53 protein-coding genes and 1 tRNA gene (2 of these 54 running past the window's edge) are annotated in these 56,308 nt (G+C 70.7%); 15 read left to right on the top strand and 39 right to left on the bottom strand.

Annotation, left to right across the window (positions count from 1 at the left end):
- Together RPQ07_RS28445 and RPQ07_RS28440 are read right to left on the bottom strand one after the other, a co-directional pair.
- A protein-coding gene (locus RPQ07_RS28445) for a hypothetical protein (protein WP_313947058.1) crosses the window boundary here: on the bottom strand, positions 1-905 show its 5' portion. The gene continues 259 nt to the left of window position 1, outside the view; the window shows 905 of its 1,164 coding nt (coding positions 1-905); the start codon lies at positions 903-905; its stop codon lies beyond the left edge, outside the window.
- Positions 902-1,846 (bottom strand): 5-dehydro-4-deoxyglucarate dehydratase, encoded by a 945-nt coding sequence (locus tag RPQ07_RS28440; RefSeq protein ID WP_313947057.1) that lies wholly within the window; start codon positions 1,844-1,846, stop codon positions 902-904. Before RPQ07_RS28440 ends, RPQ07_RS28445 begins: the two co-directional genes overlap by 4 nt.
- A gap of 240 nt (positions 1,847-2,086) precedes the next feature.
- Here RPQ07_RS28440 and RPQ07_RS28435 point away from each other — a divergent pair, with 240 nt between their 5' ends.
- The 3 genes from RPQ07_RS28435 to RPQ07_RS28425 all read left to right on the top strand — a co-directional run bounded on the left by RPQ07_RS28435 (position 2,087) and on the right by RPQ07_RS28425 (position 4,478).
- Positions 2,087-2,911 (top strand): NAD(P)-dependent oxidoreductase, encoded by an 825-nt coding sequence (locus RPQ07_RS28435; RefSeq protein ID WP_313947056.1) that lies wholly within the window; start codon positions 2,087-2,089, stop codon positions 2,909-2,911.
- A gap of 88 nt (positions 2,912-2,999) precedes the next feature.
- A complete protein-coding gene (locus tag RPQ07_RS28430; protein ID WP_313947055.1) occupies positions 3,000-3,218 on the top strand; it encodes a hypothetical protein in 219 nt (72 codons plus the stop codon).
- Between the two features lie 45 nt (positions 3,219-3,263).
- Positions 3,264-4,478, top strand: coding sequence for a TerD family protein (locus RPQ07_RS28425; RefSeq protein ID WP_313947054.1), 1,215 nt, complete (start codon positions 3,264-3,266; stop codon positions 4,476-4,478).
- A gap of 58 nt (positions 4,479-4,536) precedes the next feature.
- Here the strand turns inward: RPQ07_RS28425 and RPQ07_RS28420 are convergent, their stop codons facing one another.
- The 5 genes from RPQ07_RS28420 to RPQ07_RS28400 all read right to left on the bottom strand — a co-directional run bounded on the left by RPQ07_RS28420 (position 4,537) and on the right by RPQ07_RS28400 (position 8,510).
- Positions 4,537-4,767 carry a hypothetical protein gene (locus RPQ07_RS28420; protein WP_313947053.1) on the bottom strand — a complete coding sequence of 77 codons (231 nt, stop codon included), beginning with the start codon at positions 4,765-4,767 and terminating at the stop codon, positions 4,537-4,539.
- Between the two features lie 28 nt (positions 4,768-4,795).
- On the bottom strand, positions 4,796-5,812 hold the full coding sequence (locus RPQ07_RS28415; RefSeq protein WP_313947052.1) for a 1-aminocyclopropane-1-carboxylate deaminase: 1,017 nt from the start codon (positions 5,810-5,812) through the stop codon (positions 4,796-4,798).
- Between the two features lie 16 nt (positions 5,813-5,828).
- Positions 5,829-6,560, bottom strand: coding sequence for a GntR family transcriptional regulator (locus RPQ07_RS28410; RefSeq protein ID WP_313947051.1), 732 nt, complete (start codon positions 6,558-6,560; stop codon positions 5,829-5,831).
- 50 nt (positions 6,561-6,610) lie between these two features.
- Positions 6,611-8,197 (bottom strand): TROVE domain-containing protein, encoded by a 1,587-nt coding sequence (locus RPQ07_RS28405; RefSeq protein WP_313947050.1) that lies wholly within the window; start codon positions 8,195-8,197, stop codon positions 6,611-6,613.
- A gap of 237 nt (positions 8,198-8,434) precedes the next feature.
- Positions 8,435-8,510: transfer RNA gene (locus RPQ07_RS28400), tRNA-Asn, on the bottom strand.
- Positions 8,511-8,667: 157 nt separating this feature from the next.
- Here RPQ07_RS28400 and RPQ07_RS28395 point away from each other — a divergent pair.
- The gene (locus tag RPQ07_RS28395) at positions 8,668-9,435 is read left to right on the top strand and encodes an SDR family oxidoreductase (protein ID WP_313947049.1); all 768 of its coding nucleotides are present in this window, start codon (positions 8,668-8,670) and stop codon (positions 9,433-9,435) included.
- A gap of 311 nt (positions 9,436-9,746) precedes the next feature.
- Here the strand turns inward: RPQ07_RS28395 and RPQ07_RS28390 are convergent, their stop codons facing one another.
- The gene (locus RPQ07_RS28390) at positions 9,747-11,201 is read right to left on the bottom strand and encodes a hypothetical protein (protein ID WP_313947048.1); all 1,455 of its coding nucleotides are present in this window, start codon (positions 11,199-11,201) and stop codon (positions 9,747-9,749) included.
- Between the two features lie 306 nt (positions 11,202-11,507).
- Between RPQ07_RS28390 and RPQ07_RS28385 the strand changes: the two genes are divergently transcribed.
- Complete coding sequence (locus RPQ07_RS28385) at positions 11,508-13,346, top strand: endonuclease/exonuclease/phosphatase family protein (RefSeq protein WP_313947047.1); 1,839 nt, start codon at positions 11,508-11,510, stop codon at positions 13,344-13,346.
- A gap of 91 nt (positions 13,347-13,437) precedes the next feature.
- On the opposite strand, the gene RPQ07_RS28380 is transcribed toward RPQ07_RS28385, so the two are convergent.
- Entirely contained in the window at positions 13,438-14,151 is a 714-nt protein-coding gene (locus tag RPQ07_RS28380) for an antibiotic biosynthesis monooxygenase (protein WP_313947046.1), read from the bottom strand.
- Between the two features lie 77 nt (positions 14,152-14,228).
- Complete coding sequence (locus RPQ07_RS28375; protein WP_313947045.1) at positions 14,229-14,936, bottom strand: DUF4232 domain-containing protein; 708 nt, start codon at positions 14,934-14,936, stop codon at positions 14,229-14,231.
- 139 nt (positions 14,937-15,075) lie between these two features.
- On the opposite strand from RPQ07_RS28375, the gene dapA reads away from it, so the two are divergent.
- Positions 15,076-15,963 carry a 4-hydroxy-tetrahydrodipicolinate synthase gene (gene dapA / locus RPQ07_RS28370; RefSeq protein ID WP_313947044.1) on the top strand — a complete coding sequence of 296 codons (888 nt, stop codon included), beginning with the start codon at positions 15,076-15,078 and terminating at the stop codon, positions 15,961-15,963.
- A 65-nt stretch (positions 15,964-16,028) separates the two neighbouring features.
- Here the strand turns inward: dapA and dapD are convergent, their stop codons facing one another.
- The 12 genes from dapD to RPQ07_RS28310 all read right to left on the bottom strand — a co-directional run bounded on the left by dapD (position 16,029) and on the right by RPQ07_RS28310 (position 25,899).
- Positions 16,029-17,018 (bottom strand): 2,3,4,5-tetrahydropyridine-2,6-dicarboxylate N-succinyltransferase, encoded by a 990-nt coding sequence (dapD, locus tag RPQ07_RS28365; RefSeq protein ID WP_313947043.1) that lies wholly within the window; start codon positions 17,016-17,018, stop codon positions 16,029-16,031.
- 43 nt (positions 17,019-17,061) lie between these two features.
- Complete coding sequence (locus tag RPQ07_RS28360; RefSeq protein ID WP_313947042.1) at positions 17,062-18,219, bottom strand: MFS transporter; 1,158 nt, start codon at positions 18,217-18,219, stop codon at positions 17,062-17,064.
- Positions 18,220-18,351: 132 nt separating this feature from the next.
- Positions 18,352-18,888, bottom strand: a complete 537-nt coding sequence (locus RPQ07_RS28355; RefSeq protein WP_313947041.1) for a TetR/AcrR family transcriptional regulator — start codon at positions 18,886-18,888, stop codon at positions 18,352-18,354.
- Entirely contained in the window at positions 18,888-19,208 is a 321-nt protein-coding gene (locus tag RPQ07_RS28350) for a multidrug efflux SMR transporter (RefSeq protein WP_313947040.1), read from the bottom strand. The genes RPQ07_RS28355 and RPQ07_RS28350 overlap by 1 nt, the downstream gene beginning before the upstream one ends.
- 123 nt (positions 19,209-19,331) lie before the next feature.
- The gene (locus RPQ07_RS28345; RefSeq protein ID WP_313947039.1) at positions 19,332-19,670 is read right to left on the bottom strand and encodes a metal-sulfur cluster assembly factor; all 339 of its coding nucleotides are present in this window, start codon (positions 19,668-19,670) and stop codon (positions 19,332-19,334) included.
- Positions 19,667-20,131, bottom strand: a complete 465-nt coding sequence (gene sufU / locus RPQ07_RS28340; RefSeq protein WP_313947038.1) for a Fe-S cluster assembly sulfur transfer protein SufU — start codon at positions 20,129-20,131, stop codon at positions 19,667-19,669. The genes RPQ07_RS28345 and sufU overlap by 4 nt, the downstream gene beginning before the upstream one ends.
- A gap of 11 nt (positions 20,132-20,142) precedes the next feature.
- Complete coding sequence (locus RPQ07_RS28335; protein WP_313947037.1) at positions 20,143-21,399, bottom strand: cysteine desulfurase; 1,257 nt, start codon at positions 21,397-21,399, stop codon at positions 20,143-20,145.
- Positions 21,396-22,160: a Fe-S cluster assembly ATPase SufC gene (sufC, locus tag RPQ07_RS28330; RefSeq protein ID WP_313947036.1), complete on the bottom strand. Its 765-nt coding sequence runs from the start codon at positions 22,158-22,160 to the stop codon at positions 21,396-21,398. The genes RPQ07_RS28335 and sufC overlap by 4 nt, the downstream gene beginning before the upstream one ends.
- 7 nt (positions 22,161-22,167) lie before the next feature.
- Complete coding sequence (locus RPQ07_RS28325; RefSeq protein WP_313947035.1) at positions 22,168-22,485, bottom strand: bifunctional 3-phenylpropionate/cinnamic acid dioxygenase ferredoxin subunit; 318 nt, start codon at positions 22,483-22,485, stop codon at positions 22,168-22,170.
- Positions 22,485-23,666 (bottom strand): Fe-S cluster assembly protein SufD, encoded by a 1,182-nt coding sequence (gene sufD / locus RPQ07_RS28320; RefSeq protein WP_313947034.1) that lies wholly within the window; start codon positions 23,664-23,666, stop codon positions 22,485-22,487. The genes RPQ07_RS28325 and sufD overlap by 1 nt, the downstream gene beginning before the upstream one ends.
- 68 nt (positions 23,667-23,734) lie before the next feature.
- A complete protein-coding gene (gene sufB / locus RPQ07_RS28315) occupies positions 23,735-25,156 on the bottom strand; it encodes a Fe-S cluster assembly protein SufB (RefSeq protein ID WP_313947033.1) in 1,422 nt (473 codons plus the stop codon).
- Complete coding sequence (locus tag RPQ07_RS28310; protein ID WP_313947032.1) at positions 25,153-25,899, bottom strand: helix-turn-helix transcriptional regulator; 747 nt, start codon at positions 25,897-25,899, stop codon at positions 25,153-25,155. Before RPQ07_RS28310 ends, sufB begins: the two co-directional genes overlap by 4 nt.
- 314 nt (positions 25,900-26,213) lie before the next feature.
- On the opposite strand from RPQ07_RS28310, the gene RPQ07_RS28305 reads away from it, so the two are divergent.
- The 4 genes from RPQ07_RS28305 to RPQ07_RS28290 all read left to right on the top strand — a co-directional run bounded on the left by RPQ07_RS28305 (position 26,214) and on the right by RPQ07_RS28290 (position 30,384).
- Positions 26,214-27,140: an ABC transporter ATP-binding protein gene (locus RPQ07_RS28305; RefSeq protein WP_313947031.1), complete on the top strand. Its 927-nt coding sequence runs from the start codon at positions 26,214-26,216 to the stop codon at positions 27,138-27,140.
- Positions 27,137-27,904, top strand: coding sequence for an ABC transporter permease (locus tag RPQ07_RS28300; protein WP_313947030.1), 768 nt, complete (start codon positions 27,137-27,139; stop codon positions 27,902-27,904). Before RPQ07_RS28305 ends, RPQ07_RS28300 begins: the two co-directional genes overlap by 4 nt.
- Positions 27,905-28,002: 98 nt before the next feature.
- Positions 28,003-29,244: a hypothetical protein gene (locus RPQ07_RS28295; protein ID WP_313947029.1), complete on the top strand. Its 1,242-nt coding sequence runs from the start codon at positions 28,003-28,005 to the stop codon at positions 29,242-29,244.
- 171 nt (positions 29,245-29,415) lie between these two features.
- Entirely contained in the window at positions 29,416-30,384 is a 969-nt protein-coding gene (locus tag RPQ07_RS28290) for a COX15/CtaA family protein (protein ID WP_313947028.1), read from the top strand.
- 41 nt (positions 30,385-30,425) lie between these two features.
- On the opposite strand, the gene RPQ07_RS28285 is transcribed toward RPQ07_RS28290, so the two are convergent.
- From RPQ07_RS28285 to RPQ07_RS28275, 3 genes are all read right to left on the bottom strand, one after another.
- Positions 30,426-31,514 carry an amidohydrolase family protein gene (locus tag RPQ07_RS28285; RefSeq protein ID WP_313947027.1) on the bottom strand — a complete coding sequence of 363 codons (1,089 nt, stop codon included), beginning with the start codon at positions 31,512-31,514 and terminating at the stop codon, positions 30,426-30,428.
- A gap of 65 nt (positions 31,515-31,579) precedes the next feature.
- Complete coding sequence (locus RPQ07_RS28280; RefSeq protein ID WP_313947026.1) at positions 31,580-31,912, bottom strand: hypothetical protein; 333 nt, start codon at positions 31,910-31,912, stop codon at positions 31,580-31,582.
- Positions 31,913-32,036: 124 nt separating this feature from the next.
- A complete protein-coding gene (locus RPQ07_RS28275; protein WP_391839490.1) occupies positions 32,037-33,011 on the bottom strand; it encodes a heme o synthase in 975 nt (324 codons plus the stop codon).
- Positions 33,012-33,352: 341 nt separating this feature from the next.
- On the opposite strand from RPQ07_RS28275, the gene tkt reads away from it, so the two are divergent.
- Genes tkt through pgl form a run of 5 tightly spaced genes read left to right on the top strand, consistent with a single transcriptional unit; the run spans position 33,353 to position 39,908 of the window.
- Positions 33,353-35,440 (top strand): transketolase, encoded by a 2,088-nt coding sequence (gene tkt, locus RPQ07_RS28270; protein WP_313947024.1) that lies wholly within the window; start codon positions 33,353-33,355, stop codon positions 35,438-35,440.
- 34 nt (positions 35,441-35,474) lie between these two features.
- Positions 35,475-36,593, top strand: coding sequence for a transaldolase (tal, locus tag RPQ07_RS28265; protein WP_313947023.1), 1,119 nt, complete (start codon positions 35,475-35,477; stop codon positions 36,591-36,593).
- Positions 36,594-36,598: 5 nt separating this feature from the next.
- Positions 36,599-38,131 carry a glucose-6-phosphate dehydrogenase gene (gene zwf, locus RPQ07_RS28260; protein ID WP_313947022.1) on the top strand — a complete coding sequence of 511 codons (1,533 nt, stop codon included), beginning with the start codon at positions 36,599-36,601 and terminating at the stop codon, positions 38,129-38,131.
- Positions 38,128-39,129 carry a glucose-6-phosphate dehydrogenase assembly protein OpcA gene (gene opcA, locus RPQ07_RS28255; protein WP_313947021.1) on the top strand — a complete coding sequence of 334 codons (1,002 nt, stop codon included), beginning with the start codon at positions 38,128-38,130 and terminating at the stop codon, positions 39,127-39,129. Before zwf ends, opcA begins: the two co-directional genes overlap by 4 nt.
- Positions 39,126-39,908: a 6-phosphogluconolactonase gene (pgl, locus tag RPQ07_RS28250; RefSeq protein ID WP_313947020.1), complete on the top strand. Its 783-nt coding sequence runs from the start codon at positions 39,126-39,128 to the stop codon at positions 39,906-39,908. Before opcA ends, pgl begins: the two co-directional genes overlap by 4 nt.
- A 135-nt stretch (positions 39,909-40,043) precedes the next feature.
- Here pgl and RPQ07_RS28245 read toward each other — a convergent pair whose 3' ends face one another.
- The 14 genes from RPQ07_RS28245 to uvrC all read right to left on the bottom strand — a co-directional run.
- Complete coding sequence (locus RPQ07_RS28245; RefSeq protein ID WP_413777852.1) at positions 40,044-41,546, bottom strand: PH domain-containing protein; 1,503 nt, start codon at positions 41,544-41,546, stop codon at positions 40,044-40,046.
- Positions 41,547-41,719: 173 nt separating this feature from the next.
- Positions 41,720-42,223: a PH domain-containing protein gene (locus tag RPQ07_RS28240; protein ID WP_313947019.1), complete on the bottom strand. Its 504-nt coding sequence runs from the start codon at positions 42,221-42,223 to the stop codon at positions 41,720-41,722.
- A gap of 4 nt (positions 42,224-42,227) precedes the next feature.
- On the bottom strand, positions 42,228-43,880 hold the full coding sequence (gene pgi, locus RPQ07_RS28235) for a glucose-6-phosphate isomerase (RefSeq protein WP_313949057.1): 1,653 nt from the start codon (positions 43,878-43,880) through the stop codon (positions 42,228-42,230).
- A 57-nt stretch (positions 43,881-43,937) separates the two neighbouring features.
- Positions 43,938-45,149: an MFS transporter gene (locus RPQ07_RS28230; RefSeq protein WP_313947018.1), complete on the bottom strand. Its 1,212-nt coding sequence runs from the start codon at positions 45,147-45,149 to the stop codon at positions 43,938-43,940.
- A gap of 127 nt (positions 45,150-45,276) precedes the next feature.
- Positions 45,277-45,612 carry an RNA polymerase-binding protein RbpA gene (locus RPQ07_RS28225; protein WP_003957010.1) on the bottom strand — a complete coding sequence of 112 codons (336 nt, stop codon included), beginning with the start codon at positions 45,610-45,612 and terminating at the stop codon, positions 45,277-45,279.
- A gap of 134 nt (positions 45,613-45,746) precedes the next feature.
- Complete coding sequence (gene secG / locus RPQ07_RS28220) at positions 45,747-45,977, bottom strand: preprotein translocase subunit SecG (RefSeq protein ID WP_313949056.1); 231 nt, start codon at positions 45,975-45,977, stop codon at positions 45,747-45,749.
- 119 nt (positions 45,978-46,096) lie between these two features.
- Entirely contained in the window at positions 46,097-46,873 is a 777-nt protein-coding gene (tpiA, locus tag RPQ07_RS28215; protein ID WP_313947017.1) for a triose-phosphate isomerase, read from the bottom strand.
- A 7-nt stretch (positions 46,874-46,880) separates the two neighbouring features.
- Positions 46,881-48,092, bottom strand: coding sequence for a phosphoglycerate kinase (locus RPQ07_RS28210; protein ID WP_313947016.1), 1,212 nt, complete (start codon positions 48,090-48,092; stop codon positions 46,881-46,883).
- Between the two features lie 112 nt (positions 48,093-48,204).
- The gene (gap, locus tag RPQ07_RS28205; RefSeq protein ID WP_313947015.1) at positions 48,205-49,215 is read right to left on the bottom strand and encodes a type I glyceraldehyde-3-phosphate dehydrogenase; all 1,011 of its coding nucleotides are present in this window, start codon (positions 49,213-49,215) and stop codon (positions 48,205-48,207) included.
- 203 nt (positions 49,216-49,418) lie between these two features.
- Positions 49,419-52,364, bottom strand: coding sequence for a M14 family metallopeptidase (locus RPQ07_RS28200; protein ID WP_313947014.1), 2,946 nt, complete (start codon positions 52,362-52,364; stop codon positions 49,419-49,421).
- Positions 52,365-52,525: 161 nt separating this feature from the next.
- The gene (gene whiA, locus RPQ07_RS28195; protein WP_313947013.1) at positions 52,526-53,515 is read right to left on the bottom strand and encodes a DNA-binding protein WhiA; all 990 of its coding nucleotides are present in this window, start codon (positions 53,513-53,515) and stop codon (positions 52,526-52,528) included.
- A complete protein-coding gene (locus RPQ07_RS28190; RefSeq protein ID WP_313947012.1) occupies positions 53,506-54,540 on the bottom strand; it encodes a uridine diphosphate-N-acetylglucosamine-binding protein YvcK in 1,035 nt (344 codons plus the stop codon). Before RPQ07_RS28190 ends, whiA begins: the two co-directional genes overlap by 10 nt.
- Positions 54,537-55,472 carry an RNase adapter RapZ gene (gene rapZ, locus RPQ07_RS28185; RefSeq protein ID WP_313947011.1) on the bottom strand — a complete coding sequence of 312 codons (936 nt, stop codon included), beginning with the start codon at positions 55,470-55,472 and terminating at the stop codon, positions 54,537-54,539. The genes RPQ07_RS28190 and rapZ overlap by 4 nt, the downstream gene beginning before the upstream one ends.
- Positions 55,469-56,308: the final stretch of an excinuclease ABC subunit UvrC gene (gene uvrC / locus RPQ07_RS28180; protein ID WP_313947010.1), read on the bottom strand. The gene runs 1,134 nt beyond the window's last position; 840 of the gene's 1,974 nt are visible here — the last part of the coding sequence; its start codon lies off the right edge, out of view; its stop codon occupies positions 55,469-55,471. The genes rapZ and uvrC overlap by 4 nt, the downstream gene beginning before the upstream one ends.

Here is a 56,308-nt window from a genome sequence, read left to right as displayed (position 1 = left end):
GACAGGATGTGCGCCGGGTCGACTCCCGCGTTGGCCCCGCAGTGGTACGGCACCGGGTCGGCGTGCAGCAGCACCTGGAAGCCGTCGGGGGCCGCGGCCCGCACCGCGGCGACCGTGTCCTCCTGGAGCGTCCGTGCGGTGCGGGTCCTGAAGTCGAGTGTCGCTACGGCGAGTTCGGCGCCCAGCAGCTTGTCGATGCTCGCGTCGCCCGGCGCCTCCCCCGCCCAGACCGGCTCCAGCGCCGCCCGTACGGCGGTCGCCAGCACGGAGGGTTCCAGGCCGAGTTGCCGGTATCCCTCGCCGCAGGCGGAGCAGAAGCACAGGGACATCAGGTACTGGGCCGCGTCGCCGAGGCCCACGCCGGCGATCTTGTCGTGGCCGTGCAGATGGGCGAGGCCGTACCAGCCGCAGGACTCCAGCTCGGTGCCGCGCGCGCCGGGCCGCGCCGCCGCCTCGGCCGCGAGATGCACGACCAGTTCCCGGACCGCGGGCCGCGCGATGCAGGGCGCCCAGGGATACCGGTCGCCGTACGCGTTGAGGACGGAGGTGTCCGGATGCTCGGCGCCCAGCCGGGAGTTGTGGGCGAGGACCACCCAGGTGTGCACCTCCAGGCCGGCGTCGGCGAGGGCGGCCGCCGCCTCCCCGTACGCGTCGCCGGACGCCCAGGCTCCGGGGGCGTACGGCCGCAGCTCACGCCCCGCCCACCGTTTCTCGTCCATCTCGTAGAGCACAGACGCATGTTCGGCGGTGACGATGCGGTGCCGCGGGTGGCGGGGGGTCAGCGCGCGGGTGGAGTGGTAGGCGGCGGCGAGGGTGACCTGCTGGACGCCGAGGCCGGCGATACGGGCCGCGGCGTCCGGGTCCCCGACGACGTCCCAGGGGTAGAGGAAGACGGAGGTCTTCACGCGTGCTCCTCCAGCAGGGCCCGGCCGCGTTCGATGAGACCGGCCAGCGCCTTGACATGGACCTCGGCCGGCTCGCTGAGCGGCGGACGCACCTCGCCGACATCCAGCCCTTCGAGGCGCACACCGGCCTTCACGAGCGAGACGGCGTAGCCGCGGCCCAGGTTGCGCAGTTCGACCAGGGGCACATAGAAGCCGTCGAGCAGCCGGTTCACGGTCTTGTCGTCGCCGGACGCCAGTGCGCGGTGGAACGCGATGGCGATGTCGGGGGCGAAGGCGAACACGGCGGAGGAGTAGAGGGAGATGCCGATGCCGCGGTAGGCGAGGCCGGTGAGTTCCGCGGTGGGCAGCCCGTTGAAGTAGAGGAAGTCCCGCTCGGGGGCGTCCCGGCGGACGGCGCTGACGATCCGCTGCATCAGATCGAGGTCGCCGTAGCCGTCCTTGAGGCCGATGATCCCGTCGGTCGCGGCGAGTTGCACGACGGTCTCGGGGGTGAAGAGGGCGTTGTCGCGCTGGTAGACGATGACGTCGAGGGAGGTCGCCGCGGCCAGCTCCGTGTAGTGGCGCAGCAGTCCGGCCTGGTCGGCGACGACGAGGTAGGGCGGCATCGCGAGCAGTCCGTCGGCGCCCGCCTCTTCGGCGGTCCGCGCGTACTGGACGGCGAGGGCGGTTCCGTAGCCCGCTCCGGCGACGACGGGCACCGCGCCGGCGGTCTCGTCCACCGCCGCGGCGACGCATTGTCCGAACTCCTCGAGGGTGAGGGCGTGGAACTCGCCCGTCCCGCAGCAGGCGAACACCGCGGCCGCCCCGGCGTCGACGCCCGCGCGCACATGGGCCCGGAGGGTGTCGAGATCGACGGAGCCGTCGGGCCCGTACGGGGTGACGGGGAAGAACAGCGGTCCTTGGACCCGGGTGAGCCGGGCGGCGAGCGGGGCTGTGGTCACGGGCGCTCCCTGGGCCGTGCACCGAGCCTCCGCGACTCGTGCACAATTCTGATCGACGTCCATATCTCTGAACGCCGTCACGCTAGGGCAGCCGGGCCGGGCAGGTCAAGACGGAAAACCGCAACTCAGAGGCGGAGCCGGACCGTCCGGGCCACACTTGACGGTGCCCCGGCCACTCCCTAGCGTGTCCATGCATGTGAATGCTGTCTACGGACCTGAGCATTTCAAGGAGAACCATCCATGCCCGCACCCCGCATCGTCCTGCTCACCGGCGCAGCAGGCGGCCTCGGCACGCTGATGCGGGGACTGCTTCCCGCGTACGGCTACGAACTCAGGCTCTTCGACGCCACCCCGATCGAGGGGGAGCCGGAGGCCATCACCGCAGACCTGGCCGACAAGGAGGCGTTGCGGGAGGCGGTCCGCGGTGTCGACGCGATCATCCATCTGGCGGGCATCTCGCTGGAAGCCCCCTTCGAGAAGATCCTGCGCGCCAACATCGAGGGCACGTACAACCTCTACGAAGCGGCCCGGGAAGAGGGCGTCCGGCGCGTGGTCTTCGCCTCCAGCAACCACGCCGTCGGCTTCACCCCCCGCCCGCGGGGCGACGCCCCGATCGCGCCGTCCGCGCTCATCCCGATCGACACACCCCGCCGGCCGGACACGTACTACGGCCTGTCCAAGTGCTTCGGCGAGGACCTGGCCCAGCTCTACTGGGACCAGCACGGCGTGGAGAGCGTCTCGATCCGCATCGGCTCCTGCTTCATGGAGCCCACGTCGGTACGGATGCTCTCGGTGTGGATGAGCCCCGGCGACGGCGCACGTCTCTTCCACGCCGCCCTGACCGCCGAGGAGGTCGGCCACGCCGTCGTCTACGGCTCGTCCGCCAACACCCGCCTGTGGTGGGACCTCTCGACGGCCCGCGCGCTCGGGTACGACCCGCAGGACGACTCGGAGCAGTACGCGGAGAAGCTCGTCGCCGAACAGGGCGAACTGGACCCGGACAACCCGGACCACGCGTATCTGGGGGGCCACTTCGTCACCGACCCGCCGCAGTGGCCGTACTGACCGGCCCTCTACCGACCGGCCCCGGCAGGCCCCCGGCCGGCCGATATTCGCGTGCCACCGGCGCCGCTCACCCGCCAGGATGTCCGCCATGGCGAGACCTTTCGGATTCACGTACGAACAGCGCGGCGACGGCAGCGTCGTCATCACCCACCGCGGCCGGTCGGCGGGCACCCTGCGCGGTCCGCGCGCCGAGAAGTTCCTGGCGGAGGTGGAGGCCGGTGACGCGCAGCTGGTGATGGCGCGCTGGACCGGCGCGTACAAGTTCGGGAACGAGCGAGCGGCCAGAAATCACCCCCGCAACCGGTGAGAACAGTAAGGGAACGGTAAAGCGCCCTCGCTCGTTACCCCTGGCATGACAGCTATGACCCCCGGCTCGAACATCCCTCTCTCCGCCGCTCGCGTGGCGGTGGACGTCGCCGCCCCGGTGCGGCTCGACGTTTCGGGCCTGCTGCTCACCGGCGACGGCAAGGTGCGCTCCGATGACGATTTCATCTTCTACAACCAGCCTGCGGGCCCCGGTGTGAGTCACCGCTCCGGCGGCGGTACCGCCCCGGACGCGATCATCGTGGACACGGCCGCCGTCCCGCCCGGCATCGAGAAGATCGTCGTGACGGCGAGCCCCGACGCCGCCGGCCAGACCTTCCAGGGCATCGAGCCGACCGCCACCATCCGCAACGCCGACGACGGCAGCGCGCTCGCCACCTTCACCCCGCCGCAGCTCGGCTCCGAGACCGCGCTCGTCATCGTGGAGATCTATCTGCGCAACGGCGCCTGGAAGGCCCGTGCGGTCGGCCAGGGGTACGCCAACGGACTGGCGGGCATCGCCACCGACTTCGGCGTCTCGGTCGACGAGGAGCCCGCGGCGGCCCCCGCACCCGCGGCTCCCGCGGCGCAGCCCGCCCCGGTCGCACCCGCCGCGCCCGACCCGCGGATCGCCCAGGCCCCTCCGGCCCCCGCCGCTCCCCCGGCGGCTCCCGCCCCCGGCGCCGGGAAGATCAACCTCGACAAGGGCCGCGTCAGTCTCCAGAAGAACCAGACGGTGTCCCTGGTCAAGGGCGGCCGTCCGCTGCTGTCCCAGGTCAAGATGGGCCTCGGCTGGGAGCCCGCCTACCGCGGCAAGGACATCGACCTCGACGCCTCCGTCATCGCGTACGGCCCCAACCGCAACCACCTGGACAGCTGCTACTTCGGCAAGCTGACCATCCTGAACGGCGCGATCAAGCACTCCGGCGACAATCTGACGGGCGAGGGCGCGGGCGACGACGAGGTGATCGTCGTGGACCTCGGCAGGCTCCCGGCGGACGCCACCGGCCTGGTCTTCACGGTGAACTCCTTCTCGGGCCAGAAGTTCACCGAGGTCGCCAAGGCCTACTGCCGGCTGATCGACGCGGCGTCGGGCGAGGAGCTGGTGCGCTTCGACCTCACCGGCGCGGAGCCGCAGACCGGCGTGATGATGGCGAAGCTGATCAAGCAGTTCTCCGGCGAGTGGGAGATGACCGCCATCGGGGACTTCGTGAAGTCCCGGACTGTGCGCGGCATGGTGAAGCCCGCCGCTCAGGCCCTGTAACCGCAGCCGCCGGGCCCTCCGTCGTTCGCATCGACGTCGGGCCCGGCGGCGGTGGGGCTCAGAGCTTGGCCAGCTTGGAGTAAGGGCTCGGAATTCTTCCCTTGCGACCGGAGAAATCGACGAGCACAGCAGCGTTGTCACCCTCGACTGCGATGACTCTGCCGAGGCCGAACTGGTCGTGCGAGACCCGGTCACCCACTTCGTACTGCTCGATCGGCGGGGCTGCCGGGGCCGTTCTGTTGAAGGGACTGGAGGGCAGATGGCGCCGGGATCCGGCTGACTTGGTCATTACCGTGAGTATGGCCCCTCGGGCCGCATCAGAACAACGCACTGTAGGCATTGAGCGCCGGCTGCCCGCCCAGATGGGCATAAAGCACGACAGCCCTGGACCCGATTTCTCCCCGTTCGACCAGGTCGATGAGTCCTGCCATCGATTTACCCTCGTACACCGGGTCCGTCACCATTCCTTCCGTACGGGCCGCGAGTCGCATGGCTGCCAGCGTCGCCTCGTCGGGGATGCCGTAGGTGCCCGCGTGATAGCGCTCGTCGAGTTCGATCTCCTCGTCGCGCAACTCCCGCTCCACCCCGATGAGTGAGGCGGTGTTCCGGGCGATACGGCCGATCTGTTCGCGGGTGCGGTCGGGGGCCGCCGAGGCGTCGATCCCGAGGACCCGGCGCGGACGCCCGCCCGCCTCTTCCAGCGCGGCGAATCCGGCGATCATGCCGGCCTGGGTGCTGCCGGTGACCGAGCAGACCACGATCGTGTCGAAGAAGACGTCCAGCTCCCTCTCCTGTTCGGCGACCTCGTACGCCCAGTTCGCGAAGCCGAGTCCGCCGAGCGGGTGGTCGGAGGCGCCTGCGGGGATGGCGTAGGGACGGCCGCCGGCCTCCTCGACCTCGCGGAGCGCCTGCTCGAAGCTCTCCTTGACGCCGATCCCGAACCCGGCGCGCACCAGACGGACGTCCGCGCCCGCGAGCCGGCTGATGAGGATGTTCCCGACCTTGTCGTAGACCGGGTCCGGCCACTCCACCCAGCTCTCCTGCACCAGCACACAGGCGAGACCGGTGCGGGCGGCGACGGCCGCGACCTGGCGGGTGTGGTTCGACTGGACGCCGCCGATCGACACGAGCGTGTCGCATCCCCGGGCGAGCGCGTCGGCGACGAGGTACTCCAGCTTGCGGGTCTTGTTGCCGCCGTGGGCGAGGGGTGAATTGCAGTCCTCGCGCTTGGCCCACAGCTCGGCTCCGCCGAGATGGCGGGTGAGCCGTTCGAGGCGGTGCACCGGGGAGGGGCCGAACAGCGGCGGATGGCGTTCGTACGACGAGATCGACATGCTGAGCTCCTTCGGGTCAGGGGACGTCGTCCTGTCCGCCGCCGGCCCGCTCTCCAGGGACAGGCGCGGTGTCGGCCTGTTCTCCAGGAACCGGAGCGCTTCCCGGGTCGTCGGCGAGGGCTTCGAGCGAGTGCCAGATCGTCGCGGTGATCCCGGCCGCCTCGTCCGCGTCCCCCGCGGCGCAGGCGTCGATCAGCCGCTCGTGCCGGGCCGCCGACTCCAGCGCGCCCGCCTCGGCGAACCGGCGCCACTCCAGCCGCCGCAGCAGCGGCGTGAAGCGGGCGATCGTCGCCGCGACCGCGCGGTTGCCGCAGGCCCGGACGAGTACGTCGTGCAGGTCGTCGTCGGCCCGCAGCGCCTCGCCGACCTCGCCGCTACGGGTGGCCCGTAGGAAGCGGTCGTTGGCCTCACGCATGGCCGAGACGTCGTCCGCCCCGAGCAGGGGTACTCCGGTCCGCGCGGCGAGTTCGTGCATCGCCCGCACCACCACGGCGGCCTCGCGCACGGCCCGCGGGTCGAGCCGGGTCACGCGCGTGTAGCTCTGCGGCTTGGTCTCGACGAGTCCTTCCTCGGCGAGCCGGGCGAGGGCGTCACGGACCGGTGCGCGGGACAGGCCGAGGCGGCCCGCCAGGTCGGCGTCGCGCACCGGCTCCCCCGGCGGCAGTTCGCCGCACACGATGGCGTCACGGATGGCCGCGTAGGCGGTGTCCCGCAGCAAGGTCCGCCCGACGGGCCGCAGTGCTCCCATGAACTGACATGTTAGATGTCAGTCGTATGGGAGCACAACGGCCCCGGCCTTCAGGGGGTCGGGACCCACGGCCAGTCGGCGCTGTGACCGCGCTCCAGCAGCGGCACCATCCGGAACGCCGCGTCGGTCAGTCCGCCGAAGGTGTGCCGGCCGGGACCGCCCGAGGGCGCGTGGCCCGCGCGGTACCCCGCCAGGTTCCAGGTGTAGACGGGCACCTGCGCCGGGACCTGCTCGGCCGGGTCGCCGTAGTGGCTGTACGCGGCCTGCTCGTCGGTGACGATCAGCACCCGGTCGTGGCCCTGGTAGTGCGCCCGTACGGCCCGTGTCGTGTCCGTGCCACCCAGGTCGCCGAAGCGGCCGAGCACCTTCAGCACCGACTCGCCCCGGCGGTACCTCACCCGGGAGCTGGTCGTGCCGAACTCCACCAGGTCGGCGTGGGCCGCCCGCATGGCCACGGCAGCGCCGAACACCGCTGCGGCGTCCGCCCGGTTCAGCTCGGAACGCTCCGACAGACGCGCCCACATGGAGCCGGAGCGGTCGACCAGCACGAGCGTCCGGCCCGGCAGCGACGGCACGTTCGCCAGCGAGTGGCCGAGCGCCTTCTCCAGCGCGTAGGACCAGCGCAGCGACGGGGCGTGCTGGTACGCCGCGAGGTAGCGGAAGGGGAACTGCCGTGACCGCGCGACCACTTCCGGGTCCGAGATCTCGGCGGCGACCCGCTCGGCGACCTCGTCGCGGACACCCGCCTCGTCGAAGTTGCGCAGATTCCGGATCAGCGCCATCGGTCCCATCGACGGAATGACGGCCTCCCAGGCCGCCGCGTCCATCGGACCCTGGAGCCAGCCCGCGAGCGCCTCCCACGTCATGCCCGCCTCGGCGAGGCGGGCGGCGCCGTCGGGCGCGGTGACGACCGCGCGCCGCTCGGCGACGGGGACGGCCATCAGCGCCCGGTGCGCGACGAGCGTGCGGTTCGAGGCGGGCGGCTCGGCGGTGTCCGGGTTGTGCCGGCGGTCGAGCGCGTAGCGGAACAGCTCGCCCTGCCACGGCTTCGCCGGATCGGGCGACGCGTGCACGAGGTTGAGGACGTCGCCGAAGCGGTAGCCCTTGCCGGCGGTGTCGTACTTCAGCAGGGCCTTGCCGTTCCACAGGCGGGCGACCGCGTCGGCGATGCCGCGCTTGACGGGCTTCGGCACGTTCCGGCCGTACCGCGAGGTCCAGTAGCCGAGCAGCTCGCCCGGCTCGTCGGGACGGCGCAGGACGGAGGCGACGACCTGACGGTTCGACGGGCCGGCGGTCGCGGACGCGTCGAGCCGCGCCTTGACGTACTCGGCGGCGCCGACGATCGAGGCGGTACGCAGATTGCCCTCGCCGCGCAGCCAGCCGAGCAGACCCGCGGTCCACTCCGGGTCCTCGACGGCGAGTGTGCGCACGAGCTGCGCGAAACGGCTGTCGCGGTCCTCGCCCGACTCGTAGAAGGTCTGCTGGGACACGAAGTTGGCCACGGCGAGCAGGAAGAGCTCGGAACGCGCGTCGCGCCCGACGCCCTTGCCGCCCTGATGCGTACGGAGCGTACGGCCGGTCGAGCGGACGGGCGAGGTGGCCCGCGCCTTCGCGCCGCGCACATTGAAACGTGCCATGTGAATTCCCCCGAATTCGACGGGGAAGGGCGGCACCGGGGAATGCGGAAAGCACACTCCGCGCCTTTTGACGACCCCCGCATGCCGGCCTCCCGAGATCAAAGGTGGCGGCGGCGTGATTTCGGATGAGGAAGTAGCCGCAGCCTGCGCACCGGGAGGTGCATGAAGCATGTGTCCAGAGGTCGAGGCCGGCGGAACCGACAAGGTGCTCTGCCGTCTGAGCTACATCGGCGGGAAAGCCGATGGCGGGACTCGAACCCGCGACCGCCCCATTAACAGTGGAAGTAGGTCCTGCCTTCGCACCTGGACAGGCATCACTCTAGAAGGCGGGCATACGGCCGCGCGAAGGGTTTTTCGCATGCCCTGCCGATGAGGGAAGGCATGCGGCGGGGCCGGTCACCGGGCCGCGCTCGAGATGGCGTAGACAGGGCACCGGTAGACGTCCCGACTCCGAAAGGCCGCTGAATTCCATGACTTTCCCCGCAACCGGCAGGCGCGTCCTCGTCAGCGGTGCCTCCCGGGGCCTCGGTCGCGCCGTCGCGCAGGCTTTCGCCACGAACGGTGACCGGGTCGCCGTGCACTACGGCTCACGCGAGCAGGAGGCGCGCCTCACGCTCGACTCCCTGCCCGGCACCGGGCATGTGCTGCTCGGCGGCGATCTGTCGGACCCGGAGGGCGCGCGGTCGGTCGCCGTACGGGCCGCGGAGGAGCTCGGCGGCATCGATGTGCTCGTCAACAACGCGGCCGTCAACGAGGCGCATCCGCTCCCCTCGACGCCCTACGAGCGCTGGACGGCCCTCTGGCAGCAGCATGTGTCCGTCAACCTCCTGGCGACGGCGAACCTGAGCCATCTGGCGGCCCGCGGCATGATCGAGGCGGGTACCGGCGGACGGATCGTCAACATCGGCTCGCGCGGGGCGTTCCGCGGCGAGCCGGACCATCCCGCGTACGGGGCGACCAAGGCGGCCGTCCACGCGCTCGGCCAGTCGCTCGCGGTGTCCCTCGCCCCCTATGGCATCGCCGTCGTGTCGGTGGCGCCCGGCTTCTTCGAGACCGAGCGGGTGGCGGGCCGGCTGAGCGGCGCGGAGGGCGAGGCGATCCGCGCGCAGAGTCCGTTCGGCCGGGTGGCGTCGGCCGAGGAGATCGCCGCGGCGGTGCTGTGGCTGGCGTCCCCGGCGGCGGAGTGGTCGTCGGGCGCGGTGCTCGACCTCAACGGGGCGTCGCATCTGCGGACCTGACACGGCGCGGACCCGGGCGCGGGCGGGTGGGGGCGGGTGCCAGCCGCGGCGCGGGCGGGCGGGCGTGCGGGTGCGCAGCCGCGGCACGGGCGGGCGTGCGGCCGGGGCGGGTGCCAGCCGCGGCGCGGACGGGTGCTCAGCCGCGGCGCGGGCAGCCGAGGCCAGTGCGCAACCGCGGCGCGGGCGTGCGGGCGGCGCGATGCGCAACCGCGGCACGAGCGGCCGGCGCGGGTGCCGCGTGCGAGTCCCAGCCGCTGCCGGTGCCCCACCGCTGCCGTGCGCGCCCCCGCCGCCTTCCCGGGTCCTCGCCCTCAGGCGCCCGGCTTGGAACGGGCCTTGAACGCCGCCTTGCGCGCGTCCTTGGCCACCTTCTTGTCCGGGTGCAGACGGCCCATCGCCTCCAGGACGTCCGCCGTCGCCGGGTGGTCCACCCGCCAGGCCGCGTCGAAGAAGCCGCTGTGCTGACCGGCGAGACCCTCCACCAGGCCCTGCAGCTCCTCCAGTTCGCCGTCCGCGTCGAGCTGCGCCGCGATCGTGTCGATGGCGAGCCAGAAGATCATCGACTCGGGCGGTGCGGGCACGTCGGAGGCGGCGCGCTCGGCCAGCCAGACCCGCGCCAGGCCGCCCAGTTCGGCGTCGTCGAGGACCGCGCGCACCTCGGACTCGGCCTGTGCGCCGACCAGGGTGAGCGCCTGCTGGCAGTGCAGCCGGCGCAGCGGCGCGCCCTTGTCGACGCCCCGGGCCGCGCCGAGCAGTTCGTGCGCGGCGACCGCGGGCTCGCGGCGGGCCAGCCACTGCTCGGTCTCCGCGCGGGCGGCCCGCTCGGGGTAGTGCGCGAGGCCGTCGAGCAGGACGTCGGCGCCCTTGTCCGCGAGGTCTCCCACGGCCGGCGCGTCGACACCGCCCTCCAGCATCCGCGTGCGGATGCCGTAGAGACCGAGGGGGGTCAGCTTGACCAGGCCGTACCGCGAGACGTCCGACTCGTCGACCGTGGACGGAGCCTCGGCGTCGTCCGGGACCTCGGCCATGAGCGCCTCGTCCACCGGCCGGTACTCGACCAGACCGACCGGCTCCAGCAGCCGGAACTGGTCGTCCAGCCGCATCATCGCCACCGAGACCTGCTCCAGCACGTCGTCGGTCGGCTCGCCCATGTCGTCCGGCACGATCATCGACGCGGCGAGCGCCGGCAGCGGCACGGGCTCCTCGCCCGCACCGCCATCGGTGACGGTCAGCAGATAGAGGTTGCCGAGCACCCCGTCGAGGAACTCGGCCTCCGCGTCCGGGTCCCAGTCCAGTGCCTCGTAGTCGATCTCGCCGTCGTCGCCGATCGCGTCGGCCAGGTCGTCCAGCAGCGGGGCGATCGCGTCGGCGTGCACGGCCTCCAGGGCGTCGAGCCAGATCGCGAGGATGTCCTGCGGTCCGCCGGAGGTGATCAGCGCCAGGTTCTCCCCGGCCGTGGCGGTGCCGTACTCGGCCTCGTCGTCCTCCGGGTCCTCGACGTCCACCAGACCGGTGTCGACGGCGGTACGCCAGGCCTCGCTCGCATACGCGGGCCCATCGTCCTCGGCGTCCAGGCCCAGTTCCGCAGCCGCCGCGGCCAGTTGCTCCTCGGCCAGCTCGCCGCCCGCACCCACCCGGGTGTCGGGCCCCGCCCAACGGGCGAGCTTCACGGCCCTGGTCAGCAGCGGGGTGGCCAGCGCGTCCCGCGCCAGCTCCGCTTCCGAGTGCAGCCGTACCGGCGGCAGGGTGGGGCGGTCTTCGGGCATCTGCTGTTTCTCCTCGGGGCGTACGGGTCCGGGCTGGGGTGACCGCCGCATGCCCGAAGAGGCAGGGGCGAGGGCCCGGGGCCGCCCCCAGCGTAGACGTATTTCACCGGGTTTCGCCGCGCTCCGGAACCGCGCACGGGACGGCCGGGGACCGCGGGAACGCTCCCATGAGGGCGTTCATCCGTCCGTCGGTAGCCGTACACCCGTCGACTCTTGACAAGTGGACTGCTCAGCAAAGAGATTGACGCGCGTAGAACAGAAGTGCAGCAACGAATCACCCCTCACCCTCGATTCCGGAGTTCCTCGATGCCTTCCTCAGTCGTACCGAGAACGGCCGCCGTCGCGGCCGTCGTCGCCTCCGCACTGGCCGCCGGTCTGCTGGCCGGATCCTCCGCCTCGGCAGCCGCCGGGGCCGAGACCCGGATCCATGACATTCAGGGCTCCACCCGGATATCCCCGCTCGTCGGGCAGCAGGTCACCGATGTCGCCGGCATCGTCACGGGCGTGCGGACCTACGGCTCGTCGCGCGGCTTCTGGTTCCAGGACCCGCAGGCCGACAAGAACCCCGCTACGAGCGAGGGCATCTTCGTCTTCACCGGCGCCACCCCGACCGTCAAGGCCGGCGACTCGGTGCTGGTCTCCGGCACCGTGGGCGAGTTCATCCCGGGCGGCACCTCCTCCGGCAACCAGTCGCTGACGCAGATCTCCCGGCCGACGATCACGGTCGTCTCCGCCGACAACCCGCTGCCGGCTCCGGTCACCATCTCCGGCCGTTCCGTGCCCACGGCGTACACCCCGGCCGGTGACACAGCCAACGGCGGCAGCATCAACGCCCTGCCGCTGAAGCCTCGCACCTACGCCCTGGACTACTACGAGTCCCTCGAGGGCACCAACGTCCGCGTCGGCACCTCCCGCGTCGTCGGTGCGACCGACGCGTTCGCCGAGCTGTGGGTGACGGTCAAGCCGTTCGAGAACCCCACCACGTCCGGCGGTGCCCGCTACGGCTCGTACACCTCGCAGAACACCGGCCGGCTCCAGATCCAGTCGCTGACGCCCACCGCCGAGCAGCCCTTCCCCAAGGCGAACGTCGGCGACGTGCTCGCCGGACGGACCGAAGGACCCCTGGACTTCAATCAGTTCGGCGGCTACACCCTGACCGCGCGCACGCTGGGCACGGTCGTGGACCGTGGTCTGGAGGCCGAGGAGACCCGCCCGCAGCGCCGGGGCGAGCTCGCCGTCGCCACGTACAACGTGGAGAACCTCGACCCGTCCGACCCGCAGGAGAAGTTCGACGCGCTGGCGAAGGCCGTCGTGGAGAACCTGTCCTCGCCCGACATTCTCGCCCTGGAGGAGATCCAGGACGACAACGGCGCGAAGAACGACGGCACGGTCGCCGCCGGCCAGACGGTCAAGAAGTTCACGGACGCGATCGCCGCGGCCGGCGGTCCGGCGTACGAGTGGCGCAGTGTGGACCCGGAGAACAACAAGGACGGCGGCGAGCCCGGCGGCAACATCCGTCAGGTCTTCCTCTTCAACCCCGAGCGGGTCTCGTTCACCGACCGCGCCGGCGGCGACGCCACCACCGCGACCGGAGTCGTCAAGGAGCGCGGACGGGCGGCGCTCACGTTGTCCCCCGGCCGCGTCGACCCCGCGAACGCCGCCTGGGAGGCCAGCCGCAAGCCGCTGGCCGGTGAGTTCACCTTCCGCGGCCGTACGGTCTTCGTGATCGCCAACCACTTCGGCTCGAAGGGCGGCGACGAGGCCCTCACCGCCCACCGGCAGCCGCCGAACCGTTCCTCCGAGGTCAAGCGGCTCCAGCAGGCGCAGGCCGTGAACACCTTCGTCAAGCAGATCCTGAAGGCCGACCGCCGCGCCGACGTCCTGGTGCTCGGCGACATCAACGACTTCGAGTTCTCGGCGACGACGAAGGCGCTCACCGACGGCGGCGCGCTCTACCCGGCGATCAAGTCCCTGCCCAGGCCGGAGCGTTACTCCTACGTCTACCAGGGCAACAGCCAGGTGCTCGACCAGATCCTGACCAGCCCCTCGATCGACGACTTCGAGTACGACAGCGTGCACATCAACGCGGAGTTCGCGGACCAGAACAGCGACCACGACCCGCAGGTGCTGCGCTTCCGACCGTGACGCCGTAGTCATGCGACCCCGTGGACCCGCGGTCCGCGGGTCCACGGGTCCACGGGTCCACGGGTCCCGTGAGAAACCGGCACCACTGCCGCTACGTGCCCGCGCCGAGACTCAGCGCGGGCACGTAGCGGTTCACGCCGCCGCCGGTCACGCCGGGGTAGGTGCGGACCTTCTCCCACGGCCCGGTGGGCGAGCCGATGCCGGCGCCCGGCGCGCCCAGTGCCTCGCGGTGCGCGTCGGCGCTCTCCCACTCGGCGTAGTTCAGCACCCGCGTACCGTCCGTACCGATGTGGAAGTGACCGGCGATCCCGCCGGGGTGCGGGTGCGGTTCGCTCTCCAGCGCGACGAAGACGGTGTCCACCCAGTCCCGCGCGCGTTCCGCGTCGGGGCCGTCGAACGCGACGTCCACGATCACCACGCAGCCCGGCACCCGCCGGTCGTCCCCGCCGAGCGAGGCGCTGCGGTAGAGCTCGTAGGAGTGCAGCCCGAGCCGCTCGATGCCGGGCACCGCCGCGTCGATCTCCGCGTTCCGGTCGTCCCGGAAGGTCCGGACGAACTCCTGGTAGGCGTCCTCGCCGGTCCACTGCGAGTAGTGCAGCAGTGTGCGCCCGTCCTCGCCCCGGTGGACGGTGTACGAGAGCAGTCCGGCGTCCGGCCAGTCCCTGTTCCGCCAGGCCGTGGCGATGGCGTCGACGGTGGCCCGTTGCCGCTCGGGGGTGCCGACGTCCCAGGTCGAGGCCTTGACGACGCCGACACTCGGGCGGGCGAGGTCGGGCCTGGCGTCGGGCTGCACGATCACGGTCATGGCGATGTCCCCTCGGCTCGGCGCACCCCTGCGGTGCGCCGCTGATCACCAGCCTGGAACATCAACCTTGGTCGAGGTCAACTGCCCGGCTCTTCCCGCGGGAACGCCCAGGCAGTGACGTCCAGTTCGGCCGAGGTACCGATGTCGAGGAAGAACGGCACGGTCTGCTCCTTCTCCCCGCGGACGGGCGCGACCACCAGGTACGCCCCCGGCCGGACGGCGTCGAACGAGGTCACCCTGTTGTTCCAGTTCAGGACCGACACGGCGCTCTTGCCGGGCGCCAGCGTGAGGGGCCGAGGTCCCTGGTCCCTGCTGGAGTCCGTATACGCGCCGTGCGTGACCTTCAGCTTCAGCGGGTCACGGTCCTTGTCGAGGGCGCCGATCTGCGGATAGCCCTCGACGCGGTACGGCTTCTTTCCGCAGTTCGTCAACCGGATCGTGGTGGCCCGCCGCCCCATCGCGGCGTCCACGACACCGGTGACGACGGCAACTCCCGTGTCGGGACAGGCGGTTGGCGTGGCCTCCGGGAGCTGCTCCCCGTCGTCCGGGGTGCGCGGCCCCGGCGCGATCGAGGGCGGACCGGTGTACGGAGCGGGCGTCCCGGTGAGCTTGTCGGCGTGCACCTTCCACCGCGAGTCGGGCGACGTGCTCGCACCGCTCCCGCCCACACCGCCCGACGCCTCCGCGCATCCTGCGAGGACGAGCGCGGCCACCGCCGTGAGCACCGCTGCCCGCACCGCACCGTTCCGTCGTGCCCTGCCTGTCCCGCCTGTCCCGCCTGCCATGCCGGGCCCCCTCCCCTGTGACATGTCCCTGGTGGCGATCATGCCAGACGTACATCGATCAACCGTTCAGCTTTGCTTGCCCCTCACCCCAAGAAGATCTAAGTAGACCTACATGGTCTCGCAGGCCGAGACTGCTGGGATGACCACACCGCACCCCTTCGGCCGGGCGCTCTGCGCGATGATCACTCCGTTCACCGACGCCGGCGGACCGGATCTGGACGCCGCCGCACGTCATGCCGCCCACCTGGTGGCCGAGGGCTGCGACGGGCTGGTGCTCAGCGGGACCACCGGCGAGTCCCCCACCACGACGGACGCCGAGAAGACGGCACTGGTCCGGGCGGTGCGCGCGGCGGTGGGCGACGGGGTGCCGGTCGTGGCGGGCACCGGCACGGCGGACACCCGGCACACGGTGGAACAGGCGCGGGCCGCCGAAGCGGCGGGCGCCGACGGGGTCCTGGTGGTGACCCCGTACTACAGCCGCCCGCCGCAGGCGGCCCTGGAGGCGCACTTCCGCCGGGTCGCGGACGCCGTCGGCGTCCCGGTGATGCTCTACGACATCCCGGGCCGCACGGGCACCCGGATCGAGGTCGAGACGATGCTGCGGCTCGCGGACCATCCGCGGATCGTGGCGGTGAAGGACTGCGCGTACGACCTGCTGGGTTCCACCAAGGTGATCGCGCGGACCTCGCTCGCGTACTACTCCGGGTGCGAGGAGCTGAATCTGCCGCTGTACGCCGTCGGCGGGGCGGGCTTCGTCAGCACGGTCGCCAACATCGTCCCGGGGCCGCTGCGCGAGGTGCTCGACGCCTTCGACCGGGGTGACACCGCCTGGGCCGCCCGTCTGAACCAACTCCTGCTGCCGCTCACGGAGTTGATGATGGCCTCCGGACTGCCGGGCACGGTGACGGCGAAGGCGCTGCTGGACGCGGGCCCGGTCCGGGAACCGCTGCAGCCCGCCGGCCGCGAGGCGACCGACGGGCTGCGCAGGGCGTACGGCGAACTGCTCGCCGCCCTCGGAGATGCGTGAGGCCCCAAGCCCTTGAGCTCTTGAGCTCCTGAGCTCCTGAGCTCCTGAGCTCCTGACAGGGGACCCTAGTTGTGGCTGTGCAGGACCTCGTTGAGGCCGCCCCAGACCGCGTTGTTCGGCCGGGCCTCGACGGCGCCGGTGACCGAGTTGCGGCGGAAGAGGATGTTGGAGGCGCCGGAGAGTTCACGGGCCTTGACGATCTGGCCGTCGGGCATGGTGATCCGGGTACCCGCCGTGACGTACAGACCGGCCTCGACGACGCACTCGTCGCCGAGCGCGATGCCCACACCGGCCTCGGCGCCGACGAGGCAGCGCTCGCCGACGGAGATGATGACATTGCCGCCGCCCGAGAGCGTGCCCATCGTGGAGGCGCCGCCGCCGATGTCGGAGCCGTTGCCCACGACGACACCCGCGGAGATCCGGCCCTCGACCATGGAGGTGCCCAGCGTGCCGGCGTTGAAGTTGACGAAGCCCTCGTGCATCACCGTGGTGCCCTCGGCGAGGTGCGCACCGAGGCGGACCCGGTCGGCGTCGGCGATACGGACGCCCTTCGGGGCGACGTAGTCCGTCATCCGCGGGAACTTGTCGACGCTGGTCACCTGGAGATGCAGTCCTTCGGCACGGGCGTTGAGCCGTACCGTCTCCAGCGCGTCGACGGCGACCGGACCGAGCGAGGTCCAGGCGACGTTGGCGAGCAGGCCGAAGAGTCCGTCCAGGCTCTGGCCGTGCGGCTTGACCAGCCGGTGGCTCAGCAGGTGGAGGCGGAGGTAGGCGTCGTGCGCGTCGAGCGGCTTCTCGTCGAGCGAAGAGATGACCGTGCGGACGGCGACGACCTCGACACCGCGGCGGGCGTCGGGTCCGACGGCCTTCGCGGCTCCTTCGCCGAGCAGTTCGGCGGCCCGCTCGGCGGTGAGCCGCTCGGTGCCGGCGGGACCCGGCTCTGCGGTGAGCGCGGGGGCGGGGAACCAGGTGTCGAGGACGGTGCCGTCGGCCGCGATGGTGGCGAGCCCGGCGGCGACGGCGCCGGTGGTGCGAGGAGCAGTGGTGTCGGTCATGGGGAAAACCTAACCGGCGCGGCGCCCGCCGGGCGAACCGGTCTCACGTCCCGGTCGCGAGCACCGCGAGCCCCGCGGCTCCGGCGAGCACCGCGCACGCCGGCCACAGCAGACCGGGTGCGGCGGAGTAGAGCAGACCGCCGATCGGCGGGGCCAGCACCTGCCCGCTGATGGAGGCGCCGGCGTACAGACTCTGGAACCTGCCCTGCGCGTGGGCGGGGGCCTCGTCGGCCACATAGGCGGTGGCGGTGGTCTTGTAAAGGATCTCCCCGGCGGTCAGCGACAGCATCATGGTGATCGCGAAGAGGAGTCCCGCGCCGGGTATCAGGAAGGCGTAGCCGAGCCCGACGAGCAGCAGTCCGGTGCCGATGACGGGGAGCGGGGCACGTCTGCGCAGGGCGTGGGCGACGGGGAGTTCGAGGCACAGAATGACGCCGCCGTTGACGGCGAGGAGCCAGCCGTAGACCTGGGTGTCCAGTCCGTGGTCGGCCAGCGAGAGCGGCAGCGTCGAGTACTGCTGCCGGTAGACGAGATCGACGCAGCCGATCGCGAGGAGCAGCACCAGCACGGCGGGCCGCGCGCGCAGTTCGCGCAGGACGCCGGGGGCGTCGGGGTCGCGTACGGGCTTGGCGTGCACGGCCGCCCGGGCCGGGAGTACGCGCGAGGCGTAGCCGGCGAAGGCGAGCGTCCCGAGGCCGTCGGCGACGAAGAGCCAGTCGTAGGAGACGGTGGTGGCGAGCAGTGCGCCGAGCGGCGGCCCGAGGGTGAAGCCGGCGTTGCCCGCGAAGCGCATCACGGCGAAGCCCTGGCGGCGCGAGCCCTCAGGGACGGAGACGGCGACGAGTGCGGCGCTCGCGGCCCGGACGACGCCGGTGGCGTACTCGGCGAGCGGCAGGGCGGCACAGAGCACGGGGATCGGGAGCACCGGCAGGGCGACGAGCACCACGCCGGCGACCGTCGCGCCGGCGAGGAGGGCCCGGCGATGACCGTGCCGGTCGCCGAACCATCCACCGGTGAAGTTGCCGGCGACGAGCCCGGCGCCCCCGATACCGCTGACGAGGCCCGCCTCGGCGACGGTGAGACCGCGAGGGCCGGTCAGATAGAGGAAGAGATAGACGAAGGTGAAGCTGACGGCGGAGTTGAAGAACGCCCCGAAGGCGAGCATCCGCACGGTCCGTGGCACGTTCCGCAGCATGGTCACATCGCCCCCCGAGTGAGTCTCTATCGGGAACTGACTATCTCAACGGGCGGGAGCAAGGTCAACGGGCTTTGTCCGTGGCGGTGTTCGGAGGTGGTCCGGAAGGCGTTCGGACGACGGCTGTTCAGCCGATGTTCAGCCGATGACGCGGGCCAGCACGTCGCGCGCGTAGTCCGCGTCGTACGGCGCGTCGGTGAGGAGCACCTGGAGACAGACACCGTCCATCAGCGCCATCAGGGCGCGGGCCGTGACGGGATCGGTCCTGCGGGCCAGGATCCCGGCGACCGAGTCGGTCCACTCCGCGGCCACCGGCCGAAGCGCGGGCCTGCGCAGGGCTGCCAGATAGAGCTCGTACTCCAGCTCCACCCCGGTGCGCTCCCCCGAGAGCCACTCCCCCATCAGCCGGGCGAGTTCGGTGGCGAGATCGGCGTCCGGGTCGGCGAGTGCGCGGCTGTCGCGCACCGCCGCTCCGAAGCCCTCGTTGGCCTGCCGCAGCGCGGCGACCAGCAGCTCGTCCAGCGAGGCGAAGTGGTACGTCGTCGAGCCGAGCGGCACATCGGCCTCGGCCGCCACCGTTCGATGGCTGAGCCCGGCGATCCCGCGGCGCCCGACCACCCGGATCGCGGCGTCGATGATGCGCTGGCGGCGCTCGGGGTCGTAACGGCGAGGCATCAGTGCGCCCCGCCCAGATTCAGCACCACCACTCCGGCGATCACCAGCAGGATGCCGCCGATCTTCACCAGGCTGGTCGACTCCCCCAGGAAGATCATGCCGATGGCGGCCACCGCCGCGGTGCCGATGCCCGCCCAGATCGCGTAGGCGGTGCCCACGGACATGGTCTTGAGGGTCTGGGCGAGCAGAGAGAAGGCGATCACATAGCCGAGGACGGTCAGCACCGAGGGCCACAGCTTGGTGAAGCCGTCGCTGTACTTCATGGCCGTGGTGCCGGCCACCTCCGCGACGATGGCCGCGGCGAGCAGTCCGTATCCCATGCGTACAAGCGTACACAACGTTGCGTACGACCGTACACAACGCGCGCTGCACACACGACGAAGCGGCCGTGCCCACCGGATGGCCCGGCGGTCACGGCCGCTTGTGTCGTACGGGAAGACGGATCAGACGTTGAACCCCAGCGCGCGCAGCTGCTCGCGCCCGTCGTCCGTGATCTTGTCCGGGCCCCACGGCGGCATCCAGACCCAGTTGATCTTCAGCTCGTTGACGAGACCGTCCGTCGCCGACTTCGCCTGGTCCTCGATCACATCGGTCAGCGGGCAGGCCGCCGACGTCAGCGTCATGTCCAGCGTCGCGATGTTGGAGTCGTCGATGTGGATGCCGTAGATCAGACCGAGGTTGACCACGTCGATGCCCAGCTCGGGGTCGACGACGTCGTACAGCGCCTCGCGGACTTCTTCCTCGGAGGCCGGCTTCAGCGCCGCCCCTGCGTTCTCCGTCATGCCGTCTTCCTCTCGGGGCTCTCACCCAGCGCCTGTGCGGTCGCGTCCTTCCAAGCCATCCAGCTCAGCAGTGCGCACTTCACCCGGGCCGGGTACTTGGAGACACCGGCGAACGCGACCGCGTCCTCCAGCACCTCCTCCATCGCGTCGTCGGGCTCGATCTGGCCCTTGGACTGCATCAGCTCCAGGAAGGTCGCCTGGATCTTCTGCGCGTCCGCGAGGTCCTTGCCGACCAGCAGGTCGTTGAGCACGGAGGCACTGGCCTGGCTGATGGAACAGCCCTGGCCCTCGTAGCTCACGTCCTCGATGCGGTCGCCGTCGTACTTCACGCGCAGCGTGATCTCGTCACCGCACGTCGGGTTGACGTGGTGCACCTCGGCGTCGCCGTCCCGCAGACCACGCCCGTGCGGGTGCTTGTAGTGGTCCAGGATGACTTCCTGGTACATCGAATCCAGCTTCACGCGTCAATCCCTCATCCGAAGAAGTTACGGACGTGCTCCAGCCCGTCGACGAGTGCGTCGACCTCGGCGGGCGTGGAGTACAGATAGAACGACGCTCGCGTGGTCGCAGGAATTCCGTACCGCAGGCAGACCGGGCGGGCGCAGTGGTGGCCGACACGGACGGCGATGCCCAGCTCGTCCAGGACCTGGCCGACGTCGTGCGGGTGGATGTCACCGAGCGTGAAGGAGATCGCGGCACCGCGGTCCTCGGCCGTCACCGGGCCGATGATCCGCAGACCGGGCACCTCCTGGAGCCGCTTCACCGCGTACTCGGTGATCGCGTGCTCGTGGGCGGCGACGTTCTCCATGCCGATGGCGTTCAGGTAGTCCACCGCCGCGCCGAGGCCGACGGCCTGGGCGATCGGAGGCGTACCGGCCTCGAACTTGTGCGGCGCGGGAGCGTACGTCGAGGAGTGCATCGACACCGTCTCGATCATCTCGCCGCCGCCGAGGAACGGCGGCAGGTCCTCGAGCAGCTCCTGCCGGCCCCACAGCACGCCGATACCGGTCGGGCCGCACATCTTGTGGCCGGTGAAGGCCACGAAGTCCGCGCCCAGCGCCTGGACGTCGACCGGCATGTGCGGCACGGCCTGCGAGGCGTCGATCAGCACCAGCGCGCCGACCTCCTGCGCACGGCGGACGATCGCGTCGACCGGGTTGACCGTGCCCATGATGTTGGAGACCAGCACGAAGGAGACGATCTTCGTCTTCTCGTTGATGAGCTCGTCGATGTTGGACAGGTCGAGACGGCCGTCGTCGGTGAGGCCGAACCACTTCAGCTTCGCGCCGGTGCGCTGCGAGAGCAGCTGCCACGGAACGATGTTGGAGTGGTGCTCCATCTCCGTGATGACGATCTCGGTCTCGTGGTCGACGCGGTAGGGCTCGTCGGCCCAGCCGAGCATGTTGGCCACGAGGTTGAGCGACTCCGAGGCGTTCTTGGTGAAGATCACCTCGTCGCGGCTCGGAGCGTTGATGAAGGACGCGACCTTGTCACGCGCGCCCTCGTACAGCGCCGTGGCCTCCTCGGCGAGGACGTGCACACCGCGGTGGACGTTGGCGTTGTGACGCTCGTAGTACTCGGTGACGGCGTCCAGCACCTGGCGCGGCGTCTGCGAGGTCGCCGCGTTGTCCAGGTACACGAGCTTCTTGTCGTCGTGGAGCACCCGGTCGAGGATCGCGAAGTCCTTGCGGATCGCCTCGGTGTCGAGGAGGCCCGGCAGCTGTGTCACGCGGATACGCCACCCTTCGTGTACGCCTCGTAGCCCTCGGACTCGAGCTTGTCGGCGAGCTCGGCACCGCCGGACTCGGCGATGCGCCCGTTCGCGAAGACGTGGACGAAGTCGGGCTTGATGTAACGCAGGATGCGCGTGTAGTGGGTGATCAGCAGGGTGCCGACCTCACCGGTCTCGCGGACGCGGTTGACGCCCTCGGAGACGGTGCGCAGCGCGTCGACGTCCAGACCGGAGTCCGTCTCGTCGAGGATCGCGATCTTCGGCTTGAGGAGCTCCAGCTGAAGGATCTCGTGGCGCTTCTTCTCACCGCCGGAGAAGCCCTCGTTGACGTTGCGCTCGGCGAACGCCGGGTCCATGTGCAGCTGCTCCATGGCGGTCTTGACCTCCTTCACCCAGGTACGAAGCTTGGGAGCCTCGCCGCGGATCGCGGTGGCGGAGGTGCGCAGGAAGTTGGAGACCGAGACGCCGGGGACCTCGACCGGGTACTGCATGGCGAGGAACATGCCGGCGCGGGCGCGCTCGTCGACAGACATCTCCAGGACGTCTTCGCCGTCCAGGGTCACGGTGCCACCGGTGATCGTGTACTTGGGGTGGCCCGCGATGGAGTAGGCGAGGGTCGACTTGCCGGAGCCGTTGGGGCCCATGATGGCGTGCGTCTCGCCCTGCTTCACGGTCAGGTCGACGCCCTTGAGGATCTCCCGGGGGCCGTTCTCGGCCTCGACGGAAACGTGCAGGTCGCGGATTTCAAGCGTTGCCATGGGTGACTCAGGACTCCTGGGTGACGGAGACGAGCACATCGTCCCCTTCGATCTTGACGGGGTATACGGGGACGGGGCGCGTCGCGGGCAGTCCGGACGGCTTGCCGGTGCGGAGGTCGAAGCTCGAGCCGTGCAGCCAGCACTCGATCTGACAGTCCTCCACCTCGCCCTCGGACAGGGAGACGTTCGCGTGCGAGCAGATGTCGTTGATCGCGAACACCTCGCCCTCGGTGTGGACGAGTGAGACGGGCGTGCCGTCGAGTTCCACCCTCTTGGGGGTGTCCTCCTCCAGCTCGCTCAGCGCACAGGCCTTGACGAAGGACATCAGACCGATGCCTCCAGCTCCGCGTCGATCTTGGCGAGCAGCCGCTCCTCGACGTCCGGGAGACCGATCTGCTGGACCAGCTCGGCGAAGAAGCCGCGGACCACCAGTCGGCGGGCCTCCTCGGCGGGGATGCCGCGGGCCTGGAGGTAGAAGAGCTGCTCGTCGTCGAAGCGGCCGGTGGCGGAGGCGTGGCCGGCTCCGACGATCTCGCCGGTCTCGATCTCCAGGTTCGGCACCGAGTCGACCCGCGCGCCGTCCGTGAGGACGAGGTTGCGGTTCATCTCGTAGGTGTCGGTGCCCTCGGCCGCGGCCTGGATGAGCACGTCACCGATCCACACCGCGTGTGCGTCGTCGCCCTGGAGCGCGCCCTTGTACACGGCGTTGGACTTGCAGTGCGGGGTGTTGTGGTCGACCAGGAGACGGTGCTCCTGGTGCTGGCCCTTGTCGGTGAAGTACAGGCCGAAGAGCTCGGCCTCGCCACCGGTGCCCGCGTAGGAGACCCGCGGGTGGAGCCGGACGACGTCGCCGCCGAAGGTGACCACGACGGACTTGAACGAGGCGTCGCGGCCGACCAGCGCATTGTGCTGGGCGACGTGGACGGCCTTGTCGTCCCAGTCCTGCACGGAGACGACGGTGAGCTTGGCGCCGTCGCCCACCACGAAGTCGACGTTGGCCGCGATGACCGCGTCACCGGTGTGGTCGATGACCACGACGGCCTCGGCGAACGCGCCGAGCTCGACGACCTGGTGGGCGAAGGTGGTGCCGCCCTCGCCGCGCACGGCGATCCGGACGGGCTCGGTGAGCACCGTGTCCTTGGGGACCGTGACGACCGAGGCCTTCTCGAAGGAGGAGTACGCCTGGGCGGCGACCCGGTCCACCGGGGTGCCGGCCCTGCCGAGCCGCGCGTCGTCACGGCCGACGGTCTCGACGACGACGCCGTCGGGCGCGTCGATCTCGACGGTGACGGCACCGCCCGTCGCGACGGCGGTGCCGTCGTGCAGACCGGCCAGCCGCTCCAGTGGAGTGAAGCGCCACTCCTCCTCACGACCGTGCGGGACCGGGAAGTCCGCCACGTCGAACGAGGGGGGCGCACTCATACGAGTGGCGACGGTGGACTCGGCGGCCACCGCGATCGAACCGGCGGTGGTGGATCCCACCGGAATGTTCTGAGCCTCAGCCATGGCTGTCGGGGTGCTCTCTCTCTGCCTCTGCGTAAGAAATCAGTCGCTGCGGGAAGGGCGGGCCGGGACTAACCGACCGAGCCCTCCATCTGCAGCTCGATCAGCCGGTTGAGCTCCAGGGCGTACTCCATGGGGAGCTCCTTGGCGATCGGCTCGACGAAGCCGCGCACGATCATCGCCATCGCCTCGAACTCCGTCATGCCACGGCTCATCAGGTAGAAGAGCTGGTCCTCGGAGACCTTGGAGACGGTCGCCTCGTGGCCCATGGACACGTCGTCCTCGCGGACGTCCACGTAGGGGTAGGTGTCCGAGCGGGAGATCGTGTCGACCAGCAGCGCGTCACAGAGCACGTTGGACTTCGCGCCCGGCGCGCCCTCGCCGATCTCGATCAGACCGCGGTAGGAGGTACGGCCGCCGCCTCGCGCCACCGACTTGGAGACGATGTTGGAGGAGGTGTTCGGAGCCATGTGGACCATCTTGGCGCCGGCGTCCTGGTGCTGGCCCTCGCCCGCGAAGGCGATGGACAGGGTCTCGCCCTTGGCGTGCTCGCCCATCAGGTAGACCGCCGGGTACTTCATGGTCACCTTGGAGCCGATGTTGCCGTCGACCCACTCCATGGTCGCGCCCTCGTAGGCCACGGCCCGCTTGGTGACCAGGTTGTAGACGTTGTTCGACCAGTTCTGGATCGTCGTGTAGCGGCAGCGGCCGCCCTTCTTGACGATGATCTCGACCACGGCGCTGTGCAGCGAGTCCGAGGAGTAGATCGGAGCGGTGCAGCCCTCGACGTAGTGGACGTAGGCGTCCTCGTCGACGATGATCAGCGTCCGCTCGAACTGGCCCATGTTCTCCGTGTTGATACGGAAGTAGGCCTGGAGCGGGATGTCGACGTGGACACCCTTGGGCACGTAGATGAACGAGCCGCCGGACCAGACGGCGGAGTTCAGCGACGCGAACTTGTTGTCGCCGACCGGGATGACCGTGCCGAAGTACTCCTGGAAGAGCTCGGGGTGCTCCTTCAGCGCGGTGTCCGTGTCGAGGAAGATGACGCCCTGCTCCTCCAGGTCCTCACGGATCTGGTGGTAGACGACCTCGGACTCGTACTGGGCCGCGACACCGGCGACGAGGCGCTGCTTCTCCGCCTCCGGGATGCCGAGCTTGTCGTACGTGTTCTTGATGTCCTCGGGCAGCTCTTCCCAGGACGCCGCCTGCTTCTCCGTGGAGCGCACGAAGTACTTGATGTTGTCGAAGTCGATACCCGACAGGTCGGAGCCCCAGCTCGGCATCGGCTTCTTGTCGAACAGGCGCAGACCCTTGAGCCGCAGCTTCAGCATCCACTCCGGCTCGTTCTTCTTCTCCGAGATGTCGCGGACGACCGCCTCGGAGAGGCCGCGCTTGGCCGCGGCGCCTGCCGCGTCGGAGTCGGCCCAGCCGAATTCGTACGTACCCAGGCCCTCGAGTTCGGGGTGGGCAGTCTCCGTGGGGAGAGTCATGCGGGGTTCCTCCCGGCCGTGCTTGCAGATGCTGACGATGGTGTGGTCTTGGGAATGAACGTCGTGCACACTCCGTCGCCGTGGGCGATGGTGGCCAGACGCTGCACATGTGTGCCGAGCAGGCGGGAGAAGAACTCCGTTTCCGCCTCGCACAGCTGCGGGTACCGCTCGGCGGCGTGGGCGACCGGGCAGTGGTGCTGGCAGAGCTGCTCCCCTGCCTGGGCATTGGGGGCGCTGCGCGCCGCAGCAGCGTACCCGTCGGCGCTCAGGGCCTTGGCCAGCGCTTCCGTGCGCCGGTCGGGCTCGACCGCCTCGATGGCCTTGCGATAGGTCTCCGCCTGGGCCTCGATACGGTCCCGGGCGAAAGCGGCGACGGCCGCCTCTCCCGCCGCTCCGCCGCCCGCGGACCGTTCGATCCAGCGGAGGGCGTCCACGGCCAGTGCGTCGTACGACTGGTCGAAGGCGTCCCGGCCGCAGTCGGTGAGGGCGAACACCTTGGCGGGCCTGCCGCGGGTGCGCGCGCCGTAGATGCGCTGTTCCCGGGGCTCGACGACATTGTCGGCGACGAGCGTGTCGAGGTGACGGCGTACGGCTGCCTGGGTGAGTCCGAGGCGTGAGGCGAGGTCGGCCACGGTGGACGGGCCGTGGTCCAGCACGGACCGCGCGACCCTGTTGCGCGTCGAGTGATCCGAGCGCACACCGGTCGCGAGTTCCTCCTGCGGAGCCTCGCCGACGTTTTTCACAACACCATTGTTGCGTAATTCCTCCGGAGGTGACAACCGCCGTCCGGCCGTCGGACCGGTGCACTGCGTCACTAAGGGTTACCTAACGAAATCACCCGACCGGGAGCGTCGAAACCCGCTCTGAGCTGCTCGTTCTCCGGGATTCGGCGCCTCGGAAAGCGATGGTCGACCGTGATCGTATTCGACGAAAGTTACGCCGGAATTGGTCAGGAAACGCAGACGCAGGGTGCCGGGCCCGGCGTTGCCGGCCTCGATCCGGTACGTCTTGTGACCCGCTCCCCGAACCACCACATGGCCCGCCTAGACTTCCCCGCATGCGAAGCGAGTCCGTCGTCCAGATCCGGGGCCTGGTCAAGCGGTACGGATCCAGGACGGCCGTGGACGGCCTCGATCTCGAGGTCCCCCAGGGCTTGGTGACCGCTGTCCTCGGCCCCAACGGTGCCGGCAAGACCACCACCATCGAGACGTGCGAGGGTTACCGCCGCCCCGACGGCGGCACGGTCCGGGTCCTCGGGCTCGACCCGGTCGCCGACGCCGCGGACCTGCGCCCCCGGATCGGCGTGATGCTCCAGTCGGGCGGGGTCTACTCCGGCGCACGCGCCGAGGAGATGCTGCGCCACATGGCGAAGCTGCACGCCCACCCGCTCGACGTGGACGCCCTGATCGAACGGCTCGGCCTCGGCAGCTGCGGCCGTACGTCCTACCGGCGCCTCTCGGGCGGACAGCAGCAGCGTCTCGCGCTGGCGATGGCCGTCGTCGGCCGCCCCGAGCTGCTCTTCCTCGACGAGCCGACCGCGGGCCTGGACCCGCAGGCCCGGCGCTCCACCTGGGACCTGGTGCGCGAACTGCGCGCCGACGGCGTCTCCACCGTGCTGACCACCCATTTCATGGACGAGGCCGAAGCCCTCGCCGACGATGTCGCCATCGTCGACGCGGGCCGGATCATCGCCCAGGGCAGCCCCGAACAGCTGTGCCGGGGCGGGGCCGAGAACACCCTGCGCTTCACCGGCCGGCCCGGCCTCGACGTCGGCTCGCTGCTCAAGGCGCTGCCCGACGGCACCGAGGCGGTCGAGCTGACGCCCGGCGCGTACCGGATAACCGGCCAGGTCGACCCGCAGCTGCTGGCGACCGTCACGTCCTGGTGCGCCCAGCACGGGGTGATGCCGGACGGCATCTCCGTCGAGCGCCACACCCTCGAGGACGTCTTCCTGGAACTGACCGGCAAGGAGCTGCGCCGATGAGCGCCGGTACATACGCACCGCGGCCGGGTGCCGCGCCGATGGCCCGGATGATCGGGGCGCAGGCCGTGTTCGAGACGAAGATGCTGCTGCGCAACGGCGAACAGCTGCTGCTCACCGTCGTCATCCCCTCACTCGTGCTGGTGCTGTTCTCGACCGTCGGCATCATCGACACCGGCACGGGTGAGCCCGTCGACTTCCTCGCCCCCGGTGTACTCGCCCTCGCCGTGATGTCCACCGCCTTCACCGGCCAGGCCATCGCCACCGGCTTCGAGCGGCGCTACGGAGTGCTCAAGCGGCTCGGCGCCTCGCCGCTGCCCCGCTGGGGCCTGCTGAGCGCCAAGACGCTCTCCGTCCTCGCCACCGAGGTGCTCCAGATCGCCCTGCTGACGGTGATCGCCTTCACACTCGGCTGGTCCCCGCAGGGAGATCCTCTCTCCGTCCTGCTGCTGCTCGTCCTCGGCACCGTCGCCTTCTCCGGCCTCGGTCTGCTGATGGCCGGAACCCTGCGGGCCGAGGCGACCCTCGCCGCCGCGAATCTGGTCTTCCTGCTGCTGCTGGTGGGCGGCGGGGTGATCGTGCCGCTGGACCGGTTCCCCGACGGCGTCGAGTCGGTGCTCGCCCTGCTGCCGATCTCGGCTCTCTCCGACGGGCTGCGCGATGTGCTCCAGCACGGCGCGTCGCTGCCGTGGGGCGACCTGGGCATCCTCGCCGGCTGGTCGGTGCTCGGGCTCGGCGCGGCGGCCCGCTGGTTCCAGTGGGAGTGACGCGCCGCCGCTTTCCACCGGGCCGGAAGTGACGCACCCGCTTTCCTCTGTGCCGGGAGTGACCGGCGTCTTCCGTAGGTACTGACCCACGCGCCAGTATGGCTGCGAAGATCAGCGCGTGGGAGGCCTCGATGGAACGGACTGCCGCACTCCGACTCGACGCGGAGTGGACGAAGGTCAGATCCGGCAGAGCCGGGGTGTCGCCGGACGAACGTGAGCGGATGCTGATCGAGCTGATCGCCGCCCTCACCCCGCACGCCGCACACGATCTCCCGCTCACCGCCCGGCTGAGTCTGCGCTACGGAGATCTGGCCCGGCACCACTTCGACACCGGCCGCCGGGCGGACGCGCTGATCGCCGTGCACGAGGCCGTACGGACGTGTGCCGAGCCGGCCGTGCACGACCCGGAGCACGCCCGCTGGTACGCCAGGGCGCTGATCAGCCAGGCCGTCTATCTCGCCGAACCCCTCAGCGACGAACTGGGGCTGCCGCGCTACGCCTTCCAGCAGGTGGGCGACCGGCCTCCGGCCGAGGCCCGCGCGGACGGCATCGCCGCTCTCGCGGCCGTCCACCGCGCGATCAAGGTCTGGGAGAGCCTCGATCCGTCGGACCCGCAGAACCGGGAGGGCCTGGCCCAAGCCCATGCCTTCCTCGGCGACCGGCTGGAGGAGCTCGGCGATCCGGTGGAGGCCGCGGCCTGGGCCGTGCGGGCGGAGCGGGAGTACCACGAGCTGTGGTCGGGTGCACAGGTGCGGGAGAGTCTGCAGGCGGCCACGCTGGAGCATCTGGGGGACCAGCTGGAGCGGCGGTTGCGGCGCTGTCCGTTCAAGGGCGGCCTGACGCGGCTGCGGTCCGAGGACCTGCTGCCCGGCCGGCTGCTCCCGCTGGCGGTGGTGGCGGCCCGTATCGAGGGAGCCGAACCGGACACCATCGCCGAGGGGCTGGACCTGGACCCCGCCGAGGTACGCCGGATGCTGCGGGCCCGTTCGTGGCGAGCGGTGTGGCGGTTCGACGTCCGCGGCGCGGAGGGCGGGCCCTGGGTCCCGATGGAGTACCCGTGGCGCGGCATGGACGCGGTGACCGACCGCAGCGCGGCGGCCGTGGGCCAGGAGCTGACCGATGCGTTCCTGCACTCCCCCGCGCGTCCGGGCCCGTCGGCATCGTGGCGGCTCGCCGTGTGGTGGGAGGAAGAGGACCACCTCGACGGATCGCGCTTCCGCCGGACGTACGGCCCGGAACCGGACCGGGAGCCGGCCCCGGGGGCGGGATCGCGGGGCGCCCCGGACCTGGAGGCGGCCCGGCCCGAGGCGGGCGCCGGACCTCCTGCGGACGCGCCCTGACAGCCCCGGACCCGCTGCGGGCGTCCTGACACCCGACGCCCCCGCGACCCGGCGCGCCTGTCGTGCGGCGCACGCGAACCGCCAGCCCTCTCCGCACCTTTACGCCCGTATCCGGCCGTTCCGGCACGCGAAGCCGACCCTCGTGAATGCATGCACAAGGCCCCGCCTACCATGGTGCCCGTGCAAACCCCCCTCGCCCTCATCGCCCGACGCTGGACGCCCACCCCCAGGACTCTCCGGCGCGCCGCGCTCTCGGCCGTCGTCATGAGCGTGGTCATCATCGTCACGGGTGGCGCGGTCCGGCTGACCGGTTCCGGTCTCGGCTGCGACACCTGGCCCAAGTGCACGGACGACAGCCTCTTCGCCACACCCGAGCAGGGCCTCCACGGCGCGATCGAGTTCGGCAACCGGATGCTGACCTACGTCCTGTCGGCCGCGGTCGGCTGGGCCATCATCGCGGCGCGCTCCACCGAGCCGCGGCGCCGCGGGCTGACCCGGCTCGCCTGGGCGCAGTTCTGGATCGTGGCGAGCAACGCGGTGCTGGGGGGCATCACGGTGTGGGCGGGCCTCAACCCGTGGACCGTGGCGGGGCATTTCCTGGCCGCCAACGCACTGCTCACCGTCGCGGTGATCACCTGGCACCGGGCCGGCGAGGGCGACACCGCACCGCGTCCGCGGGTCCCGCGCCCGGTCCGCAGGCTGTCCTGGGCCATCGTCGTCACCTCCGCGCTGCTGATCACGCTGGGCACCTCGGTGACCGGTTCCGGCAAGCACGCCGGTGACAGCAGCGACGTACCGCGCATGCCGTGGGACTGGGTGGACGCCGCACACATCCACGCGATCGCGGCCTGGGTGGTCTGCGCGCTGGCGCTCGCCATGTGGCTGGTGCTGCGGGTCGTGGACGCCCCCGACGACACCCGGGCCCGCGCCCGAGACCTGCTGCTGGTACTCCTGGCACAGGGCGTCATCGGCTATGTCCAGTACTTCACCCAGGTCCCCGAGGCCCTGGTCGCCGCCCACATGCTCGGGTCCGCACTGATGTGGATCGCGGTGCTGCGCCTCGCGCTCAGCCTGCGGGAGCGTCCGCAGCCGACGGCGGAGATCCCGGCGCAGAGCGACGTGGCACTGTCCCCCGCCTGAGCACGGATTCACCGCCTGGTGCCGCGGTCAGAGCCTGCTGATCAGACCGCGTCCCGCAGCCCGTAGACGCGGCGGGCGTTGGCCGAAGAGATCATCGTCGCCACCCGCTGGGCATCGGTCCGGGACCACGCACCGTCGCCGACCCAGTCGCCGAGCACCCGCGCCAGCGACTCCCGGAAGATCCTGGCGCCCACCACATGCAGCTCGGGCAGCCCGCGCGCGCCGCTGGAGAACAGCAGCTTGCCGAACGGCGCGAGCTCCAGGATCTCCGCCAGTACGGCGGCCGCCCGGGCGCCCGTGTGCACGAGCGCCGGCCCGAGGTCCGCGTACACATGCGGGAAGACACTCGCCAGATGGGCCGCGTGGCGGTGGTACGGATAACCGTGCAGCAGCACGAGGTCGGTTCCGAGCCCCGCGGTCGCCGCGGCGAAACTCGTCAGCAGCATCGGGTCCTCCACCCCCACATGGAGCTGGAGCGGCAGCCCGGAGGCGACGGCGACCCACAGCACGTGCCGCACGAGGACGGGGTCGGTGAGTGTGCCGCCGACCTGGCGCGCGGCCAGCCAGCGCCCGACCGCCCCGCGCACCTCGCCCGGGCCCGGGGGCTCGGGCGCGAGGGCGAGCCCGTGGCACACGGCGGCGACGGAGGTGAAGGCCACGGCGGACGCGGCGGCGCCGTGGACGGCTTCGGCGAGGTTGGCGAGGAAGCCCTCGACGGTGCCCGAGGTGTCGGCGACCTGTTCGGCGAGGAGTTCGAGCCGTACGATCTCGCGGGCCTCGGCCGCGCCGGCGGCGGCGATCTCCGGCGGTCCGGTGAGGTCCCCCGGCAGCCCGGTGTCCACCAGATAGGTGGAGATGCCGCTGCCTCTCAGCAGCCGTCTGCCCGCCTCCAGCACCCCGAGCTCACGGCGCCGGGCGAGGTAGCGGGCAGGCGGGCAGTGCGGTTCGAGCCCCAGCAGGGGCGGGCACCAGCGCCGGACGGCGAACCCCGTCTGGGTGTCGAAGAAGGTCGTGCCCGGCGCGGGCGGTCCCGCGGTGCGGCCCAGATGCGCCTCGAAGGTGCCGAGACCGAGCTCGGTGCGGAGCACCCCGTGACAGTACTGGTCCACGAGGGTCGGGGTGTCGATCATCCGGGCTCCCAGTCGTGGACCGTGTTTCCACAGTCCTAACGGGTGACACCCCGGCGAGGTGTTGCTCAGCCGTTGGAAGGACCGCCGACCTGGATGCCCGCCATACGGCTCCACTCGTACGGCCCTGTGCGGACCTTGGCGGCCAGGTCGCCGTCGAAGGAGTCGTGGAGGGTGAGGCCTGCCTTCTCGGCGGCCGCGGCCGCGATCGCGTGGTTCGGCGCGACGAGGTCGCCCCACTCGCCGTCCTCGCCGATGAGCACGATCCGGGTGCCCGCCTGGCCGAGGTACTCGATGGTCCCGTCGGCGCCGCCGTGCGCCTTGGCGAAGGCGCCGATCTGCTTGGCGATCCGGGCCGCCTTGCGCTCCACCTGGCTGTCTGCCTGCTGCGTGTCTGCCATGGGGCGATGCTACTCGCGGGTAGTGGGCACCGGCCACGGCGGGTGCACGTGGCATGGGCCACGGCCGGGGGCTGAACACAGGAAGGAACGTCCTGCGCCGGAAGGCGTCCGGCGCAGGAAGGGTCTAGCGCAGGAAGGGGTCCACCGCGACCGCCACGAACAGCAGCGAGACATAGGTGATGGACCAGTGGAAGAGCCGCATCTCCTTGAGCTTGCCGCCCATCACCTCGGCCTTGGCCCGTGCCTGGAGCGCGTGCGCCTCCCACAGCCACCAGCCGCCCGCCGCCAGCGCCACCACCGTGTAGAACCAGCCGGTGTAGCCGAGCGGGGTGAGCAGCAGGGAGACCGCGACCATCACCCAGCTGTAGAGGACGATCTGGCGGGCCACCACCTTGTTGGAGGCGACGACCGGGAGCATCGGCACACCGACGCGCGCGTAGTCCTCCTTCACCTTCATCGACAGCGGCCAGTAGTGCGGCGGCGTCCAGAAGAAGATGACGAGGAAGAGGATGAGCGCGGCCCAGGACACCGAGTTGGTGACGGCGGACCAGCCGATCAGGACCGGCATACAGCCGGCGATGCCGCCCCACACGATGTTCTGCGCGGTGCGCCGCTTCAGGATCATCGTGTAGACGACGACGTAGAAGAGGAGCGCGCCGAGCGAGAGCGCCGCCGACAGCCAGTTGACGAGCAGTCCGAACCAGAGGGTGGAGACCACCGTGAGGGTGAGGCCGAAGACCAGGCCCTCGCGCGGCGACACCATGCCGGTCACCAGGGGCCGCTGCGACGTCCGGTCCATGAGGGCGTCGATGTCGCGGTCGATGTACATGTTGAGCGCGTTCGCGCCACCCGCGGAGAGATAACCGCCGACACAGGTGGTGAGCACCAGCCACAGGTCGGGCACGTCCTGAGCGGCCAGGAACATCACCGGCACCGTGGTGATCAGCAGCAGCTCGATGATCCGCGGCTTGGTCAACGCCACGAAGGCCTTGACCCGGGCCCCGAACGGTCGGTGACCGCGGTTCCTGCGGAACTCCCCCGCGGCCTCGACGGCATGGGCGGTGCCACCACCCGCTGGACGGGATTCGACGGCCGTCACGCACACCCCTGACAGAGACTCCTTGCAAGCCCGGGCAAGGAGAAAGGGCCCGGTAAAGACTTGCGCGTACCACGCCACTCTAGACGTTGCCCATACGTCGTCCCGCACGGGGGTGGCGTCGTGTTGAGCAGCGACCCCGGCCTGTGCGTATAGGTCGTCGAAGCTCCTCGAGCACGCCGCCGGGAGGCGAAGTCGTCCCCGGGACTGCACCCTGGCTGTGTCCGATATTTCGAAAGGCATGCACTCGAAAAGGTGCGCGTTGTTCCGGGGGTAGGCTCGACAACGCCCGGTGCTTCCGTCGTCACCGGGATACGACATGTGGAGAGGAGCCCTGACTCAGGGTGAGCACCAAGCCGACCACCACAGACCTCGAGTGGACCGATCTGGACCAGCGGGCCGTCGATACCGTCCGCGTCCTGGCCATGGATTCCGTACAGAAGGTCGGCAACGGCCACCCCGGTACGGCCATGAGCCTCGCGCCCGCCGCGTACGTCCTGTTCCAGAAGCTGATGCAGCACGACCCGGCCGACCCCGACTGGACCGGCCGTGACCGGTTCGTCCTGTCCGCCGGTCACTCGTCGCTGACCCTCTACATCCAGCTCTACCTGGCCGGTTACGGCCTGGAGCTCGACGACCTCAAGGCCTTCAGGACCTGGGGTTCGAGGACCCCCGGACACCCGGAGTACGGACACACCCCCGGTGTCGAGACGACGACCGGCCCGCTCGGCCAGGGTGTCGCCAACGCGGTGGGCATGGCCATGGCCGCCCGCTACGAGCGCGGTCTGTTCGACCCGGACGCAGCCCCCGGCACCTCCCCGTTCGACCACACCATCTGGGCCATCGCCGGTGACGGCTGCCTCCAGGAGGGCATCTCCTCGGAGGCGTCCTCGCTGGCCGGGCACCAGAAGCTGGGCAACCTGGTGCTGCTGTGGGACGACAACCACATCTCCATCGAGGGCGACACGGAGACGGCCGTCTCCGAGGACACCCTCAAGCGCTACGAGGCGTACGGCTGGCACGTCCAGCGCGTCGAGCAGCTGCCGAGCGGCGACCTCGACCCGGCGGGCCTCTACCGGGCCCTCCAGGCCGCCAAGGCCGAGACCGAGCGTCCCTCCTTCATCGCGGCGCGCTCGATCATCGCCTGGCCTGCCCCGCACGCGCAGAACACCGAGGCCGCCCACGGCTCGGCGCTCGGCGACGAGGAGGTCGCGGCCACCAAGCGGGTCCTCGGCTTCGACCCGGAGAAGAGCTTCGAGGTCTCCGACGAGGTCATCGCCCACACCCGCGGGGCGCTCGACCGCGGCCGTGAGGCCCGTGGCGAGTGGGAGAAGACCTTCGCCGCATGGCGCACCGCGAATCCGGAGCGCGCCGCGGAGTTCGACCGGATCCGCTCGACCGAGCTGCCCGCCGGCTGGGAGGAGAAGCTCCCCGACTTCGAGACCGGCAAGGGTGTCGCCACCCGCGCGGCCTCCGGCAAGATCCTTCAGGCGCTGGGCGCGGTCGTCCCCGAGCTGTGGGGCGGCTCCGCGGACCTGGCGGGCTCGAACAACACGACGATCGACAAGACGTCGTCGTTCCTGCCCGTGGGCAACCCGCTGCCGGGCGCCGACCCCTACGGCCGCACGATCCACTTCGGTATCCGTGAGCACGCGATGGCCGCCGTCATGAACGGCATCACGCTGCACGGCAACACCCGTGTGTACGGCGGCACCTTCCTGGTGTTCTCCGACTACATGCGCAACGCGGTGCGGCTGTCGGCCCTGATGCACCTGCCGGTCACCTACGTGTGGACGCACGACTCGATCGGTCTCGGCGAGGACGGCCCGACGCACCAGCCGGTCGAACACCTGGCCTCGCTGCGCGCCATCCCCGGTCTGAACGTCGTCCGTCCGGCGGACGCCAACGAGACCGCGATCGCGTGGCGCGAGATCATGCGCCGCTGGACCAAGGAGTTCGGCAAGGGCGCCCCGCACGGTCTGGCACTGACCCGGCAGGGTGTGCCGACCTACGAGCGCAACGAGGATGCCGCCCGCGGCGGTTACATCCTGTTCGACGCCGAGGGCGGCGAGCCCCAGGTCGTCCTGATCGGCACCGGCTCCGAGGTCCAGCTGGCCGTCGAGGCGCGCGAGCAGCTCCAGGCCGCGGGCATCCCGACCCGGGTGGTCTCGATGCCGTCGGTCGAGTGGTTCGAGGAGCAGGACCAGGCGTACCGGGACTCGGTGCTGCCGCCGGCCGTGCGGGCACGGGTGGCGGTCGAGGCCGGTATCGGACTCACCTGGCACCGCTTCGTCGGCGATGCCGGCCGCATCGTTTCGCTGGAGCACTTCGGCGCTTCGGCGGACGGCAAGGTTCTCTTCCGCGAGTTCGGCTTCACTGCCGACGAGGTCGCCAAGGCCGCGCGGGAATCTCTCGAAGCCGCCGCACGCTGACGCCGGTACACGACAAGTAGGAGATGCAACTCTCATGACAGACGCACTCAAGCGCCTCTCCGACGAAGGCGTCGCGATCTGGCTCGACGACCTGTCACGCAAGCGGATCACGTCCGGCAATCTCGCCGAACTGATCGACCAGCAGCACGTGGTGGGCGTCACCACCAACCCGTCGATCTTCCAGAAGGCGATCTCGCAGGGCGACGGCTACGACCAGCAGCTCACCGACCTCGCGGCCCGCAGGGTGACCGTCGAGGAAGCCCTGCGCATGATCACGACGGCGGACGTCCGTGACGCCGCCGACATCCTGCGTCCGGTCTACGACGCGACGCAGGGCCAGGACGGCCGGGTCTCCATCGAGGTGGACCCGCGCCTGGCGCACAACACCCGGGCCACGGTCGCCGAGGCCCGGCAGCTCGCCTGGCTGGTGGACCGGCCCAACACGCTCATCAAGATCCCGGCCACCAAGGCGGGCCTGCCGGCGATCACCGAGACCATCGGCCGCGGCATCAGCGTCAACGTGACGCTGATCTTCTCGCTGGAGCGCTACCGCGAGGTCATGGACGCGTACATCTCCGGCCTGGAGCAGGCCAAGGAGCGCGGACTCGACCTCTCGAAGATCCATTCGGTGGCGTCGTTCTTCGTGTCCCGGGTGGACACCGAGATCGACAAGCGGCTGGACGCGCTGGGCACCCCGGAGGCCAAGGAGGCGCGCGGCAAGGCGGCTCTGGCCAACGCCCGGCTCGCCTACGAGGCGTTCGAGGAGGTCTTCTCCACCGACCGCTGGGCCGCGCTCGACAAGGCGCAGGCCAACAAGCAGCGTCCGCTGTGGGCCTCGACCGGCGTCAAGGACAAGGCGTACAAGGACACGCTGTACGTCGACGAGCTGGTCGCGCCGGGCACGGTGAACACCATGCCGGAGTCGACCATGGAGGCCGTGGCCGACCACGGCCAGATCACCGGTGACACGGTTCGCGGCACGTACGACGACGCGCGCGCCGCCATCGAGGCTGTCGAAAAGCTCGGCATCAAGTACGACGACGTCGTGCAGCTGCTCGAGGACGAGGGCGTCGAGAAGTTCGAGGCGTCCTGGAACGACCTGCTCAAGTCGACCGAGGCCGAACTCAAGCGCCTCGCCCCTTCGGAGGGCTGACCACCTTGTCCGGTACGTACGAAGCCAATCCGCTTCGTGACCCCGCAGACCGACGGCTCCCGCGTATCGCGGGGCCGTCGGGCCTGGTCATTTTCGGTGTCACGGGCGATTTGTCCCGTAAAAAGCTGATGCCCGCCGTCTACGACCTGGCCAACCGGGGACTGCTCCCGCCGGGCTTCTCCCTCGTCGGGTTCGCCCGGCGCGAGTGGCACGACGAGGACTTCGCCCAGGAGGTCCACGACGCCGTCAAGGCGCACGCCCGCACCCCCTTCCGTGAGGAGGTCTGGCAGCAGCTCATCCAGGGGATGCGCTTCGTCCAGGGCGACTTCGACGACGACGACGCCTTCGAGCAACTGAAGGCGACCATAGAGGACCTGGACAAGAAGCAGGGCACCGGCGGCAACTTCGCCTTCTATCTGTCCGTCCCGCCGAAGTTCTTCCCCAAGGTCGTCCAGCAGCTCAAGAAGCACGGGCTCGCCGACCAGAAGGAGGGCTCCTGGCGCCGCGCGGTCATCGAGAAGCCGTTCGGCCACGACCTGGTCTCCGCCAAGGAGCTCAACCAGGTGGTGCACGAGGTCTTCCCGGCCAACGAGGTCTTCCGGATCGACCACTACCTCGGCAAGGAGACGGTCCAGAACATCCTGGCCCTGCGCTTCGCCAACACGCTCTTCGAGCCGATCTGGAACCGGTCGTACGTCGACCATGTGCAGATCACCATGGCCGAGGACATCGGCATCGGCGGCCGCGCCGGCTACTACGACGGCATCGGCGCCGCCCGTGACGTCATCCAGAACCACCTCCTCCAACTCCTCGCGCTGACCGCGATGGAGGAGCCCGCCTCCTTCGAGGCGGACGCCCTGGCCGCGGAGAAGACCAAGGTGCTGGGCGCGGTGAAGCTGCCCAAGGACCTCGGTACCGGTACGGTCCGCGGGCAGTACGCGGAGGGCTGGCAGGGCGGCGAGAAGGTCGTCGGCTACCTCCAGGAGGACGGGATCGACTCCAAGTCGAAGACCGACACCTACGCCGCGGTCAAGCTCGAGATCGACAACCGCCGCTGGGCGGGTGTGCCGTTCTATCTGCGGACGGGCAAGCGGCTCGGCCGCCGCGTCACCGAGATCGCCGTCGTCTTCCAGCGCGCCCCGCACTCTCCCTTCGACCACACGGCGACGGAGGAGCTGGGCCAGAACGCCCTGGTCATCCGCGTCCAGCCGGACGAGGGCGTGACCCTGCGGTTCGGCTCGAAGGTGCCGGGCACCTCGATGGAGGTACGGGACGTCTCGATGGACTTCGCCTACGGCGAGTCCTTCACCGAGTCCAGCCCCGAGGCGTACGAACGCCTCCTCCTCGACGTGCTGCTCGGCGACTCCAACCTCTTCCCGCGGGTCGAGGAGGTCGAGCGCTCCTGGATGATCCTCGACCCCGTCACGGAGTACTGGGCCAAGCACGGCAAGCCCGCCCAGTACCCGGCCGGGACCTGGGGGCCGGACGAGGCGGACGAAATGCTCGCACGAGACGGACGGAGCTGGCGTCGGCCATGAAGATCGACCTCACGGACACCACGTCCAGCAAGATCAACAAAGCACTGGTGCAGGCACGCCGGGCGATCGGCACACCGGCCGTCGGCATGGTCCTCACCCTCGTCATCGTCACCGACGAGGAGAACGCCTACGACGCGCTGAAGGCGGCCAGCGAGGCATCGCGCGAGCACCCCTCGCGCAAGCTCGTCGTCATCAAGCGGGTCTCGCGCTCCCCGCGCGACCGGGCGAAGGCACGCCTGGACGCCGAGGTGCGGGTGGGCACCGACGCCGGCACCGGCGAGACGGTGGTCCTGCGGCTGTACGGCGAGGTCATCGACCACGCCCAGTCCGTGGTGCTGCCGCTCCTGCTGCCCGACGCCCCGGTCGTCGTCTGGTGGCCGGTGAATGCGCCGCTCGACCCGGCCAAGGAGCCGCTCGGCGCCCTGGCGCAGCGACGGGTCACGGACTCCTACGCGGCCGAGGAGCCCGTGAAGGAACTCGTGGCGCGCGCCGCCGCCTACACCCCCGGCGACACCGACCTGTCCTGGGCCAGGATCACCCCCTGGCGCTCGATGCTGGCCGCCGCTCTGGACCAGGTGGCCTGCGACGTCACCGCGGTCGAGGTGGAGGGCGAGGAGTTCAACCCGAGCTGCGAGCTGCTCGCCGTGTGGCTGGCGGACCGGCTGAAGGTACCGGTCAAGCGCTCCGGATCGGCGGGCCCCGGGCTCACGGCCGTGCGCATGGAGACCTCGTGCGGTCCGATCGTGCTGGACCGGGCCGACGGCTCACTGGCCACCCTGTCCATCAAGGGTCAGCCGGATCGCGCGGTGGCCCTGAAGCGGCGCGAGACGGCCGAGCTGATCGCGGAGGAGCTCCGTCGGCTGGACCCCGACGAGATCTACGCGTCGGCGCTGCGGTTCGGGGTGCACCGGCTCTCGGACGGCGGGGACACGGCGGCCGAGAAGTCCGAGGCCACCCCGGCGAAGAAGGCTCCCGCAAAGAAGGCGGCAGCGAAGTGAGTGCGCCGCAGCTCGTCGTCCACCGCGACAAGGAGCTGATGGCGCAGGCCGCGGCGGCCCGGCTGATCACGAAGATCGTGGACGCCCAGGCCGCGCGCGGTTCGGCGTCGGTGGTCCTGACGGGCGGTCGCAACGGCAATGCGCTGCTGACCGCCCTCGGGACCTCGCCGGCCCGCGACGCGATCGACTGGGGGCGGCTGGACCTGTGGTGGGGGGACGAGCGGTTCCTCCCCGACGGCGACCCGGAGCGCAATGTCACGCAGGCCCACGCGGCCCTGCTGGACAGGGTTCCCGTGGATCCGGCCCGTGTGCATGCGATGGCTCCTTCGGACGGCGCGTACGGCAGCGACGTGGAGGCCGCGGCCGCCGCGTACGCCACCGCTCTCGCCGCCGCGGCGGGTCCGGAGGACCACGGTCCGGTCCCCCGGTTCGATGTCCTGATGCTGGGCGTCGGTCCCGACACCCATGTCGCCTCGCTCTTCCCGGAGCATCCGGCGGTGCGGGAGACCGAACGCACGGTGGTGGGCGTGCACGGTTCGCCGAAGCCGCCGCCGACCCGCATCACGCTCACACTCCCGGCGATCCGGGCGGCGCGTGAGGTGTGGCTGCTGGCGGCCGGTGAGGACAAGGCGAAGGCGGTGCAGATCGCCCTGTCGGGTGCGGGTGAGGTGCAGGCGCCCGCGGCCGGTGCGTACGGACGCAGCAGGACGCTGTGGCTGCTGGACGGGGCTGCGGCCTCGGAACTGCCGCGCGATCTGTACCCGCCGGCGTCGCCCTGACATCGCCCCTGAGGTGACGGACTCCGCGGAGTCCTGTTCCGACCGCCGCCGGCCCCGTTCCTCCGGGCCGGCGGCGGTCGGCGTACGGGCGCGGGCGCGGGGCTCACGGTGTACGGCGTACCGGCGGCGGGGCCGTCATACGGGGCCGGTCGCGCCGCCGTCCGGGCCGTCGCCTCCCCGCGCGTCCCCGTCCCGCAGCAGGAACGGTTCCAACAACCCCGGGACGGCGTCCGCCGCGAAGCCGAGACCCTCGCTCGCGTCGGCGTCGAGGACCGCGTAGGCGCCCGCTCCCGCGGCCGTCGTCGCGGTGAGGGTCAGCACCCCGGCCCGCCGCTGGAACACGGACTGTTTCACCACCCAGCCGATGACTCCCCCGCGCTGCAGCGCGACCGTCGCCCGCCGGACCGTGCCCGAGCGGGCGACGAGATAGCCGCCGCTGATGCCGTGGCCCAGGCTGCGGTAGGCGTCGAGGGCGAGGAGCACCGCGGCCGGCAGCGCGAGGACCGCGCAGCCCGCCGCGATGTACAGCAGGAGATCGGTGAGCCACAGGCCCAGCGCGGAGAGCAGGGCGAGCGGCAGGACCGCGGTCGCGAGTGCCCAGCGCAGTCTGCGGGTTCGTGCCGCCCGCGGGTGGGCGGTGAGCGGGGCGTCCGTCGGCGTCCGCGCCTCACGCAGGACCTGACCGGCCACGTCGTCCGCCACCGCCCGGGGCACCGGCGGCAGCAGCACCTTGAGGTCGGCGTGCTTGTCCTGCTCGTCGTGGGCGATGCCGGTGGCGACCGCGTCCACCCGGGCCGCACCGAACAGGCGTACGCCCAGAGGTTCGACCAGCTCGACCCCGCGCAGCCGGCGCTCCTCCATGGAGATCGAGCGCGCGGTGAACAGTCCGCGCCGCACCCGCAGGGTGCCGCCGGGCTCGCGCTCCAGCCGGTAGTTCCACCACATCTCGATCCACAGACCGAGCGAGCCGACGACGCCGGCGGCGACGGCCGCCAGAAGCAGCACCACGATCATCATCAGGACGGAGGTGTGCGAGAAACGCTCGCCCACCCAGTCGATGACCTCGCCCTGCGCCCCGAACCACTCACTGACCTGCATCACACCGCCGGCCGCCGCGCCGCCGAGCAGCGGGGCGACGAAGGAGACCGGCGCGTAGCGGATCCAGGCCAGGTCGACGGACGCGAGCTGCCCTTCGCGGTGTTCGCCGGGTGCGGCGGTGGCGGTGCGGCCGAGGAGTTCCCGGCGCAGCCGCTCGCCCTCCGCCTTGGTGACGGGGTTGAGCTCCAGCGTCGACTCACCGCCGGTGTGCTCGCCGGTGCCGATGCGCACCTTCACCAGGTCGAGGATCCGCAGCAGGGGGTTGGCCGTCAGGTCGACGCTGCGGATCCGTTCCCGGGCCAGCGAGCGCCGTTTGACCAGCAGTACTCCGGTGCGCAGTTCGGCGCGCTCGGTGCCTATTCGGTAGCGGGTCTTGCGCCAGCGCAGATACTCCGCACCCGCCCCGGCGAGCACCAGCAGGACCCCGCCGAGCAGCAGCAGGGCGATGCCGGTGCCGCTGCGGGCCTCTCCGCGGAGCCAGTCCCCGCCGGAGAGCCCCAGCAGGACGGGCAGGCAGATGCCTCCCGCGACGCCGGACATCACGGCGGCCCTCACAACCAGGGCCCGTTTGTCGAGCCGGCGCCAGTCCTCGTCAGGAGCCTGCCCTTCCGCGGTGCTCTCGCCGGACGCCGGTCGGCCCACCGTCCGTTCGCCGTCGCCGTACGCCGCGCCCGGCAGAGCGGCCTCCCCCGCGGCCGGCTCCTCCGCGGTGCTCACGTCGCGTCCCCGGGTGTCGCCTGGGTGATGTGCGTGAGCTGCTCGGCGAGTTCGGCCGCGACCTCGTGGTCAAGCCCCTCGATCTTGATCGCGCCCTTGGAGGAGGCCGTGGTGACGATGACCGTCGCCAGCCGGAAGGCGCGTTCGAGGGGCCCGCGCAGGGTGTCCACGGTCTGGATCCGGGACATCGGCGCGATCCGCCACTCCTGCCAGAAGGCGCCGCTGCGGACGTAGACCGCCTCGTCCGTGACCTCCCACCGGTGGACCCGGAACCACCAGGACGGGAAGAAGGCGGTGCACAGCAGTCCGAGCACCGCCAGTCCTGCGGCGACGGCCAGCAGCCAGGTCCGGGCGGGCCCGATCAGGGCCCCCAGCACGGCCAGCACCACGACCGGGACGCCCGTCAGCAGCAGCCACTGCACCCGCCACCAGCCGACGACCCGGTCATTGAGCGTGTTGTTCGGCGGCCTCAGCCGAACCGTCCCCTCCCCGGCGGCCATCGGCTCAACGACCGCGCAGTGAGCGGTAGGTGGCCACCAGTGCGGCGGTCGAGCCGTCCAGATCCGCGCCGCCCGTGCCCTCCGTGAGCACCGGCTCGATCCTCTTCGCGAGGACCTTGCCCAGCTCGACGCCCCACTGGTCGAAGGAGTCGATGTTCCAGATCGCTCCCTGGACGAACACCTTGTGCTCGTACAGCGCGATCAGCTGGCCGAGGACCGAGGGGGTGAGCTCGTCGGCGAGGATCGTGGTCGTGGGGCGGTTGCCGGGGAAGGTCTTGTGCGGCACCAGTTCCTCGGGCACGCCCTCCGCCCGTACCTCGTCGGGCGTCTTGCCGAAGGCGAGCGCCTGCGTCTGCGCGAAGAAGTTGGCCATCAGCAGGTCGTGCTGGGCGACGAGGCCGGGCAGCAGGTCGTCGACCGGATTGGCGAAGCCGATGAAGTCCGCCGGGATGAGCTTCGTCCCCTGGTGGATCAACTGGTAGTACGCGTGCTGTCCGTTGGTGCCGGGCGTGCCCCACACCACCGGACCGGTCTGCCACTCCACCCGGTTGCCCTCGCGGTCCACCGACTTGCCGTTGGACTCCATGTCCAGCTGCTGGAGGTAGGCGGTGAACTTGCTCAGATAGTGGGAGTACGGCAGTACCGCGTGCGACTGGGCGTCGAAGAAGTCGCCGTACCAGACCCCGAGCAGGCCGAGCAGCATCGGCGCGTTGGACTCGGCGGGGGCGGTCCGGAAGTGCTCGTCGACGAGGTGGAACCCGTCGAGCATCTCGCGGAAGCGGTCCGGGCCGATCGCGATCATCAGCGAGAGGCCGATGGCGGAGTCGAACGAGTAGCGCCCGCCGACCCAGTCCCAGAACTCGAACATGTTGGCCGTGTCGATGCCGAAGTCGGAGACCTTCTCGGCGTTGGTCGACAGGGCCACGAAGTGCTTGGCCACGGCCTCCTGACCGGCCTTCAGCTCGGTGAGCAGCCAGTCGCGCGCGGAGGTTGCGTTGGTGATGGTCTCGATCGTGGTGAAGGTCTTGGACGCGATGATGAACAGCGTCTCGGACGCGTCCAGCTCACGGACGGCCTCGTGCAGATCGGCACCGTCGACGTTGGAGACGAAATGGAACGTCAGATCGCGGGCGGTGTAGGCGCGCAGCGCCTCGTACGCCATGGCGGGGCCGAGGTCGGATCCGCCGATGCCGATGTTCACGACGTTCTTGATGCGCTTGCCGGTGTGACCGGTCCACTCGCCCGAACGGATCCGGTCCGCGAACGCGGCCATCGTGTCGAGCACCGCGTGCACGGCCGGCACCACGTTCTCGCCGTCGACCTCGACGACGGCGTCCCGCGGGGCCCGCAGGGCCGTGTGCAGGACGGCGCGGTTCTCGGTGGTGTTGATCTTCTCGCCACGGAACATCGCGTCCCGCAGCCCGGTGACGTCGGTCGCCGCCGCCAGCTCACGCAGCAGCGTCAGCGTCTCGTCCGTCACCAGGTGCTTGGAGTAGTCGAGGTGGAGGTTGCCGACCTGGAGGGTGTACCTGCTGCCGCGCTGCGCGTCGGCCGCGAACAGCTCCCGCAGCTGCGTCCCTCCGAGTTGCTCGCGGTGCTTGCCGAGAGCAGCCCATTCGGGCGTCTTGTTGAGCCTGGTACGGCCGTCTGCGTTCATTCTGGACATCAGCCCACTTCTCTTGTACCTGCCTGCATGCCCCGCTGCCTTTCCAACCTAGTTGATCAGACCGGCCAGCGAGGCGACAGCAGGCACGAACAGCGCCGCCGCGAGCAGTGCCGGAGCGTTGCCTCCCCAGGCGGCCGCCGCCGCGCCGCCGGCGAGGGCGCCGAGCGGAGCGCCGGCGACGCCGAGGGTGCGGAACGCCGAGCTGATCCGGCCGAGCATGTCCGCCGGGCTGCGTTCCTGCACCAGCGTCGCCTGGTTGACGTTCCACACCATGCTCATGACGCCGAAGACCGCCATCGCGGCGACCGTCACCCACAACGCGCGGACCGTCCCGGTGATCAGCAGACAGCCGGCCTGCACGGTCCCGGCGACGAACACGCTGCGGATGCGCCCGACGCGCTCCGCGAGCCGGCGGGCCACCAGCCCGCCCGTCACGCTTCCGGCTCCCACGGCGGTCAGCACCGCCGCGTACGCCCCGCTGCCCGCGTCCAGCCAGCCGGTGACATGGACGACGAGGGTGGCGATGAGCGCGCCCATGCCGATGTTGCAGAGGGTGGTGGCCACGCACAGGCGGCGCAGCGCGGGATCGCTCCACAACCGGCGCAGCCCTTCCCCGATCTCCGCCCGCAGGGTGCTTCCGGCGGGCCTCGGCGCCCGCTCCGGCGCCCGCAGGCGCAGGGAGGCGATCAGGGCCGCGGCCACGAGATAGGTGACGGCATCCGCCGCGTACGGCACGGCCGCGCCGGCGAGGAGGAGCACCGGCACGACGGGCGCGGCCAGAAAGGCCCCGACGATCTGCTGTGCGGTCATCAGCCGGGCGTTGGCCCCGGCGAGCGCGCCCTCGGGGACCAGGGCGGGCAGCAGCGCGGTCGCGGCGTTGTCGAAGAGCGTCTGGAGGGTGGTGAGGGCGAAGGCGAGCGCCAGCAGCAAGGCGACCGATCCGAGTCCCTGCCAGACCGCCAGGGCGAAGGCCGCCATCAGCAGGCCGCGCAGCAGGTCCACGGCCCACATGGCCCGCCGCTGGTCCACGCGGTCGGCGACCGCGCCGCCCAGCAGCCCGAAGAGCAGCCAGGGCAGATATCCGCAGGCGGTCACCGAGGCGATCAGCAGCGGATCGTCGGTGAGCGAGGCGGCGAGCAGCGGCATGGCGGCAAGTCGCAGTGCGTCGCCGAACTTGGAGACGACGGCTGCCGCCCACAGCCGTCCGAATCCCCCGCGCCAGGAGACGCTCCGCGCCTCCACCGTCCCGGCCGTCGTCACAACGTCCCCTTCCCGTCCCATGATCCGGGACGCTACGGGGTGCCACTGACAATCGGCCCGGCCGGCGAGAGGGGGCGGGAAAAGCAGACCGGCCGGGCACCGTGAGGTGTCCGGCCGGACGCAAGTTCTAGATCTCGCCCCGCAGTTTGGCAAGCGCTTCGGCGAGGATCGCCTCGCCGTCCGCGTCGCTGCGCCGCTCGCGTACATACGCGAGGTGCGTCTTGTACGGCTCGGTCCGCGGCGGGTCCGGCGGGTTGTCCCGGTCCTGACCGGCCGGGAACCCGCAGCGCGGGCAGTCCCAAGTGTCAGGGACCTGTGCGTCGCTGGCGAAGCTCGGCTGCGTCTCGTGCCCGTTCGAGCACCAGAAGGAGATGCGCAGGCGTGGCGCGGACTCGCCACGCTCGGCCTCGCCCATCGGCCCCGCTCCGACCCGGCTTCCCCGGATCGCGTTGCCACTTGCCACGGTCGTAACTCCCTGCGTGATGGTGCTGCACAGCCTCTCACAGCGGCTGCGCCGCGGTGCCCCAGTCTACGTAAGGCCCAACGCTCGTCCAGTGGTGGGAGTTACACCCCAGCCCGGGACGCGGAAGGCGCGGGTCAGCTGTCCAGCTTCATCAGCAGACCAAGTACGACAATGCACGCGAACCACAGCAGACCGACCACCACGGTGATGCGGTCGAGGTTGCGCTCGGCGACCGAGGAGCCGCCCACGGACGACTGCATGCCACCGCCGAACATGTCGGAGAGGCCGCCGCCCTTCCCCTTGTGCATCAGCACGAGCAGCATCAGCAGCAGGCTGAAAGCGATCAGGGCGATCGAGAACCCCATAACCACGGCTGGACCCTACTTCCTGGCAATTCTCTCGGGACATCTACGGACGAGCGGGGGCCCGGGCTCCACAGCCTCAGGCCCCCGCAAGGGTACGACGGATCCGCGCTACCGCATACTCACTGGTCGCGGAACCGGACGATCTTGACGAACTCGTCGGCGTCCAGTGCCGCGCCACCGACCAGAGCGCCGTCCACATCGGGCTGCGCCATGATCGCGGCGACGTTTCCGGACTTCACGGAGCCGCCGTACTGGATGCGCACCTTGTCGGCGAGCTCCTGCGAGTACAGCTCGGCCAGCCGCCCGCGGATCGCCCCGCAGACCTCCTGGGCGTCCTCCGGGGTGGCGACCTCACCGGTGCCGATGGCCCACACGGGCTCGTACGCGATCACGATGGACTCGGCCTGCTCGGCCGGGACGTCCTTCAGACCGCCTTCGAGCTGGTTCAGCGTGTACTGGACCTGCTGGCCGGCCTTGCGGACGTCCAGGCCCTCGCCGATGCAGAGGATCGGGGTCAGACCGTGCCGGAACGCGGCCTTCACCTTGGCGTTGCAGATCTCGTCCGTCTCGGCGTGGTACTGCCGGCGCTCGGAGTGGCCCACCGCGACATAGGTGCACTTCAGCTTGGCCAGCATCAGGCCCGAGATCTCGCCGGTGTACGCGCCGGAGTCGTGCGCCGAGAGGTCCTGGGCGCCGTACTTGATCTTCAGCTTGTCGCCGTCGACCAAGGTCTGGACGGACCGCAGGTCGGTGAAGGGCGGCAGGACCGACACCTCCACGGCGTCGTAGTCCTTGTCGGACAGCGCGAAGGCGAGCTTCTGGACGTGGGCGATGGCCTCGAGGTGGTTGAGGTTCATCTTCCAGTTGCCCGCCATCAGCGGGGTACGGGTGGTCATGAGTGAGTCAGTCCTCCAGTGCGGCGAGGCCGGGAAGCGTCTTGCCCTCGAGGTACTCGAGGCTTGCGCCGCCACCGGTCGAGATGTGGCCGAATGCCTTCTCGTCGAAGCCCAGGATCCGCACGGCCGCGGCGGAGTCCCCGCCGCCGACCACGCTGAAGGCCGGGGACTCGACGAGCGCCTGGGCGACGGCCTTGGTGCCCTCGGCGTAGTCGGGGTGCTCGAAGACGCCCATCGGCCCGTTCCAGAAAACGGTGGCCGCGTCGGCGAGCTTCGATGCGTACAGCTTGCGGGTCTCGGGACCGATGTCCAGACCCTCCTCGTCGGCCGGGATCGCGTCCGCGGCGACGACGGTGGGATGGGCCGGGGCCTTGGTCTTGAGGTCCGGGAATTCCGGGGCGACCAGGACGTCGACGGGGAGCACGAACTCCACGCCCTTCGCCTCGGCGCGCGTCAGGTACTCCTTGACCGCCGGGATCTGGTCCTCCTGGAGCAGCGAGATGCCGACCTCGTGGCCCTGGGCCTTGAGGAAGGTGTACGCCATGCCGCCGCCGATCAGGATGCGGTCGGCCTTCTCCAGCAGATGGTCGATCACACCGAGCTTGTCGGAGACCTTGGCTCCGCCGAGCACGACGACGTACGGGCGTGCCACGTCCTCCGTGAGCTTCTTGAGGACGCCGACCTCGGTGGCGATCAGCTGGCCGGCCGCGTGCGGCAGGCGGGCCGGCAGGTCGTACACGGAGGCGTGCTTGCGGTGCACGGCGCCGAAGCCGTCGCCGACGTACACATCGGCCAGGGCGGCGAGCTCGTCGGCGAAGGCGCCGCGCTCGGCGTCGTCCTTGCTCGTCTCACCGGGGTTGAAGCGGAGGTTCTCGATCACCGCGACCTGGCCGTCCGCCAGGCCGGCGACGACGGAGCGGGCCGACTCGCCGACGGTGTCGGTCGCGAAGGCGACGTCGGTGCCGAGCAGTTCACCGAGCCGGGCGGCCGCGGGGGCCAGCGAGAAGGCCGGGTCCGGGGCGCCCTTGGGGCGGCCGAGGTGGGAGGCGACGACGACGCGGGCGCCGGCCTCGGCGAGCTTGGCGACGGTCGGCTGGACGGCCCGGATACGGCCGTCGTCGGTGATGGTGGTGCCGTCGAGCGGCACGTTCAGGTCGGCGCGGACGAAAACGCGCTGACCCGCGACCCCTTCTGCAAGAAGCTGGTCGATCGTCTTCATGGTCAGAACTCCTGGGACGGCGGGACGTGCGACAGGGCTCGAACCGCGCCACACTGCGCGTGCCCGAGCCCTGTCGCTCACATCGGGGTGCTCTCGGTGCCGGTCGGAGCTGTCAGAGCCGGCCGCCGACGAAGACCGTGAGGTCCACGAGGCGGTTGGAGTAGCCCCACTCGTTGTCGTACCAGCCGAGGATCTTCACCGTGTTGCCCTCCTGGACCATGGTCAGGGAGGAGTCGAAGGTGCAGGAGGCCGGGTCGCCGACGATGTCCGAGGAGACGATCGGGTCCTCGGTGTAGGTCAGGAAGCCCTTGAGGTCGCCGTCGTCGGACGCCTTCTTGAACGCGGCGTTGACCTCGTCCTTGGTGACCTCGCGCTGCAGCGTCACGACCAGGTCGGTGGCCGAACCGGTCGGGACCGGGACGCGCATCGCGATGCCGTCGAGCTTGCCCTTGAGCTGCGGGAGGACCAGAGCGGTGGCCTTCGCGGCACCCGTCGTGGTCGGAATGATGTTCTCGGCCGCGGCGCGGGCGCGACGCAGGTCCGAGTGCGGGAAGTCCAGGATGCGCTGGTCGTTGGTGTACGCGTGGACCGTGGTCATCAGGCCCTTGACGATGCCGAAGTTCTCGTCGAGAACCTTGGCCATCGGCGCCACACAGTTGGTGGTGCAGGAGGCGTTGGAGATGACGTGGTGCTTGTCCGCGTCGTACTTGTCCTGGTTGACGCCCATCACGATGGTGATGTCCTCGTCCTTGGCCGGAGCCGAGATGAGGACCTTCTTGGCGCCGCCCGCGATGTGCTTCGCGGCGTCCGCCTTCTTCGTGAAGATGCCGGTCGACTCGACGACGATGTCGACGCCCAGCTCGCCCCACGGGATGTCGGCGGGGTTGCGCTCGGAGAGCACCTTGATCGTGTGGCCGTCGACCGTGATGGTGTCGGCGGTGTGGGTCACCTCGGCCTTGAGGCGGCCCAGGATCGTGTCGTACTTCAGCAAGTGGGCCGTGGTCGCAGTGTCACCCAGGTCGTTGACAGCCACGATCTCGATGTCTGCACCCTGCTCCAGCAGCGCGCGGAAGTAGTTACGACCGATGCGGCCAAAGCCGTTGATGCCTACGCGGATCGTCACGAACCGATCTCCTCGTTAGGTACGCCGGTTTTCGACGCCGGCGAGTTGTATGGGATGTCCCCGACCGCCTCCGACCCTACCTCTCCGGAAGCCACGGAGTGACATCGGAACGGCCCCTGTGTGGCGGTGGCGGCCCGTACCCCTCAGTAGGGTGCACGGGCCGCCGGAACCGCGGTCGGAGCCGCGGTCTCCGTCACCCGGGGTCAGCGCCCGAGTGCGCCGAGAGCACGGCCGACGATCTTCTTGCGGTCGGTCGCGCCGGGGACGTGCTCCAGGCCGAATCCGATCAGCACGGTGTCCCGCGTGGTGACCGCGGCCGCCGACGGGAACAGGTCCTGGCTGCGTTCCCAGGTCCCGCGCAGCGCCGGGCTGCCGTCGGGCGCCGGACCCGTCGTCCACGGCCCGAGCGAGGTCTCGAATCCCTCGGCGCCCTGTCCGGCGGCGGTGACCAGCCTGGTGTCGTCCACGAAGATGCCGCGGCCGCCGTCACTGGGGTCGGTGATGTACGAGACGGAGACCTCGATCCGCTTGCCCGCGTAGGCGCTCAGATCGAACGAGGCGGCCTTCCAGCCGTCGGAGGCACCGGTGAACGAGTGCCAGGCGCCGCTGGTGCCGGTCGCCGTGCAGCCGCCGGATCCCACCGTGAGGTAATGCCGCAGGAACGGGTGCTGGTTGACGTAGAACCCCTGGTCGCACTGGGTCGGCACGGTCGTCCGTGTACCGCCGTTGCTGTCCGGCAGGGTGGTCCAGTCGTCCTGGCCGACGGTGTGGACCTCGACGACGGCGTTGTCGTAACCGGGTTCGGTGTTGAAGCTGATCCGCAGGTTCAGCGCCGGCCGGTCGGCGGCGGTCGTGCCGGTCAGATCGACCGCCTGTGACAGCCGCATCCAGGAGGAGTTGCGGTGGCTCGCCGCCGCGTACCACTGTCCGTCGTACGGCGAGAACGGCATCTTCACGCCCGGGTAGTCGCCCGCGGCCGCGCTGCGGAACTGCGGGAACTGCGCGGGCGGCAGGCTGTCCGAGGTGATCGTGTACGCACCCGCCGCGTCCAGCGGGTTGACGGGTGCGTCGCCGAGCGCGCCCGCGGCGCCGGAGAGGCGTCCGGTGCCGAGGAAGTCCGCAGCCCCGGCCAGCGAGGCGCGTCCCGACGCACCGAGGTAGTACTGCGCGAAGTCGTCGCTGAGCGCCCCGCCGAGGTCGGCGTTGCCGCCGGCCCGTTCACCGGTGGTGATGAGCTTGCCGCCCTCGTTGACGAAGTCGCGTACGGCCTGGGTGGTGGGCCAGGAGGGTGCGGCGGATCCGGTGTACCAGAGGGCCGTGTCGAAGTGGCCGAGCACGCCGAGCCGGTGCGGCACGCCCTGGGTGGCGACGTCCCAGACCGCGCTGCGCTCGCCGTTGTCGGCGAGTGCCTTGGTGTACGCGGCCGTGTTCTTCGCGGCGCTGGTGCCGCCCTCCTCGGCGATCACGAGCGTGTCGCCGCGCGGCCGCCCGGCGATCGTGTACGTGAAGTGCTCGCTCGCGGTGGGCTTTCCGGCCCGGGTCTCACCGGTGAACCAGACCTCGACCGTGTCGCCGACGTCGCCGTCCTTGACCTTGGCGCGGTACTCGTCGAAGAGGATGTTGTCCTCACCGCCGTAGGTCTCGCCGCCCTTCCAGGGCTTCAGCGCCTGGTCGTGGACCCGGCCGCCGTTGACGCGGTAGCGGAGCTCCTTGTCGCGCACCGACTTGCGGGCCACGACGGAAACCTCCTGGTCGCCGCCGCGCGCGTAGGAGACGGTGAAGGGGTCGGGGGTGAAGTCCGCGGCCTTCAGCCCCAGCGAGGAGGACGGCTGGTCCGGGTGCAGGGACGTCTCGGCGACGGAGAGCGCGAACGGGACGTTCTTGGCGAACTCCTGCTGGATCAGCTTCTCGTCGTCGGGGAAGGTGAAGACGGAGGCGCAGTCGGCCGCGTTCCAGGGGTCCTGGGGATCGATCCTGGAGACGGTGGCGCAGGTCGACATCTCCGGGGTGTACATCATCATCCCGTTGACGTTGGCCGCGTGCCCGTCGGCCTCACCGTTGGTGGTGTAGAGCTCGGAGGAGACCTGCGGACGGTAGCCGGGGATCGCCGAGTTCTCGGGGGTGCCGGCGAGCGACCGGTAGAGGACGTCGTCCGGCGTCGGTGTGGCGACCTGCCAGCCCACTCCGTACAGCAGCAGTTCGGCCGCGGAGTGGTAGTTGATGCCGTAGGAGAAGCCGATGCGCTTCTGGAAGCGGTCGATGGCCTTGGTCTCCGGCTCGGAGGCCGGGCCGGTGCCCCGGAAGGTCTCGTCGAACGGGTCGGGGGACGAACCCTCGTTGTCGTAGCCCCACTTGTAGGTGAAGTTCCGGTTGAGGTCGACGCCGTCGCCCGTGTTGACCGCGCCGTCACCGTTGTTGTCGCGGAGGTTCTTGCGCCACTGCCGCTGCTGGGTGCCGGTGAAGGAGTAGTCGTAGCCGTCGGGATTGGCGGACAGCACGAACCACAGCTCGCTGCTGTTCACGATCTTGGTGACGCGGGGGTCCTTGCCGTAGTTGGCGAGGTAGTAGTGCATCAGCCGCCGGGTCATCTCCGGAGTGATCCACTCACGCGCGTGCTGGTTGGACATGTACAGCGTCGCGGGCTTGGAGCCGTCCGCCGACTTCGCCGCGCCCTTGCTGAGCTTGAGCGCGAGGATGTCCTGGCCCTTGACCGTCTTGCCGATGCTGATGACCTTGGTGAGGCCGGGGTTGGCCTGCGCGGTGGCGAGGATCTCGCGCTGGAGGCCCTTCTCGCCGCTGTACGGACGGAAGACGCCGTCGCCGGCGGCGGCGACCCGGTTCCTCGCCGCCGGGGAGACGGTGTGCTCGGTGATGCCGACGCCCTGCTCGCGCAGTTCACCGGCCTGACGTTTCGTGAGGTAGAGCTCGACGGTCGCCGTGCCCTTGTCGGGCACCTGCTCCGTCAGTTCGTGCCCGTCGGCGCCCGCCGCGAGGATCAGCGGAACCTGGGCCTTGGTGACTTTCGCGTGCCATACGGACAGCCCGTCGCCGTTCCCTCCGCCGGGTTCGGCGTGGGCGATCGGAGCCGCCGCAAGTGTTGCGGTCAGCAGTGAAGCCGCGGCGAGGATCGATCTCGCTCTGCGTCTCATAAGCCCCCCTTGCTGGTGTCTGCCAGGAAAGTGAACAGACGCCAGACTCATCACACCCCATGGCCATGTCAAGAAGGCCGGGCCGGGCACACGAGTGAACGACAGACGCTGCCGGTGCCCTGGGGGCACCGGCAGCGTCGGGTGAGGCGGGAAGCGGTGTGTCAGCCGACGAGACCGTCGGCCAGTTCCTCGGAGAGGGTGGACTCGGTGCCGGGGATGCCGAGGTCCTGTGCACGCTTGTCGGCCATCGCCAGCAGCCGGCGGATCCGGCCCGCGACCGCGTCCTTCGTCAGCGGCGGGTCGGCGAGCGCGCCCAGCTCCTCCAGGGAGGCCTGCTTGTGCTCCATGCGCAGCCGGCCGGCGGCGGCGAGGTGCTCGGGCACCTCCTCGCCCAGGATCTCCAGCGCGCGCTGGACCCGGGCACCCGCGGCGACCGCGGCCCGTGCCGAGCGGCGGAGGTTGGCGTCGTCGAAGTTGGCGAGGCGGTTGGCGGTGGCGCGGACCTCGCGCCGCATCCGGCGCTCCTCCCAGGCGAGCACCGACTCGTGCGCGCCCAGACGCGTCAACAGCGCGCCGATCGCATCACCGTCACGGACGACGACGCGGTCCACACCGCGTACCTCCCGCGCCTTCGCGGCGATGGAGAGCCGGCGGGCCGCGCCGACCAGCGCGAGCGCCGCCTCGGGGCCGGGGCAGGTGACCTCCAGCGACGAGGAGCGGCCGGGCTCGGTCAGCGAGCCATGGGCCAGGAACGCCCCGCGCCAGGCGGCCTCCGCGTCACAGGTGGCACCGGAGACGACCTGCGGCGGCAGGCCCCGGATCGGCCTCCCCCGGCCGTCGACCAGCCCTGTCTGGCGGGCGAGCTGGTCGCCGCCCGCCACCACGCGTACGACATAGCGCGAGCCGCGGCGCAGTCCCCCGGGCGCCATCACCATCAGCTCGGAACTGTGTCCGAAGATCTCCAGGATGTCCCGCTTCAGCCGGCGCGCGGCGATGCCGGTGTCCAGCTCCGCCTCGATCACGATGCGGCCGCTCACCAGGTGCAGCCCGCCCGCGAACCGCAGGATCGCCGAGACCTCCGCCTTTCTGCAGCAGGTCCGGGTGACGGGAAGCCGGGAGATTTCGTCCTTCACCGCTGCCGTCATCGCCATGGGCCGATCCTTCCATGCATCCGAAAAATACGGTCGTACGCGGCGGCCAACAGCTCCGGATCATGCTTCGGAACGCCGTCGGGCGAGGCCACGGGGGCCAGCTCGACCGCGGCGCCGAGGCTCTTTGCGGCATCGGCGAGGGACTCTCGGTCGGGCACGGCGGCCTCGTCGGCCAGCACCACGTCGAGGGCGAGTTTAGGCGCGTGTCGTCCCAAAACCTCCAAATGACGCTGCGGTGAGAAGCCTTCTGTTTCGCCGGGTTGGGGCGCGAGGTTCAACGACAGGACCCGGCGGGCCTTCGTCTCGACCAGCGCGTCCAGCAGTTCGGGCACCAGAAGGTGCGGAATCACCGACGAGAACCAGGATCCGGGCCCGAGAACCACCCAGTCGGCGTCCCGTACGGCGGCGACGGCCTCCGGGACGGCCGGCGGGTCGTGCGGCACGAGGTGCACGGACTGCACCTCTCCCGGGGTCAGCGCCACGGTCGCCTGGCCCCGGACCGTCTCCACGTCGTCCGGGCGCGCCGGGTCGTGGCCCCTGACCAGTGCCTGGAGCTCCAGCGGCACGGCGGACATGGGCAGCACCCGGCCGTGCGCGCCGAGCAGCCTGCCGATGAGGTCGAGTGCCTGGACGTGGTCGCCCAGCTGTTCCCACAGCGCCACCATCAGCAGATTGCCGACGGCGTGCTCGTGCAGATCGCCCTTGGACTGGAAGCGGTGCTGGATCACCCGGGCCCAGGTCTGGCCCCATTCGTCGTCGCCGCACAGGGCCGCCAGCGCCTTGCGCAGATCTCCGGGCGGCAGGACGCCCAGCTCCTCCCGGAGCCGGCCGCTGGAGCCGCCGTCGTCGGCGACGGTGACGACCGCGGTGAGGTCGCCGGTGATACGGCGCAGTGCCGTGAGCGACGCGGAGAGGCCCATGCCGCCGCCGAGGGCGACGACCTTGGGCTGGGCGCCGCGGTTCCGCCCCGCGAGCGTGTGCGCGGTCCTGCGCAGCCGACGCAGACGGATGGCCTGTCCGCTCACTCGCGCCCCATGTCACGGTGGACGACGACCGTCTCGACGCCCGCGGAGGAGAGCCGGGCGGCGAGCTTCTCGGACGTGGCGACGGAGCGGTGCTTGCCGCCCGTGCAGCCGACGGCGATGGTCACGTACCGCTTGCCCTCACGGCGGTAGCCGGCGGCGATCAGCTGGAGCAGCTCGGTGTAGCGGTCGAGGAACTCCTTGGCGCCGGGCTGGTTGAAGACGTAGTTCGACACCTCTTCGTTCAGGCCGGTGAAGGGGCGGAGCTCCGGGACCCAGTGCGGGTTCGGCAGGAACCGCATGTCGACCACGAGGTCCGCGTCCACGGGCAGCCCGTACTTGAAGCCGAACGACATGACCGTGGCCCGCAGCTCGGGCTCTTCGTCGCCGGCGAACTGGGCGTCCATCTTGGCCCGCAGCTCGTGCACGTTCAGGCTGGAGGTGTCGATCACCAGGTCGGCGTCACCGCGCAGCTCACGCAGCAGATCGCGCTCGGCCGCGATGCCGTCGACGATCCTGCCGTCGCCCTGGAGGGGGTGCGGCCTGCGGACCGACTCGAAGCGGCGGACCAGGGCGTCGTCGGAGGACTCCAGGAACACGATCCGGCGCGTGACCTGCTTGGAGTCGAGGTCGGCGAGGGATTCCCGGAGGTTGTCGAAGAACCGCCGGCCGCGGACGTCGACGACGACCGCGATCCGGGCCACATTGCCCTGCGAGCGGGCCCCGAGCTCCACCATGGTGGGGATCAGGGCGGGTGGGAGGTTGTCGACGACGAACCAGCCGAGGTCCTCCAGACACTTGGCCGCCGTGCTGCGCCCGGCGCCGGACATACCGGAGATGATCACCAGCTCGGGGATGGCCGCGTCCGCGGCACCGCCGGGCTCGATCGTCGTGCCCGTACTCACGTCTGCTCCGTCTCCGTCGTGCTCGGTCATGTCGTACTGCCCCCGTCGTTCTCTTCCATGATCTCTCCTGTTGCCGTATTCACGGCAGGGACGGCCGGAGCCGCCTGGGCAAGGGCAACGACCACGGATTCCGCCGTCTTGCGGCCCATGCCGGGAACCTCGCAGATCTGCTCGATTGTCGCCTGCCGCAGCCGCTTGACCGACCCGAAATGCTTGATCAGCGCCTGTTTGCGGGTCTCGCCCAGACCGGGCACCGCGTCCAGCGGGCTGGTCCTGATGCGCTTGGTCCGCTTGGAGCGCTGGTAGCGGATGGCGAAGTCGTGGGCGGTGTCCCGGACGCGCTGGAGGAGGTACAGGCCCTCGCTGGAGCGCGGCAGGATCACCGGGTCGTCCTCACGCGGCAGCCAGACCTCTTCCAGCCGCTTGGCCAGTCCGCAGACCGCGACGTCGTCGATGCCCAGCTCGTCGAGCGCGCGCTGGGCCGCGGCCACCTGCGGCTTTCCGCCGTCGACGACGACGAGCTGCGGCGGGTACGCGAACCGCTTGGGCTTCCCGTCGTCCTCGGCGGGCGCGTCCTCACCGATCCACTCGCCGGTCCTGTCCTTCTCGGCGAGATAGCGGCGGAAGCGCCGGCTGATCACCTCGTGCATGGACCGGACGTCGTCCTGGCCCTCGAAGGTCTTGATCTGGAAGCGGCGGTACTCGCTCTTGCGTGCCAGGCCGTCCTCGAAGACCACCATGGAGGCCACGACGTCCTCGCCCTGGAGGTGGGAGATGTCGAAGCACTCGATCCGCAGCGGCGCCGAGTCCAGCCCGAGGGCCTCCGCGATCTCCTCCAGCGCGCGTGAGCGCGTCGTGAGGTCGCT

Source organism: Streptomyces sp. AM8-1-1 (assembly GCF_032229325.1).
Lineage (GTDB): Bacteria > Actinomycetota > Actinomycetes > Streptomycetales > Streptomycetaceae > Streptomyces > Streptomyces achmelvichensis.
The sequence above is the reverse complement of the archived record's forward strand: the minus strand, read 5'-3'. Positions and strand labels throughout refer to the sequence as shown.

Excerpts from the sequence above, each read along its gene's own strand:
- sufB (WP_313947033.1), bottom strand. The coding sequence starts at position 25,156 with ATGACTCTCCCCACGGAGACTGCCCACCCCGAACTCGAGGGCCTGGGT.
- RPQ07_RS28295 (WP_313947029.1), top strand. The coding sequence starts at position 28,003 with ATGGCTGCGAAGATCAGCGCGTGGGAGGCCTCGATGGAACGGACTGCC.
- RPQ07_RS28375 (WP_313947045.1), bottom strand. The coding sequence starts at position 14,936 with ATGGCAGGCGGGACAGGCGGGACAGGCAGGGCACGACGGAACGGTGCG.
- RPQ07_RS28200 (WP_313947014.1), bottom strand. The coding sequence starts at position 52,364 with ATGAGACGCAGAGCGAGATCGATCCTCGCCGCGGCTTCACTGCTGACC.
- RPQ07_RS28280 (WP_313947026.1), bottom strand. The coding sequence starts at position 31,912 with ATGGCAGACACGCAGCAGGCAGACAGCCAGGTGGAGCGCAAGGCGGCC.
- secG (WP_313949056.1), bottom strand. The coding sequence starts at position 45,977 with ATGGGGTTCTCGATCGCCCTGATCGCTTTCAGCCTGCTGCTGATGCTG.
- RPQ07_RS28245 (WP_413777852.1), bottom strand. The coding sequence starts at position 41,546 with ATGTCCGGCGTCGCGGGAGGCATCTGCCTGCCCGTCCTGCTGGGGCTC.
- RPQ07_RS28305 (WP_313947031.1), top strand. The coding sequence starts at position 26,214 with ATGCGAAGCGAGTCCGTCGTCCAGATCCGGGGCCTGGTCAAGCGGTAC.
- sufD (WP_313947034.1), bottom strand. The coding sequence starts at position 23,666 with ATGGCTGAGGCTCAGAACATTCCGGTGGGATCCACCACCGCCGGTTCG.
- RPQ07_RS28415 (WP_313947052.1), bottom strand. The coding sequence starts at position 5,812 with ATGTCGATCTCGTCGTACGAACGCCATCCGCCGCTGTTCGGCCCCTCC.
- RPQ07_RS28300 (WP_313947030.1), top strand. The coding sequence starts at position 27,137 with ATGAGCGCCGGTACATACGCACCGCGGCCGGGTGCCGCGCCGATGGCC.
- RPQ07_RS28410 (WP_313947051.1), bottom strand. The coding sequence starts at position 6,560 with ATGGGAGCACTGCGGCCCGTCGGGCGGACCTTGCTGCGGGACACCGCC.
- RPQ07_RS28285 (WP_313947027.1), bottom strand. The coding sequence starts at position 31,514 with ATGATCGACACCCCGACCCTCGTGGACCAGTACTGTCACGGGGTGCTC.
- RPQ07_RS28210 (WP_313947016.1), bottom strand. The coding sequence starts at position 48,092 with ATGAAGACGATCGACCAGCTTCTTGCAGAAGGGGTCGCGGGTCAGCGC.
- whiA (WP_313947013.1), bottom strand. The coding sequence starts at position 53,515 with ATGGCGATGACGGCAGCGGTGAAGGACGAAATCTCCCGGCTTCCCGTC.
- RPQ07_RS28435 (WP_313947056.1), top strand. The coding sequence starts at position 2,087 with ATGCCCGCACCCCGCATCGTCCTGCTCACCGGCGCAGCAGGCGGCCTC.
- dapD (WP_313947043.1), bottom strand. The coding sequence starts at position 17,018 with ATGACCGACACCACTGCTCCTCGCACCACCGGCGCCGTCGCCGCCGGG.
- RPQ07_RS28240 (WP_313947019.1), bottom strand. The coding sequence starts at position 42,223 with ATGGCCGCCGGGGAGGGGACGGTTCGGCTGAGGCCGCCGAACAACACG.
- RPQ07_RS28380 (WP_313947046.1), bottom strand. The coding sequence starts at position 14,151 with ATGACCGTGATCGTGCAGCCCGACGCCAGGCCCGACCTCGCCCGCCCG.
- tal (WP_313947023.1), top strand. The coding sequence starts at position 35,475 with ATGACAGACGCACTCAAGCGCCTCTCCGACGAAGGCGTCGCGATCTGG.
- sufC (WP_313947036.1), bottom strand. The coding sequence starts at position 22,160 with ATGGCAACGCTTGAAATCCGCGACCTGCACGTTTCCGTCGAGGCCGAG.
- RPQ07_RS28405 (WP_313947050.1), bottom strand. The coding sequence starts at position 8,197 with ATGGCACGTTTCAATGTGCGCGGCGCGAAGGCGCGGGCCACCTCGCCC.
- RPQ07_RS28290 (WP_313947028.1), top strand. The coding sequence starts at position 29,416 with ATGGTGCCCGTGCAAACCCCCCTCGCCCTCATCGCCCGACGCTGGACG.
- RPQ07_RS28355 (WP_313947041.1), bottom strand. The coding sequence starts at position 18,888 with ATGCCTCGCCGTTACGACCCCGAGCGCCGCCAGCGCATCATCGACGCC.
- RPQ07_RS28345 (WP_313947039.1), bottom strand. The coding sequence starts at position 19,670 with ATGACGGAGAACGCAGGGGCGGCGCTGAAGCCGGCCTCCGAGGAAGAA.
- rapZ (WP_313947011.1), bottom strand. The coding sequence starts at position 55,472 with ATGACCGAGCACGACGGAGACGGAGCAGACGTGAGTACGGGCACGACG.
- RPQ07_RS28350 (WP_313947040.1), bottom strand. The coding sequence starts at position 19,208 with ATGGGATACGGACTGCTCGCCGCGGCCATCGTCGCGGAGGTGGCCGGC.
- RPQ07_RS28420 (WP_313947053.1), bottom strand. The coding sequence starts at position 4,767 with ATGACCAAGTCAGCCGGATCCCGGCGCCATCTGCCCTCCAGTCCCTTC.
- RPQ07_RS28425 (WP_313947054.1), top strand. The coding sequence starts at position 3,264 with ATGACAGCTATGACCCCCGGCTCGAACATCCCTCTCTCCGCCGCTCGC.
- pgi (WP_313949057.1), bottom strand. The coding sequence starts at position 43,880 with ATGAACGCAGACGGCCGTACCAGGCTCAACAAGACGCCCGAATGGGCT.
- tpiA (WP_313947017.1), bottom strand. The coding sequence starts at position 46,873 with ATGACCACCCGTACCCCGCTGATGGCGGGCAACTGGAAGATGAACCTC.
- RPQ07_RS28390 (WP_313947048.1), bottom strand. The coding sequence starts at position 11,201 with ATGCCCGAAGACCGCCCCACCCTGCCGCCGGTACGGCTGCACTCGGAA.
- RPQ07_RS28385 (WP_313947047.1), top strand. The coding sequence starts at position 11,508 with ATGCCTTCCTCAGTCGTACCGAGAACGGCCGCCGTCGCGGCCGTCGTC.
- dapA (WP_313947044.1), top strand. The coding sequence starts at position 15,076 with ATGACCACACCGCACCCCTTCGGCCGGGCGCTCTGCGCGATGATCACT.
- opcA (WP_313947021.1), top strand. The coding sequence starts at position 38,128 with ATGAAGATCGACCTCACGGACACCACGTCCAGCAAGATCAACAAAGCA.
- RPQ07_RS28430 (WP_313947055.1), top strand. The coding sequence starts at position 3,000 with ATGGCGAGACCTTTCGGATTCACGTACGAACAGCGCGGCGACGGCAGC.
- RPQ07_RS28325 (WP_313947035.1), bottom strand. The coding sequence starts at position 22,485 with ATGTCCTTCGTCAAGGCCTGTGCGCTGAGCGAGCTGGAGGAGGACACC.
- RPQ07_RS28395 (WP_313947049.1), top strand. The coding sequence starts at position 8,668 with ATGACTTTCCCCGCAACCGGCAGGCGCGTCCTCGTCAGCGGTGCCTCC.